The sequence below is a fragment of the Cupriavidus yeoncheonensis genome, assembly GCF_905397275.1.
GTDB lineage: Bacteria > Pseudomonadota > Gammaproteobacteria > Burkholderiales > Burkholderiaceae > Cupriavidus > Cupriavidus yeoncheonensis.
The window spans coordinates 1-47,135 of the sequence record NZ_CAJPUY010000034.1 but is presented as its reverse complement, the minus strand read 5'-3'; the positions used below and the strand labels follow the sequence as shown (position 1 = coordinate 47,135).

The window sequence follows — 47,135 nt, the reverse complement described above, 5'->3', positions numbered from 1 at the left end:
AGGTGCGCTCGTTCAGGCCTAGTTCCTCGCAAGCACTGGCTTGGCGCGCACCGCTCTTCACCGCTTCATCGATCAACGCAATGGCATCGCGGCGATCCGAGACGTTGATCAGTCCTCCTCGTCCCTTCCCCAGATCGCCTCGGCTTTTTTTCTCAGCACCAGCAGCGCCGCTGTCTCCGCCAGCGCCGCATTCTTGCGCTTGAGTTCGCGCTCCAGGTCGCGGATCCGCTTCTGGGCAGTCTCTTCCTCGCGGCGCTGCGCCAGGCCGGGCTTGGCCGGCGTCTTCGCGTTGGCCTGCTCACAGGCGGCGCGCCACTGCCGGATCTGTTCCGGCTGAATGCCCTTCCTGCGGCAATATTCGGACAGCTCAGCTTCACTCAGCGGCGCCGTCTCCAGCACCACCCGGAACTTGTCCGCGCTGGACCACTTGTCACTCTGTTTGCCGTTGCCAGGCACAACCCTTCCTTGCTCTCGAGCTTCGTTGCGCCAGGTACGCAGGCTCACTGTTGTGACACCCGTTTCCTTGGCCAGCTCCACAACCGATCGATTCAAGGGCGGCATCATCTGCTCAACCACCCACTCCTTATACTCCGCCGGATAGCCTTTCATCCTCCAACCGCTTCCGCCCTCCATTGTCCTTCATCGAAAGGCGGCGAGGCGACAACTATCCTGACATGGAGGGGAGCGACAGAAAGTAACCAAAGAACGCGTCGCCTGAGCGGCTGGCTATCAACGATGCGCTCCTTGTGTTCGAAGGGCGTTGGTCTCGCGAGATGTGGTTGCCCGTTCGACTCTGCTACGCCTAGTGAGTCAGAACCAGTGCCTGCGATAACCTGCTTTTGAACGATCCCCAAGTTGGACTCGGGTACAGCGTTCCAACAGCGCCAGCGGTGAGACGCCTACGGCTGCGCTGCGCGCGCGTCCTAGTCGCAATGCAAGGGGCGTCAATGTCGCTGGCGCGGTGCTTCCCGTCTCTTCTCGCCGCTCCCCCTATTACCCTGATTGTTTTCCACCGAGCCGCGCGCAGCGCAGCCGTAGGCGTCCCACCGATGGCGCGGTTAGCAGGGGCCACCAAGTAATCCGGGTTCGTTCATCCGACGTCTCTATCCTGATCATCTACGCGGCAGGCAGTCTGGCTATGCCCTGTACCGTCTTCACCCCATCGAGCCGTTCGTCGACCACGAAGACGCGTTTTTGCCTCCTTTTGCCGCTCGGGCAAAAGGAGGTCGCCGGCTACGCCGGCGAAACGGCAGCGCATGTCAAGAACAACGACCGGTCAAATCAAGACGCACCAGCCGGTCAAGAGCGCCAACTCCCGCTCAAATCAAAACCCTGCCGGCTACGCCGGCGAAACAGCCACGCTCGCCAAGGGCGAAAACCCAATCGTCACCACGAGCAAAAAGCGTGAAAGACAGCCTACCCCATCCCCACGCCAATGCCCATCCCCATCAATACTCATGCAGATCCGGCCGGGGCATCTCCGCTAGCGGCACGACCTGCGCCACGCCTCGCCGAAACAGATGCCGCACGATATAGGCCGATACCAGCAGCCCGAGGCTGGCGACCCCCAGCGCCAGCGGCGTGCGCTGATCGGGAATGAAGGCCATGGCCACCACGATCGCCAGCATGCCGAAGATCGCAAACCAGGTCAGGTACGGGTAGCACCACATCCGCACCTTGAGCAGGTGGGGCGCTTCACGCTCGAGCCGCGCCCGCAGCCGCAGCTGCGACACCGCGATCAGGATGTAGACGAAGATGGCAACCGTGCCATATGAGTTGACCAGGAAGGCGAAGACCTTGTCCGGCGATACATAGGACATCACTACCGCGCCGTAGCCGAACAGCGTGGCGACCAGGATGGCACGCGTGGGCACGCCGTTGCGGCTCACGCGGGCAAGGGCGCGCGGCGCATCGCCGCGGCGCGTCAGCGCGAACAGCATGCGCGACGACGCGTACAGGCCCGAGTTGAGCGCCGACAGCACGGCGGTCAGCACGATCGCGTTCATGATCTGCGCGGCTGCCGGGATCCCCATGACGTTGAGCGCGCTGACGTACGGCGTGGCGATGCCGGTGGCATTCCACGGCACCAGGCACACCACCAGCAGCACGGAACCGACGTAGAACACCAGCACGCGCGTGATGACCGAGTTGGTCGCCCGTGCCACGGCCTTCTGCGGCTCGGCGGTCTCGGCCGCGGCGATGGTGACGATCTCCGCGCCGAAGTAGAAGCCGGTCGCCGCGACGGCGCCGGTCAGCACCGGCACGATGCCGTTCGGCATGAAGCCGCCGTTCGCGGTCAGGTTGGACACGTTCAGGCCGTGGGCGCCGGGCGCCAGGCCCAGCACGTACACGCCCGCCACGAACAGGAACACCATGATCGCGGCCACCTTGATCGACGCGAACCAGAACTCGAACTCGCCGAAGGACTTGACCGAGATGAGGTTGGTGAGCGTGAGCATGACCAGCAGCACCAGGCTGATGATCCAGTTGGGCACGTCGGGCAGCCAGTAGCGCACCAGGTCCGCGCCTGCCACGGCCTCGAGCGCCACGACGATGACCCAGAAGTACCAGTACATCCACCCGGTCAGGAAACTGGCCAGGTTGCCGACGGCGGGGCGGTCGCTCCAGGCCTCGCGGGCGTATTCATAGAACGAGCCGCCGCCGGGCATGGCGCAGGCGAGCTCGCCGAGCATGCGCATCACCAGCACCACGAGCAGGCCGGTGATCAGGAAGGAAAGGACCGCGGCGGGACCGGCGGACTTGATGACGACGCCACTGCCGACAAAGAGGCCGGCGCCGATGACGCCGCCCAGGGCGATCATGGTCATGTGCCGCTGCTTGAGGCCGTGCGATAGCCCTGTCGAGGGCTGCGGTGTATGGGTCATGTTGTGTCTCCTGTACTGCTGACTGCTGTCTGTCAGCCGCCACGGCGTCTTTCTGTCTGTAATAGTCGGTCTGCGGGTAAATGCAGGCCGGTTGCCGTGGTCGGTCACCCCGTTTGCTGCGCGAGGGCGGTGGAAATCATCTGTGCATGGATCTGCGTCTCCGGGTTTACTTGTAAAACGGAACAGATTGTTCCGATAAATGTTTTTGTACTCGGAATGTAGGTCCTCCGCCGTCGAAGGTCAACCGGAAATTTCAAGAATTGATATGATTTGTATCTGAAACTGAAACTTGACTATGATGGGAGCCAGGCATGAACGAATTGCGTCTTGCCAAGAGCGATGCCAAGCCTGACGGCGACACGCCGGCGCTGCGTCTCTTTGGCCTGCTGGAAGTCATTGCCACCAAGGATCACGCCTTCAACCTGCAGGCGCTGGTGGAGGAAACCGGCCTGCCCAAGCCCACGCTGCACCGCATGCTGCAGCAGCTCGAGGCGGCCGGCATGGTCCAGCGCAACGGCGACGGCCGCCACTACGGCACCGGCCTGCGCCTGCGGCGGCTGGCGGAAAACCTGTTGCTGAACAACACCTCGCACGGCGCGCGCCACATGGTGCTGCGCAAGCTGGTGGAAGAGGTCGGCGAAAGCTGCAACCTGACCGCGTTTTCGAGCGGCGAGGTGCTGTACCTGGACCGCGTGGAGACGGCGGCGCCTCTGCGGTTCTACCTGCACCCGGGCTCGCGCGTGCCGGCGCACTGCTCGGCCACGGGCAAGCTGTTCCTGGCGCAACTGGCGCCGGCGCAGCGGCAGCGCCTGCTGGCGCACGCGGAGCTGGAACGCTACACGGCCAATACGCTGACCGACCACGTGGCGCTGGAAGCGGAAATCGAACGCGTGAAGCGTGACGGCTACGCGATGGATGACGAGGAATTCCTGCCCGGCCTGCTGTGCATCGGCGTGCTGGTGCCGGCGGTGGATGGCGGGAAATCCAACCTGGGGCTGGCGCTGCAGGCCCCGGTGATGCGCGTGACGCACGAGAAGGCGCGGCAGATGCTGCCGGCACTTCAGCGGGCGGCGAAGGCGCTGGCGGCCATCGAGGCCGAGAGCGGCACGGCCTGGGGCGGCGGCGCGGACGAGGACGAGTAGGGCAGCGGGCGACGCCGGCTCCCGGCCTGTGCTGCTGTCCGCGCAAACAAGGACAAGCAAGCAAGAGAGGAGCACGACGTGACGCAGAAGGAATTTGGCAGGCCGGACCGCATGGTGCCGGTGCGCAGCCTGTTCGGCATCGATTCCGGCCTGATGGTGCCGGCGTTCAGTGAGCGCGATGACCATGTGCCGGAAATCGACCCGGCCTACCGCTTTCAGCCCGAGGTGACGCTGGCCATCCTGTCCGGTTTCATGCGCGAGCGGCGCGTGATGGTGCAGGGGCTGCACGGCACCGGCAAATCGACCCATATCGAACAGGTCGCCGCGCGCCTGAACTGGCCGTGCGTGCGCGTGAACCTCGACGGCCACATCAGCCGGCTCGACCTGGTCGGCAAGGATGCCATCGTCATACGCGACGGCCAGCAGGTCACCGAGTTCCAGGAAGGCATCGTGCCGTGGGCGCTGCAGCGGCCCGTGGCGCTGATCTTCGACGAATACGACGCGGGGCGGCCCGACGTGATGTTCGTGATCCAGCGCATCCTGGAGCGCGACGGCAAGTTCACGCTGCTGGACCAGAACCGCGTGATCCATCCGCATCCGTCGTTCCGCCTGTTCGCGACCTCGAACACGGTGGGCCTCGGCAACCTCAACGGCCTGTACCACGGCACGCAACTGCTCAACCATGCGCAGATCGACCGCTGGAACGTGGTGGCCACGCTCGACTACCTGCCGCATGAGGAAGAGGCCGGCATCGTGCTGGCGCGCGTGCCGGAACTGGACCATCCCGACGGCCACGCGCAGGTCGATGCCATGGTGGCGCTGGCCGCGCTCACCCGCCGCGGGTTTGCCGCGGGCGATGTCTCGGCGCTGATGTCGCCGCGCACGGTGATCAGCTGGGCGGAAAACTGCCAGATCTTCCGCGATCCGGCGCTGGCGTTCCGCCTGACCTTCCTGAACAAGTGCGACGAGGCCGAGCGTCCCGTGGTGGCGGAGTACTACCAGCGCTGCTTCGGCCACATGCCTGGCGAGGCGGCGGGACAGCCGGCCCAGTCGGAGCCGGCGCAATGAACGCGGCGGCGGCCGCGCAGCGGCTGCGCCGTCGCCAGCGCCAGGATGCGCTGTCCGGTGCCGCCGTGCGCGCGCTCACCGGCGACGCGGCGCTGCACTTCCGCGACGGCCGGCTCTGGCGAGCGATGCGGCCGGTGCCGCAGCATGCGCCGCACCTGCGCACCGATCCGGACACCGACAGCGCAGCCTGCCTGCGCGGCGCCGCGGATGGCGCCGCGCTGCGCCACGCGCATTCCGATCCCGCGCTGCACCGCAGCCTCTGTCCGGCCGACCCGGTGGAGCGGCTTTTATTCGAGCTGCTGGAGCAACTGCGCTGCGAGTCCCGCCTGCCGCGCGGCATGGCCGGGGTGGCGGCCAACCTGCGCCATCGCTTCCTGGCTTGGTCGCGCGCGTTTCATCGCTCGGGCCTGACCGAGGGCCAGCTCGGCATCCTGCTCTACACCGTGGCGCAAGTGGCATGGTCGCGCCTGAGCGGCGAGCCGGTGCTCGATGAGACCGAGGACCTGATCGAGGCCACGCGTGCGGCCATCGTGCCGGTGCTGGGCACGTCGCTGGCGGGATTGCGCGCGCATCGCCATGACCAGGCCGCGTTTGCCGTGCATGCGCTGGCACTGGCCCGCGTGGTCGCGGAGATGGTCCGCAGCGAAGCGCCGCATGCGGGCGAGGATGACGACAGTGCCGCGTCCGCCGCGCGCGCCGGGTTTGCACTGTGGCTCGATTTCGAAGAAGAGCGCGTGGAAGACTTCGCCCTCGCCGACAGCGGCCACAGCCGGGTGCTGGCCGAGGCCCGCGACGGCTACCGCGTCTTCACCACGCGCTACGACCGCGAGGTGCGTGCCGCGACGCTGGTGCGGCGCGCCTTGCTCGACGAGTACCGCGCGCAGCTCGACGCCCGCATCGCGCGGGCCGGCGTCAACGTGGCGCGCCTCGCGCGCCGGCTGCGTGCCGCGCTGGCGCAGCCGCGCGTGGACGGCTGGTCCTTTGGCGAGGAGAGCGGCCGCATCGACGGCCGCCGGCTGGCGCAGCTGGTCACCTCGCCCGCCGAGCGCCGCCTGTTCCGCCAGGAAGCGTACCGGGCCCATGCCGATTGCGTGGTCGGCTTCCTGGTGGACTGCTCCGGGTCGATGAAGGCGCGGTCCGAGCCGCTGGCACTGCTGCTCGACCTGCTGACCCGGGCGCTCGACCAGGCCGGTGTCGCCACCGAGGTGCTGGGCTTCACGACCGGTGCCTGGAACGGCGGGCGCGCCCGCGCCGAATGGCTCGCGCGCGGCCGGCCCGCGCATCCGGGCCGCCTCAACGAAACCTGCCACATGGTGTTCAAGGACGCTGCGCGAAGCTGGCGCCGAGCCCGCACCGACATCACGGCCTTGCTCAAGGCCGACCTGTTCCGCGAAGGCGTAGACGGCGAGGCCGTGGAGTGGGGCTGCGCCCGCCTGCATGCGACCGGCAAGGCGCGCCGCATCCTGCTGGTGGTGTCGGACGGCAGCCCGATGGATACGGCCACCGGCCAGGCCAACGACGCCTGCTACCTCGACAACCACCTGAAGGCGGTGGTCGCGCGGCACGCGGCGCTGCGCGACGTCGAGGTGCTGGGGCTTGGCGTCGGGCTGGATCTCAGCCCCTACTACCGCCATGCATTGGCACTGGACCTGTCGCAGCCGGTGGATACGGCCATGCTGGACGAGGTGGCGGATTTGCTGGCGGCGCGGCGGCGGTAGGCCGGGCCGCCTGCTTTCGCCTGCTTTCGCCTGCTTTCGCCTTTTCTTCGCCTGCGCTCAGAGGCTCGGCGAGCACTCGCTCGGCGCGGCGGCGGTGTTCGCCGTCCCGCGCGCCGCTTCGCGCGGCTGCCACGACACGGCGATATCGCCGCGGATAAAGGTCTGGCAGGCCAGCCGGAAGCCGCCCGCGAGTTCGTCTTCGGTCAGCAGCTTCTTTTCCTTCGGCTTGACCGTGTCCGTATGCTCGCGGCCCGCTTCGATGCGGCACTTGCAGGTACCGCACAGCCCGCCGCCGCACTTGAAGGGAATGCCCCCCTGTTCGCGCAGGGACACGCGCAGCAGGTTGCTGTCGGCCGGCGCGCTGACCGTCTTGCCTTGGTTGGTGAGAAAGGTGATCTGGATCATGGCGATAAATGGTTGCGCGGCAAATGACGGGGCGATCAGGACAGTCCGCTCACGGCGACGGGCGCGGGCACGAGCGTGATGTCCATGGTGCCGAAGCGGGCCAGCTCGCGCAGCGCGGCGCGGGCGGCCTCCAGCGTGGCGTACTTGTCGAGGAATTTGGTCGACACCAGGTTGACGCTGCCGGACGGCGTTTCCTCCAGCACGCGCACCTTGGTGTCGGCGGCGAGTTCGGCAATGACGAAGCGCGCCGTGCGCTTGCCGTAGAAGACGTAGTCGTACGCCTCCACTGCGGTCATGCCATCGGTGGGCTCGGTGCGGAACTGGCCGGGGCGGCTCGTGAGCAGGACGAACATGTCAGGCGTCCACGCCTTCGGTGGTCACGGCGGCCACCGTGGTCACGGCCACGGTGCCGGCGGCAACCGGTGCCGGCGCGGGCAGATCGTCCTGGGCCAGTTCGATGTCGTGCTCGATCCAGAGCTGGCAGGCAAGCCGGTAGCCCTGTTCGAGCCGCTCGCCGAGCTGCTTCTTCTCTTTCCAGTTGGGCGGCGGCAGGTGCTCGGCACCGGCGATCACGCGGCAGGCGCACTTGGAGCACTTGCCCATGCCGCACTCGTAGCGCAGGTTGGGGTAGGGAAACTGGCGTATGCCCGCGCGGACGACCAGGTTGGTCTGCGGCTTGACCTCGTCGGTGAAGGTCTGGCCCTGCTTGTGGAAGGTGATGGTCGGCATGGTTCGGATCGTGCTGGCCGGATGCCGCCGCGAGAGCGGCTTCCGGCCGGATTCAGAAATGTTGGGGAGTTCTCCTGCGCGGTGCTGCCTCGGCCATCTACGACCACAGCAGCATCGCGGCCACCGTCGAGCACGCCAGTCCGATCAGGACCGGCATCAGCAGCGCGCGCACCGCTTCGAGCACCGGCACCCGGGCAAAGCCCGCCACCGCGATCAGCGACGACCAGGCCACCAGCGTGCCGCCGCCGGTCCACACGGCGCCCATCTGGCCGACCGCCGCCAGCGTGGCGGGGTCGAAGCCGACCACCGGGCCGAGCGCGCCGGCCAGCGTGCCGGTCAGCGGCAGGCCCGCGAAGCCGGAGCCGTCGATGCCGGTGATCATGCCGACCAGCAGCACGCCGAAGGCGACCAGCACATGGTTGTCCGGGATGGTGTGCTGGTAGGCCTGGATCAGCTCGAACAGCAGGCTCGGCGCCTGGCCCGGCGGCAGGCCGAGGATGTGCGCAGCGGTCTCGCCGGCACCGACGAAGAAGAAGCCCGCGATTGGCAGCACCGAGCCCATCGCCTTGAAGGCAAAGACAAAGCCGTCGGTGATGTGCTCCGGGCACACGTCGAGCATGCGGCGCGGGCCTTCCGCGGCCAGCGTCGCCAGCATCATCAGCACGGCCGCCACGCCGCCGACCAGCGCGGCCGCGTCGCCGCCCTTGAGGTCCTGCACGCCGGTACCGAACTTCGGCATCACCATGATGGCGACCACCGCGAGGAAGGCGAGGGGCGTCACGATGGCGAAGCACTTCGACCACTTCACGCGGCGCCGGGCCACCATCGACAGGCTGGCCTCGATGTTGCTGTCGGTGGCCAGCGGCTCGGCATGGGCCGTGCCGCGCGCAATCTCGGCCTTGTCAAAGGTGCCGCCGCCCTCGGCCGCCACCGCGGTACCGCCGGCGCGCGCCTGCCAGCGGTCGAGCAGGGCGCCACTGGCCGGCACGATGTGCTTGCGCATCGACAGATAGCCCAGGCCCAGCGCGATGCAGCCGGTGATGATCGACAGCGCCAGCGCGCGGTCGGCCACCACGGCGGCGCTTACCGCCGCGCCGGCGGCCTTGGCGCTGATGCCGGGCGCCACCCCGATCACATAGTCCGACGACAGGGCCATGCCCTGGCCCGCGATGGCGATGGCCATCGCCCCCGCCAGCGGTGGCAGCCCCGCCGCGATGGCCGCCGGCAGCAGGATGGCCGACACCAGCGGCACGGCCGGCGTCGGCCAGAAGAACAGCGAGATGACGTAGGTGATGCCCGCCAGGATGAAGAAGGCCGAATGCCCGTTCTTCATCACCATGCGGAAGGGCTCCACCATGCGGATGTCCGAGCGCAGCGTCTTGAGCGCATTCAGCAGCGCCGTCATGAACGCGATCACCAGGAAGATATTGAACAGTTCCCTGGCGGCAACCAGGCTGGCGGAGAACACTCCCCCCAAGGCCGAGACCGGGCTTCCGGTCAGGGCAAAGACGACGAGGGCGGTGCCGACGATGGACGGCACCACGACATTGGCGCGCAGGATCATCGTCAGCACGATGACTGCTACCCCTGCCAGATAAATCCAGTGCGCTGCACCGATCACGACATGTTGCGACATGAAAACTCCCTGGGGGCGGAAGGGGTTGTGGGGGCGGTTCCCGTCGGAACAGGAAGCACGTTGGTATACTATATTCCGACGTGTCACTGCGCCAAGCAGATTTTCATCAGGATTTACGCGAACTCCGGTGTGGTGCATGTTGCCCAGGTGCCGCACAGATGTTGGGATTGTGGCTTCCCAGGCGCTCTCGCGATGGTGCATCGATCGTTAGTGTGAATTGCGGGCGGTCGGTCTGCTATGTAGACTGTATACCGTTAATCAGCGAGGTCACCTCGGATACCAGCATGAGACATGCCTGGAACCACGAACCGGCCTACCGCTTCTCCTGAAGATTTCTCCAACCCACCAGCGGAGTACCCATGCAGCACATCACAGACGCGATGATCGACGCCCACGTCAGCCCCGAAGATGCCCGGCAGGTCATGGAAGCGGCCTTCGCCAGCTTCGGCCGGGGCGACGCGGCGATGCAGGAGCGCATCCGCACCGAGGCGGGCGGCGTCAAGCTGTCCACGCTGGGCGCCGTGATCCCGCAGCAGGGCGTGGCGGGGGCCAAGGTCTATACGACGATCAACGGCCAGTTCTCGTTTGTCATCCTGATCTTCTCGACGGAGGACGGCAGGCCGCTCGCCTCGTTCGACGCAGGCGCCATCACGCGCCTGCGCACGGCCGCGTGCACCACGCTCGCGGCGCAGCGGCTCGCGCGGCCGGGCGCGCGCACGCTGGCGCTGTTCGGCGCCGGCACGCAGGGCGTGCAGCACGCGTGCCAGCTTAGCGCGACGCTGGGGCTGGAGCGCATCCTCGTGTCGGACCCGCATGCCGATGCCGGCATGCCCGCGCGGCTGGCCGGGCAATGCGGCATCCCGGTCGAACTGGCCGAGCCCGATGCCGCCGTGGCGCAGGCCGACATCGTCGTCACCGCCTCGCGCGCCACCACGCCGCTGTTCGCCGGCGCTTCGCTGCGGCCGGGAGCGTTCGTGGCCGCCATCGGCTCCAGCCTGCCGCATACGCGCGAGCTGGACGACACCGCGCTGCGCCGCGCCGCCGCCGTGGTGGTCGAGTGGCGCCCGCAATCCACGCGCGAGGCCGGCGACATCGTGCTGGCCGATCCCCAGGCGCTGCCGGCGGAAAAGATCGTCGAGCTAGGCGACGTCGTGCTCGGCAAGGTGTCGCCGCGCCAGCGGGACGACGACATCGTCATCTACAAGTCGGTCGGTGTCGGTCTGGAAGACGTGGCGCTGGCGGGCTTCGCGTGGTCGCGGATGGCCGGCGCGGCCGGGCTTCGCGCCGCCTGAGCGCCACCTGAGCGCCACCTGAGCGCCACCTGAGCGCCACCTGAGCGCCACCTGAGCGCCACCTGAGCGCCACCTGAGCGCCACCTGAGCGCCACCTGAGCACCATCGCCAAGCCCTGCGCCGGGTAAACCCCGGCGTGATGAGTCAACAAAGCGCTTGCCGTCGGTGATGATATGTATATAGTATACAATCATGCCGAAGCGATCGATAACCTAGCGATCCAGGCATGCCGACCCACTCCGAATCGCCCCACATCCGCCAACAGGAGCCCCCGTCATGGCCGAACTGATGAACCGCGAAGTATTCCGAGCCGCCCTTGAAGAAGCCATCAAGGGCAAGAGCGCCAATAAGGCGCCGTTCAGCGTAGCCTGGGCCAGCGGCAAGCTGACCCGCGCCCACCTCGCACGCTGGGCCGAGAACCACTACCACTACGTCGGCCCGTTCGCGGATTACCTGGGCTACATCTATGCCCGTACGCCGGACCGGTATACCGAAGCCAAGGACTTCCTGCTCGCCAACATGTACGAGGAGGAGATCGGCGGCGACCGCCACACCGACCTGCTGATCCGCTTCGCCGAAGCCTGCGGCACCACCCGCGAGCGCGTGATCGATCCGGACAATATGTCGCCGACCACCCGCGGCCTGCAGGCCTGGTGCTACGCGGTGGCCATGCGCGAGGACCCGATCGTGGCGGTGGCCGGGCTGGTGGTCGGGCTGGAATCGCAGGTGCCTTCGATCTACCGCAAGCAGACCCCGACGCTGCGCGACAAGTACCAGTTCACCGACGAGGAGGTCGAGTTCTTCGACCTGCATATCGTCTCGGACGAGATCCACGGCGAGCGTGGCTACCAGATCGTGCTCGAGCACGCCAACACGCCCGAGCTGCAGCAGCGCTGCCTGAAGATCTGCGAGATCGGCGCGCAGATGCGGCTGCTGTACACGACGGCGCTCTATCACGACTACGTCGAGAAAGAGCTGCCGCTGCCCGAACTCGAGATGGCTGCCTGAGCCGCGCCGCGCAAACCGGACCGACGATGAACGTATTCCTCAACCATATCGACGGAGAATGGACGGCCTGCCAGTCGGGCCGGACCTTCGACAACGTCAACCCGGCCGACGCCGGCGACCTCGTGGGCCGCTTCCAGTCGTCGTCGGCGGTGGACGCGCAGGCGGCCGTTGCCGCGGCGGCGGCCGCTTTCGCCGGCTGGAAGAAGACCCCGGTCGGCAAGCGTGCCGCGGTCCTCAACCGCGCTGCCGACCACCTCGAAGCCAATGCCGACAGCATCGCGGCCGAGCTGACCCGCGAAGAGGGCAAGGCCCTGGCGCTGGCCCGCGACGAAGTCCTGCGCTCGGCCCAGACGCTGCGCTTCTACGCCGTGGAAGGGCAGACCTTCACCGGCGAAGTGTTCCCCAACGACGACCCGGACCAGCTCGTCTACAGCCAGCGCGAGCCGCTGGGCGTGGTGACGGTGATCGCGCCGTGGAACTTCCCGGTGTCGATCCCGGCCCGCAAGATCGCCCCGGCACTGGTGACCGGCAATACGGTGGTGTTCAAGCCATCGTCCGAGGCGCCGCTGTCGGGCTACCGGCTAGCCGAGGCGCTGATCAAGGCGGGGCTGCCCAAGGGCGTGCTGAACTTCATCACGGGCAGCGCGGCCGAGATCGGCGCGGCAATCACCGAGGCGCCGCCCGTGCGGGCGATCTCGTTCACCGGCTCGTCGCGTGCCGGCGAGCAGATCCACCGCGCGGTGCCGATGACCACCCGCACCCAGATGGAACTGGGCGGCAAGAACCCGCTGATCGTGATGGAGGATGCAGACCTCGACCGCGCGGTCGACCTGACCATCAAGGGCGGCTTCTCGCTGTCCGGGCAGGCTTGCACCGGCACCAGCCGCGTGCTGGTGGCGGAGTCCGTCAAGGCCGCGTACACCGAGCGGCTGCTGGCGAAGGTGGCTACCCTCAAGGTCGGCAGCGGCATGACGGCCGGGATGGACCTGGGGCCGCTGGCCTCGCACAAGCAGCTCGAAACCGTGCTGCGCTACATCGAGATCGGCAAGTCCGAGGCAACGTTGCTGTGCGGCGGCGAGCGGCTGACGGGCGGCGACTTCGACAAGGGCTTCTACGTGGCGCCGACCGTGTTCACGGACGTGACGCAACCGATGCGGATCGCGCGCGAGGAGATCTTCGGGCCGGTGATCGCCATCCTCGGCTTCACCGACTACGCCGATGCCATCGCCAAAGCGAACGACACCGAGTATGGGCTGGCCGCGGCCATCGTCACCAGCAACCCGCGCTACATCCACCACTTCGCTACGGACATCGAGGCCGGCACGGTCAAGGTCAACCGCACCACCACCGGCAATCTCGTCAACGCGCCGTTCGGCGGCCTGAAGCGGTCGAGCACGTCGACGTTCCGCGAGTCGGGCCGCACCGGGCTGGAGTTCTATACGCAGATCAAGACGGTCTACCGGGGCGCCTGAGTCCCACCGTCGCAAGGAGTCACAGACATGAAGAAAGCCATCAAGCTGGAACTGCGCGAGGCGCGCCACATGGTCGCCGCGGCCATCCGCCGCTCCGAGGAAATCGGCGTGCTGGAGTCGATCTGCGTGGTCGACGAGGGCGGCTATCCGCTCGCGCTGGAGCGCATGGACGGCGCCCGCATCACCGGGCCGCAGATCGCCTGGAACAAGGCGTTCACGGCCGCCGGCCACAAGCGTTCCACCCACCTGTTCACCACACCGCCCAACGGGCCGGCGCTGCCGGGCAACGAGGCGTTCGGCATCCAGTGGAGCTTCGAGGGCAAGTTCGCCGCGTTCGTGGGCGGCTTCCCGATCGTGGTCAATGACGAGGTGATCGGCGGTATCGGGCTGTCGGGCGGCAACGGCGAGCAGGACACGCAGGCCGGCGTGGCCGCGCTGCAGGCGCTGGCGGAACTGCTGGCGCCCCAGGACCTGAAGGTGCTGGTACAGGCCGACATCAAGAAGTAACGAATAACGGCAGGCGCAACGCCATCCATCACCCTTGCGCGGAGGTTCCATGTCGTACCGCATCCAGATCGCCGAGACCCAGCAGGTCTTTTTTGTCGAACGCGGCGAGACGCTGCTGCAGGCCGCGGGGCGCGCCAGCGTCGCTTTGCCGCACGACTGCCAGCTCGGCGGCTGCGGCACCTGCCGCATCCGCCTGCTCGACGGGCAGGTGCGGTATGACGAGGAACCGTTTGGCCTGGCGCCGGACGAGGCCGCCGCCGGCTACGCGCTGGCCTGCCAGGCGCAGCCGCTGGGCGACCTGGTCATCAGCACCGCGCGCGAGGACGAGGCGTGCGCCGAGCCGGCGCGGCACCGCGCGGTGGTGCGCGGCGTGCGGCCGTTGTCGGCGGACGTGCTGCATGTCGAGCTCGAATTGCCGGATGCCGGCGCACTCGACTATCGCCCGGGCCAGTACCTGAAGCTGGTGGCCGGCGACGGGCCGGCGCGCAGCTTCTCGATGGCTTCGGTGCCGAGCGCGGGGCGGGTCGATCTGCACGTGCGCCGCATCCCGGGCGGCGCCTTCACGGATGGCGTCCTGCCGCGGCTGAAGGCGGGGGATGGCATCGATGTGGAACTGCCGCTCGGCAACTTCTTCTACCGGGCCAGGGATTACCGGCCCTTGCTGATGGTGGCCACCGGCACCGGGCTCGCGCCGATCAAGGCGATCCTCGAATCGCTGATGGACGATCCCGACTGCCCGCCTGTGTCGCTGTACTGGGGCATGCGGCAGCCCGATGACTTGTACCTGCACGCCGACATCCCGGCCTGGGGAGAGCGGCTTTATGACTTCCAGTACGTGCCGGTACTGTCCCGCGCGGGCGAAAGCTGGCAGGGGCGGCGCGGCTACGTGCACGACGCGGTGCTGGCCGACCTGGGCGATCTCAGTGAACACGCCATCTACCTGTGCGGGTCGCCGAACATGATCCATGACGCCCGCGCCGCATTCATCGCGCGCGGCGCCAGTCCGGACTACCTCTACGCGGACAGTTTCACCTTCCAGCACTATTGATAAGACATTGCGGTATACAGCAGAAGGCGTGGTATACAATGGCGGCCAGACCGTCCGCCTTCGCTTCCGCCGACCCATGGCCCTTACCTCGCCCACTGCCTCGACTGCTCCGACTGCCGGGCCGCTCAGCCTCGGCGCCAGCCATTCGCCGCTGTTCGCCCTTGTCACCGACAAGCTGCGCGAAGGCATCCTGAACGGCCAATACGCACCGGGCGAACGGCTGGTGGAAAACAAGCTGTCGGCCGAACTGGGCGTGTCGCGCATTCCGGTGCGCGAGGCGCTGCGCGCACTGGCCAGCGAAGGCCTGGTGCTGATCGAGCCGCGCCGCGGCGCGTCGGTGGCCAGCCTGTCGCCGGTGATTGCGCGCGAGATGGTGGAGGTGCGCGCCACGCTGGAAGGCCTCAACGCCAAGCTGGCCGCGCAGCGCCGCGACCCGGCGCTGATCGCCGAGCTGGAGGCGGTACTGCGCCAGGGCATGGACGCGGCCGCACAGGGCCGCGCGGATGAGTTGCTCGCGCTCAACAGCCGGTTCCACGAAGTGCTCGGCACCATTGCCGCCAACAGCGTGTTGCAGGAAATGATGCGGTCGCTGCGCGAGCGCACCGCCGTCCTGTTCGGACCCGCGAACGTGGTACGCGCGCGCCAGAACTGGGACGAGCACGCCCAGATCCTGCAGGCCGTGATCGCCGGCGACGCCGATCTCGCCGCCTTGCTGGCGGCGCGCCATGTCTACAGTGCCGCCAAGGCGGCCGATCTGCCGGTCGAAGGGCCGGGCGGCGCGCAAGTCCAGGCCGCCTGAAGCCGGCTTCCCCAGGCCATCGCGGCCATCCTGGCGCCTCATGCAGCGCTTCAGCGGCGCTTCAGCGGCGCTTCCCGGGGCGCGGAACACATGGCCCCTGAAGCGGGCAATTCGCCTGTTCTGCCGATCCATTCAGGATCCGGCGATCCGACGACTATAGTGGAATCAGCATCCGCGCCCTGACGGCGCAATCCCCATTGTCCAGGTCTGCCATTGCATGCCCGGCAACAGTGCATTGCGCCCCGCTTTATGGCGCACTGCACCAACGCTGTGTATACTGTAGCCAATCTTATTCAATTGGGATTTACCATGAAGTCGCCCGAGCAACGTTATCTCTCGCAACCCGTCGGCCAGCAGCTGCTGCGCTACTACGCGGCGCGCGACGCGGTACGGCATGCGACGCCGCTGCTGCCCTTGCGCCTGCGGGATATCGGCCGGTTCTTCCGCGCGCTGACTGGCCACGCGCCCCGCCGCCATCACTGCTGATCCGGTCTCGTCCTAGCCGGATCGACCGGCCGCCACGGTCCTGCGTGGCGGCTAACGCCTTCCTGGCAGGTGTTCTGCCTGCCACTTTCCTCCCCCGAAAGCCTCTGTTCTTCCTGACGCCATCGCGCGCCAGCGTCATGTCTCGCCCAGAATCGTCTTGCCGTTCGTGAAAGACTGAATATAGTATACCGAAACACATCGCAGTCCTCCCGTAGTCTCTCCCAACGCCCCCACCGTGCACTGCCAGCACGGATGACAACAAAGGAGTCGACGTGAACCTGCCCGACCGGAGCACAGCCGGCCTTGCGCCGTTGTGGAAGATGGCGCAATGGCTGGCCGCCGGGGAAGTATCGGCGGTGGAACTGGTGGAGTCTTGCGAGACTGCCTGGCACGCGTGGCATGGCGTGATCAACGCGCTCGTGCTGTCGGACTTCGGCGCCGCCCGCGCCGCCGCGCAGGAAAGCGACAGGCGCCGTCGCGCGGGACAGGCGCGCGGGGTCCTGGACGGCGTGCCGTTCTCGATCAAGGAATCGTTCGACGTGGCCGGCTGGCCGACCACCTGCGGCAACCCGGCCCTGCGCGGCCACGTGGCCCGGCGCGATGCCGTGGTGGTGCAGCGCCTGCGCGAGGCCGGGGCCATCCTGCTCGGCAAGACCAACGTCCCGCTCGGCCTGCGCGACTGGCAGAGCTACAACGACATCTACGGCACCACCCGCAATCCGCACGACCCGTCGCGTACCCCGGGCGGCTCGTCCGGCGGGAGCGCGGCGGCCGTATGCGCCGGCTTGTCGGCGTTCGACGTGGGCTCGGATATCGGCTCCTCGCTGCGCAACCCGGCCCACTACTGCGGGATCTTTTCCCTCAAGCCGAGCCATGGGCTGGTGCCGCTGGCCGGCCACGGGACCGGCCCGGCCAGCTTCGGCGAGCAGGACATCAACGTGGCCGGCCCGCTGGCCCGCAGCGCACTCGACCTCGAACCCGTGTTGCGCGCCATCGCCGGCCCGCACGGCGACCCCGCGCGGGCATACCGGCTCGAACTGCCCGCCTGTCCGCACCGCCGGCTGGCCGATTTCCGCATCGCCGTGCTGCCGACCCATCCGCAGGCCGAGGCCGACGGCGAGGTCGCCGCGCAGATCGAGCAGCTTGGCCACTGGCTGGCGCGGCAGGGCGCGCGCGTGGACTGGCACGCCCGGCCGGACTTCGACGCCGCCGAACTGTGGCACGCCTACGTGACGCTGCTGCGTGCGACCACCGCGGTCCACATGGACGACGCGGCCTATGCCGATGCGCTTCACCGTGCCGCCCATACGGCCGCGGGCGATGCTTCCTACGCGGCGCTGCAGTACACGGGGGCGACGCTGAACCATCGCGACTGGCTGCGCCTGCAGGCTTCGCGCGAACGTTTCGCGGCCGCGTGGCGCCGTTTCTTCACCGACCATGACGTGCTGCTGTGCCCGGCCGCGGCCACGACCGCTTTCGCGCTGGACGAAGCGGGCGAGCCATGGACCCGCATGCTCACCGTCAACGGCCATGCACGGCCCATGACTACGCAGCTGTTCTGGGCCGGCCATTCCGGTTTGTGCGGGCTGCCTTCCGCGGTCGCCCCGATCGGACCGGGGAAGGGCGGCTTGCCAGTCGGCGTGCAGATCGTCGCTGGCCGCTACCAGGATCTCACCGCCTTGCGTTTCGCGTCCCTGCTCGAAGAGGCTGGGCACGCTTTCCGGCCACCGCCGCGGCCGTCCATGCCGCCGGCGGACCACCACCACTAAGCCACACACACCATCACACACCACAGGGAGGGATCATGTTTGACTGGTTCCGTGATTTGTCGCGCATGGAGCGCAAGGGCTTCTATGGCGCTTTCCTCGGGCATGCGGTCGACGTGTTCGACTTCATGATCTATTCCTTCCTCATCTCCACGCTGCTGGGGCAGTGGGGCATGAGCAAGTCGACCGCCGGCGCCATCGTCACGTGGACGCTAGTGTCGTCGCTGGTGGGCGCCATCGGGGCCGGCATCCTGGCCGACCGCTACGGCCGCGTGCGGGTGCTGCGCTGGACCATCATCGTGTTCGCCTTCGCCTGTTTCCTGTGCGGGCTGGCGCAGTCGCCGGAGCAGCTGATGCTGTTCCGCATGATCCAGGGCCTGGGCTTCGGCGGCGAGTCGTCGCTGTGCATGGTGCTGGTGACGGAGATGATCCGCAACCCGGCGCACCGCGGCAAATACTCGGGCTTCACCGCCAGTAGCTATTCCTTCGGCTGGGGCGCGGCCGCCATCGTCTACGCGCTCGCCTTCAGCCTGCTGCCGGCGGAGACGGCCTGGCGCGTCTGCTTCTTCCTCGGCATCCTGCCGGCACTGGTGGTGATCTACCTGCGCCGCAACCTGGAGGAGCCCGAGATTTTCCTGAAGAGCCGCGCGGCCGGCGGGCAGGGGACGGCGCTGTCGGGGCTGGGCCGGCTGTTCCGCGGCCCGCTGCTGTCCAGGACCCTGCTGTGCAGCCTGCTCTCCGGCGGGATGCTGGGCGCGTACTATGCCATCGCCACCTGGCTGCCGACCTTCCTCAAGACCGAGCGCGGCCTGTCGGTGTTCGGCACCAGCTCCTATCTGGCGGTGACGATCATCGGGTCGCTGATCGGCTATGTGGCGGGCGCCTACGCCACCGACCGCTGGGGCCGCCGTCTGACCTACATCGTGTTCGCGGCGGGGGCCTTCGTGGCCGCGCTGGTCTACATGGTGATCCCGGTGTCGAATACCTCGATGCTGTTCCTCGGCTTCCCGCTGGGGATCCTGATGCAGGGCGTGTTCGCGGGCATCGGCGCGACGATCTCGGAGTCCTTTCCCAACGATATCCGCGCGACGGGATACGGGGTGTCCTACAACGCCGGCCGGGTGATCGGCTCGCTGTTCCCGCTGTCGGTGGGATGGCTGAGCTCGGGACGCACCTCGCTGCCGATCGCGATCGCCATTGTCGCCGGGGTTGGCTACGCGATGGTCGTGATGGCGGCGATGCTGCTGCCCGAAACCACCGGGATGGATCTCGGGCAGGCCGGCGGCGGCGAGGAGCAGGACGTGGCGCCGCTGGCGCAACCTGCGGGGACGGTGGCCTGAAGGTTCGCGAGTTGGTAGCGGAAGGGTCGCGGCAGGCGCGAGGCGGGCGCCCTGCCGCGGCCATATGGTGCGCGGCGGGGCTCAGCCTATCTGGCTAATGAGTGCCGGCACCATCAGGCTCGCGCCGATGCCCATCAGCACGCCGAACGCGATGCGCCGCGTGGTGGTCGCGGAGAACGGCGGCGGAAAGCGCCGCCCCAGCAGCGTGGCGAGCACCACCACCGGCACGCCGATGGCGGCCTGGAGCCAGATCTGCCCGTCAAGCTGGCCCTGCCAGGCCGAGAAGAGGGTGCGCACGCTGGAGGTCACGGTAAAGACCAGGATCAGCGCGCAGCGGATCTCCACCGGCTTCATGGGCTGGCGGTAGAACTGGAAAATCAGCGGCGGGCCGGACACGCCGAACATGCCGCTCAGCAGGCCGCCGAAGATGCCGCTGACGAGAAAGCTGCCGTCGCCGGAGCGGCGCGGCAGCGGCTCCGGCCGCAGCGCCGCGCTCAGGCCGCCATACAAGATCACCGCGCCCAGCAGGATCTGGAGCAGCGTGGCCGCGGTGCTGCTGAGATAGTCGAGCAGCATCACGCCGGCGACCACCGAGGGAAGAATGCCGATGGCCGCGGCAAGCACCGCCCGCCAGTCGATATGCTGCATCTTGCCGGGCAGCGCGCAGGCACTGTTGGCCAGCGTCACCAGGCTCACCACGGCCGCGACCGTGGCGACCGGGGCCAGGCCCAGTCCGCTCGTGGCGCCCATCACGATCATGCCCAGGCCAAAGCCTGTCACCGTCTGAAAATACGTTCCCGCGCCAAGCAGGGCCTGCAGGCCCAGCACGGGTATCAACAATTCCAGCTTCATGCTGCCGCCTGTTCTCCGGAGGGTGTCTGCTGCGCCGAAGCGGCTTGCGCCTGCACCACGGTGACAGCGATGACATGGAACACGTCTTCCGCGCTGCATCCGCGCGACAAATCATTGGCGGGCTTCCTGAGCCCCTGCAGCATCGGGCCGATGGCCTTGGCGCCGCCGAGCCGCTCGGCGAGCTTGTAGCCGATGTTGCCGGCTTCGAGGTTGGGAAAGACCAGCACATTGGCGTGGCCGCCGACCTGCGAGTGCGGGATCTTGCGTTCGGCAATTTCCGCGACGATGGCGGCGTCGAGCTGTACGTCGCCATCGATGGCCAGGCCGGGGCGCTGCGCACGCACACGCTCCGTGGCCGCGACCACCTTGTCGACCGCGGCGTGCCTGGCGCTGCCGCAGGTCGAGAACGACAGCATGGCCACGCGCGGATCCTCATGCAGCAGCGAGCGCGCGCTATCGGCCGCGGCCATGGCGATTTCCGACAGTTCCTCGGCATCGGGATTCACGACCAGCCCGCAGTCGGAGAAGATCAGTCCGCCCTTGAGCGCGTGGAAGGGCTCGCACAGCATCATCAGGAAGAAGCTTGACACCAGCCGGAAGCCGGGCGCCAGCCCGATCAGCTGGATGGCCTGGCGTACCACGTCCGCAGTGGTGTGGACCGCGCCCGCCACCGAACCATCGGCATGGCCCTGCCGCACCATCAGGTTGGCGAAGCACAGCGGGTCGAGCACGGCCTGCCGGGCCTGGTCCAGGGTCATGCCCTTCTTCTGGCGCATGGCGTAGAGCGCCTGCGCGAACGAGGGCGCCAGTGCCGAAGCGGCCGGGTCGACGATGCCCATCCCATCCAGCGCGATGCCTTGCGCTTGCGCGGCGGCGGCGATCCGCCCGGGGTTGCCCACCAGGATGACCTGCGCGATGCCCTCGCGCGTCGCCCGCCCGGCGGCCTGCAGGATGCGCGGGTCTTCGGCCTCGCACAGGACGATGCGACGGGGCGCGGCGCGCGCGCGGTCGATGATGCGGAGGATGGGTTTCATGGTGGCGTGGCTCGGCAGGACTGAAAAAAGGGCCAGCGACTTGCGCTGTGCCCTTGGTGTTCTTCCCACTCCCGCAAGCGGGAGTGGGGTACCCAATCGCTAACGAAAGGGCGCAGCTTCGATCAGACGTAGTCCTTGTACTTGTCCAGGTAGCGCACCGGCTTGGACAGCGCGTCGCGGCGGAACGGATCGCCGAGTTCACGCGTGCACAGGACCTCGATGATCGTGGTCTTGCCGTGGTTCATCTGCAGGTCGATGGCGCGCTTGAGTGCCGGGCCCACGTCCTCGAGGCGATCCACGACGATGCCTTCCGCGCCCATCGCCTTGGCGATTTCGGCAAAGCTCTGGTTGTCGAGCTCGCCCGCGACGAAGCGGCGGTTGTAGAAGTCCACCTGGTTCTTCTTCTCCGCGCCCCACTGGCGGTTGTGGAAGACCACGGCCGTCACCGGGATGTTGTGGCGCACGCAGGTCATGGTTTCCATCAGGCTCATGCCCCAGGCGCCGTCACCGGCGTACGAGACGGCCGGGCGGTGCGGCGCGGCGACCTTGGCGCCGATGATGGTCGGGAACGCGTAGCCGCAGTTGCCCCAGCTCATCGCCGCGAAGAAGCTGCGCGGCTTCTCGAAGCGCAGGTAGCTGTTGGCAACCGAGTTGATGTTGCCGATGTCGGTGGAGACCATCACGTCGGCCGGCATGGCTTTCTCAAGCTCGCGCAGGACCTGGCGCGGGTGCAGGTAGGTGCCGCCGTTGAAGGTGCGCTCGTTCTTCTGCTCCTCGATCATGTCCAGGCTGTATGGGTCGCGCTCGTGCGTCCAGTCGTCCAGTTCCTTTTCCCACGCGGCCTTCTCGCTGGCGATTTCCGTGGCGCGGGCGTCGCGGCTGCTGTCGCAGGCGAGCGTGCGGCCGGCCAGGCGCTGCGTGAGGGCGATGGCGGCGGCCCTGGCGTCGCCGCAGATGCCGACCGAGATCTTCTTCACCAGGCCCAGCATCTTGTGGTCGGCGTCGATCTGGATGATCTTCGCGTTCTTCGGCCAATAGTCCATGCCGTGCTGCGGCAGCGTGCCGAACGGCCCCAGGCGCGAGCCCAGCGCGATCACCACGTCGGCGCGCGAGATCAGCTTCATCGCCGCCTTCGAGCCCTGGTAGCCCAGCGGGCCGCACCACAGCGGGTGGCTGGCGGGGAACGAGTCGTTGTGCAGGTAGCTGTTGACCACCGGCGCGCCCAGGCGCTCGGCCAGTGCCTTGCATTCCTCGATCGCATCGGCCATCACCACGCCGCCGCCCGAGATGATCACCGGGAACCTGGCCTGGGCCAGCAGCTCGGCGGCCTCGTTCAGGCTCTGCTCGCCGCCGGGGCCGCGGTCCAGGCGCTGCGGCTTCGGAATCTCGGCGGTGATCTTGCCGTAGAAGTAGTCACGCGGGATGTTGAGCTGGGTCGGGCCCATCTCGGCCAGGGCGCGGTCGAAGCAGCGGCCGGTGAACTCGGCCATGCGCTGCGGGTGGGTCACGTGGCCCTGGTACTTGGTGAACTCCTGGAACATCGGCAACTGCTTGGCTTCCTGGAAACCGCCCAGGCCGATGCCGGTGGTGCCGGCCTCGGGGGTGACGATCACGACCGGGCTGTGGGCCCAGTACGCGGCAGCGATGGAGGTCACGCAGTTGGAGATGCCCGGCCCGTTCTGGCCGATCACCACGCCATGCCGGCCCGACACACGGGCGTAGCCGTCGGCCATGTGGCCCGCGCCCTGCTCATGCACCACCGGGATCAGGCGGATGCCGGCCGGCGCGAAGATGTCCATGGCATCCATGAAGGCGGAGCCCATGATGCCGAACATGTCGGTGACGCCGTTGGCCACCATGGTTTCCACGAACGCTTCGGACGGCGTCATGGTCTGGGGGCCGGCCGGCACCTGGGTCTCGGTGGCCGAGCCACCAGAAACGGCGGGGTGCGAAGTCGTGTCGAGGTCGCGCATGGGTGTCTCCTGTGTGACGTAATAAAGTGGAACTATTCGTTCCGGAAAATTGTTGTTGGAGGAAATGTAGGCGGAAGACGGCGCTTGGTCAATAGAAAGTTTTATTTTTTGGAATGTATGAAGCGAAAAAACGAGACAAATCCAATTAAAAGTGCTGATTAAGTATCAAATGGGGCGCTTGTGTGGGAGTCCCGGCACTGCGAAAGCCGGTCCGGCCGCGCGCTGCTTCCCTGGACGAGCCGGGCCGAACCGGAAGATGTCTGGACAAAGCCCGTTCCCATCCGCCCTTCCTATATACTTTCAGTGTGCTAACAAACTGGTGAGTGATATGCCTCCAAGAGCAAGGCGCGGTGCAGCCGTGGATGACAGCGCGGCAGTGCCGGCGCTAGGGGCGGAGAGTGACCCGGCCAAGGACCTGCTGTGGGCGCGACCGGGCTTCCTGGTGCGGCGTCTGCACCAGATCCATGTCGCGATGTTCTTCGAGGAGTGCAAGTCGCCCAACATCACGCCGGTGCAGTACGCGATCCTGACGGTGTTGTCGGTGCTGCCCGGACTGGACCAGACCTCGCTGGGCCAGGAGGTGGGACTGGACCGCACCACCACGGCGGATGTGGTGCGGCGGCTGGAGGAGCGCGGCCTGGTGGAGCGCCGGGACAATCCGGCGGACCGCCGCACGCGGCATGTCTACCTGACCAAGGAGGGCAAGAGCGTGGTGACGGCCTTGCGCGCCGACATGGCGCGGGCGCAGGAGCGCATGCTGGCACCGCTGAAGCCGGCGCAGCGTGAAGTGTTCATGGAACTTCTGGCCACGCTGGTGGAGGCGAACAACCAGTACAGCCGTACGGTATTGCGCAGCATGTAGGGCGGCGGCGACGGCGGCGGTAAAACGACAAGGACGACAAGGCGGGCGCAAGGCCCGCCTTGTGTTTCCGGTCTGGCTCAGACTGGATAGACCAGATCGTTCGCGATGATCGTCGTGTCGTAGATCACCTGGCGTTCACGCAGCAGCAGCCCGCTTGCCGAGCGCTGGAAGCGGTCGTGGTAGGTGCCGGCCATATGCATGGTGGTCGGGCCTTCCACCAGCGTCTGCAGCAGCAGGAAATTGGCCTGCGCGAGGATGCCGCCGTCCGCGGCCTCGTCGATCACGCGCGTATTGGTCACCAGGTGCAGGTTATAGCGCGGCGCGAACATCTGCGTGTTGGCAATGGCCGCGGCGCGGTCGCGCATCATGCCGATGCCCTCGGCATACACGAGCCCCACCGGCAGGTTCAGTTCGGCGTTCTCGCGCGCGGTGATGCGGTAGAGCGCATCGTCGGTGAAGAACCGCGGCCACTGCTCGACCAGCCCGGCGTCGAGCACCGCGCAGTATTCCGCATGGAAGTTCTCGATCTCCAGGCGCAGTTCGATGGCGCGCGCGGTGCCCAGCGTGCTTTCGCGATAGACGGCGTAGTGCATCGGTTTCATCGTTCAGAACCCCATCACGCTGCGGTAGTACTGGTACATGGCGCGGATCGCCGATTCCGAGATCAGCGAGTTCGACGTGCCCACATGGTTGGCATCGAGCTTGAGCACATTGACGTCGGTGGTCGAGCGGCGCAGGCCTTCCTGCACGAACTTCATGGCTTCGTTGTCCTCCAGGCCCAGGAAGCCGGCCGGCCCCATCAGGTTGCCCTGGCGCAGGCGGTGCTGGGTCATTTCCTCGGTGTCGTCCTCGTAGCCGAACATGGTCCACAGCATCAGCATGCTGTCCGGGCCGTTGGGGACGATATGGCGCACGCCCAGCGTATTCATCTCGCGCTGCACGATCAGGTTCGGCCAGATGGTCTGCATGGTGACCGACCACGGCGAGTCGAACTCCTTCACGTACTCCAGGAAGCGCTCATCCTCCAGGCGCATGCCTTCGTGGTAGGAGCGCATTTCCTTCTTGTTTTCGTCGCTGACGGCCGCATACTTGTCTTCCTTCTTGGCCGATGCCATGGTGCCGTGGCGGCCATGCACGGGGTCGGCGATCATGGCCGAATCGTTGCCCGCCACCAGCAGGCCGAACACCACCAGGAACGAGTGCAGCAGCGTGGCGTGGTACGGGTCCTTCAGGTTCTCGTGGTACATCTTCCAGTTGCACGGCAGCTCGTTCTTGTAATACCCGAGCACCTTGAGCGGCTTGCCGTTGAACACCACGTCGAAGTCCTTGAGGATCTCCGGCGTCATGTATTCCTCGAGGCTTTCCATGTCGTTCGCGTACGAGGCGAAGATCACGCCGTTGCGCGTGGCCACGTTCAGCTTCACCAGTCCGTGGTCTTCGTTGCGGAAGTCCTTCGGCATGCCGCCCGCGCGGTTCACGCCGCGCTTGAACGGCACGCCCTGCAGGTTACCCTTCAGGTCATAGGACCACTGGTGATAGGGGCAGACGAATTCCTTGGTATTGCCCTGGCTGTGGCGGCAGAACTCGGCGCCGCGGTGCGCGCAGCGATTCTCGAAGACGTTGATCGAACCGTCCTGCGCGCGCGAAACCACTACGGGCGTGGCGCCGACATAGGAGCGCTTGAAGTCGCCCGTGTTCGGGATCTCCGCTTCCAGCGCCACATAGTTCCACGAGCGGCCGCGGAAGATCTTGTCGAGTTCCAGGTCGTAGACGGACTGGCTCGTGTACACCCAGTCCGGAATGTAGTGCAGGCCGTCTTCGGGCCAGCGGCAGTCGGCCAGGCCGGTGTCCTTGCGTCCCAGCTTGTGCTGGATCACCGCTTGTGTCTGGTACATGGGGTGTTCCTTTCAGAGTGTGGTGAGGCTGGCGGTGCGGCCGGTTGCGTCCGCCTGCACTTCGCGCACGAGCTGGCGCAGGGGCAGGGCGGCGTCGCACAGGCGGGCCAGGTGTTCTTCGACGGGCAGGCCGAACAGCGCGCGCAACTGGCGCAGGTCGCCGCCTGCATTGACGGCGATCGCGTGGCGCAGGCGGCCGTCCAGCGTGCCGAGCAGCATGAATTTCGGGCTTGCCGCGTCGCCGGGCGGGCGCTCCCGCCACGCATAGCGGATGCCGGCATGGGCGGCGCCAAGCATCTGCACGTTGCAGCCGAACTGGTCGGTCCAGAACCACGGCGTGGCTGCGGGCGCGGCCTCCAGGCCGAGCATGGACGTCGCGGCGATGCGGGCCTGCTCATTGGCCGATTGCCACGATTCCAGGCGCATCTCGGTGCCGAACAGCGGATGGAACTGGCTTGCGCAATCGCCGGCGGCGTAGATGTTCGGTGCGCTGGTGCGACCCCGTTCGTCGATCCGGATGCCGCCGTTTCCCGGGTGCAGTGCAAGCCCGGCGCCGGCGGCAAGGCCGGAGTTCGGGGTCAGGCCAATCGCTACCACGAGCACCGGCACCTGCCAGGCGGTGCCATCGGCCAGCTGCACCCGCACACCTTGCGACTGCGGTTCGATTGCCGCGATCTGGCAGCCAAGCCTCAGGTCCACGCCGCGTGCGCGGATGCGCTGCGCCAGCCAGTCCCCAAGCTCTGCAGGGGCGGCGCGGCCGAGCAGCGTGTCGGCGCTTTCCAGCACGGTGACCTTGAGGCCAAGGTCCACCGCCGTGGACGCGGTCTCCAGTCCGAGGAAGCCGCCACCGATCACCAGGATCTCGTCGGCGCGCTGCATGGCCTCGCGCAGGGCATCCGCGTCGTCCAGCGTGCGCAGGTAGTGCACATCGGGCGTGCCGGGCGGCAGCGCCTTCAGCGCGCGTGCGCTGCCACCGGTGGCGAGCAGGCAGGCGCCGAAGTGGATTTCGCTGCCGTCCGTGCAGGCGGCGACGCTGCGCGCGGGGTCGATCGCGGTCACGGTGGTGCCGAGGCGCAGGTCGATCTCGCGCTCCGCGTAGAAGCTGGCGGGATGCACGCCGATCTGGCCCCGCTGGCCGGCATCGGCCAGCACCGCCTTGGAAAGCGGCGGACGCTCGTACGGCGCGTGCCGTTCGCCGCCAACCATGACGATGCGATCAGCGTGCCCCAGCTTGCGCAGCTCGGCGGCGGCCATGGCACCGGCCTGGCCGGCACCGACGATCAGGATGGGCGCTTGCTGTGCCATGCGCGGCTCCGTCACAGCTCGACCCAGACCCGGCTGTCTTCGAACTTGACCGGGTAGGTGCGGATGTCGGTGGCGGCCGGCGCGCACATGGCCTTGCCGGTACGGATGTCGAAGCGGGCCTGGTGCAGCGGGCATTCGATGCAGCCGTCTTCCAGGTAGCCATCGGACAGCAGGGCGTACTGGTGCGTGCAGACGTTGTCCGTGACGAAGTATTCGTCGTCGCTGCGGAAGACCGCCAGCTGGCGCTCGCCCAGCGTGAGCGGCATCACTTCATCGTTCTGCAGCGTGCCGGCGTCGTTGATTTCAATCCATGCCATGAAGCTCTCCGTTGCTGATCTGTCAGTACACTGACTATAACGATCAGTGTACTGATGTATTTTGCACGAACTATCCTCGTTAACCCTGTCCGGAACCGGCGGCACCCGGCCGGGCCGCGCCAGTGGCCGTGGCGACGGGCCGCGACACGGGGCGAACCCGCCAGCGCGCCTCGATCTCGCCCATGATGCCGCGCCGGAACGCGAGAACGCAGACCACGAAGATCAGTCCGGTGACCATGCTGACGGACTCGCCGAGCGAGTCGAACCACGACACCCCGGTCAGCGCCGCCAGGGCCGTGCCGGCATCGCCGAGCTTGTTCTCGAGCGCGACGATGACGACGGCGCCCAGGATCGGCCCGGACAGCGTGCCCATGCCGCCCACCAGCGTCATCAGGATCACCGAGCCCGACATCATCCAGTGCACATCGGTCAGCGTGGCGAAGCCGAGCACCAGCGTCTTGAGCGCGCCGGCCAGTCCCGCGAGCGCGGAGGAGAGCACGAAGGCCAGCAGCTTGAAGCGGTCGGCGTCATAGCCGAGCGAGATCGCGCGCGGTTCGTTCTCCTTGATGGCACGCAGAATCTGCCCGAACGGCGAGTTGACGATGCGCATGATGCCCAGGAAGGCCGCCGCCGTGATGGCCAGCACCAGGTAGTACATGGTCATGTCGGGTTCCAGCGAGACCACGCCGAACAGGTGGCCGCGCGGCACCGCCTGCAAGCCGTCCTCGCCGCCGGTGAGCGGCGCCTGCAGGCAGAAGAAATAGAACATCTGCGCCAGTGCCAGCGTGATCATGGCGAAATAGATGCCTTGCCTGCGAATCGCCAGCGCACCGAACGCCAGGCCCAGCAGCGCGCCGAACGCAGTGCCGAACAGCAGGCCGATCTCCGGCGTGACTTGCAGTGACTTCATCGCGTAGCCGCACGCATAGGCCGCGCCGCCGAAAAACGCGGCGTGGCCGAACGACAGCAGGCCGGTGAAGCCGAGCAGCAGGTTGAAGGCGCAGGCGAACAGCGCGAAGCACAGCAGCTTCATCACCAGCACCGGATAGGCGCCCAGGAACGGGGCGGCCGCCAGGACCGCCAGCAGCAGGCCGTAAGCGAACGTGGCGCGGTTGTCGCGTGCCGTCATCATGCTTCCTTTCCAAAGAGACCGGCCGGGCGTACCAGCAGCACGCAGACCATGGCCACGAACACGACCGTGGCCGAGGCCTCGGGGTAGAACACCTTGGTCATGCCCTCGAACACGCCCAGGCCAAGGCCGGTGAAGATCGATCCGAGGATGGAACCCATGCCGCCGATCACCACCACCGCGAACACCGTGATGATCAGGTTCTGGCCCATCAGCGGCGACACCTGCATCACCGGTGCCGCGAGCACGCCCGCCAGCGCCGCCAGGCCCACGCCGAAGGCGTAGGTCAGCGTCACCAGCAGCGGCACGTTGATGCCGAACGCCTCGACCATGCGCGGGTTTTCGGTGCCGGCCCTAAGGTAGGCGCCAAGCCGGGTCTTCTCGATCACGTACCAGGTGGCAAAGCAGACGCCCAGCGACGCCACCACCACCCAGGCGCGGTAGTTGGGCAGCACCATGAAGCCAAGGCCGGTCACGCCGGTGAGCGCTTCCGGCGTCGGATAGGGCAGGCCGGAGACCCCATAGGCCGATCGCAGCAGGCCTTCCAGCAACAGGCAGATGCCCAGCGTCAGCAGCAGCCCGTAGAGGTGGTCGAAGCGGTACAGGTGGCGCAGCATGGTGCGTTCCAGCACCACGCCGATTGCGCCTGTCACCAGCGGCGCCAGCAGCAGCATCAGCCAGTAGCTGATGCCCAGGTAGTTCAGGCCCATCCAGGCCAGCACCGCGCCAAGCATGAACAGCGCACCGTGGGCAAAGTTGATCACGTTGAGCAGGCCGAAGATCACGGCCAGCCCCAGACTCAGGATCGCGTAGAACGATCCGTTCACCAACCCCAGCAGCAGCTGGCTGAGCAGCGCCGGCAGGGGTACTCCGAACAATTCCATTGGAAACTCTCCTTACACGCCGAGCAGTGCGTTAAGCGTCGGCATCTTGCGTTCCAGTTCCGAAGACTCGAATGCCTCCACGATGGCGCCGTGTTCCATCACATAGAAGCGGTCGGCCAGCGGCGCGGCGAAGCGGAAGTTCTGCTCCACCATGACAACGGTGTAGCCGCGCTGGCGCAGCATGGTGATCATCTTCGCGAGCTTCTGCACGATCACCGGCGCCAGCCCTTCCGAGATCTCGTCGAGCAGCAGCACGCTGGCGCCGGTGCGCAGGATGCGCGCGACCGCCAGCATCTGCTGCTCCCCGCCCGACATGCGCGTGCCCGGGCTCTTGCGGCGTTCGAGCAGGTTGGGGAACATCTCGTAGAGCTCGGCGACCGTCATCGGCTCGCGCAGGCCCGCCGCGCCGGGCGCGCGCGCGAACTCGGGCGGCAGCAGCAGGTTCTCTTCGCACGACAGGCTCGAAAAGATCGCGCGCTCTTCCGGGCAATAGCCAAGGCCGAGCGGCGCGATGCGGTGCGTCTTCATGGCGATGGTTTCCTGGCCATGCACGCGCACCGAGCCCTTGCGCTGGCCGACCAGGCCCATGATGGCGCGCAGCGTGGTGGTGCGTCCGGCGCCGTTGCGGCCGAGCAGCGTGACCACCTCGCCGGGGTTCACCGTCAGGTTCACGCCATGCAGGATGTGCGATTCGCCATACCATGCGTGCAGGTCGCGGATCTCCAGTGCGGGGGGAGTGGTGGCGGTAGTGGTGGCGGTAGTGGCCCGGGTCATGCGGCCTCCGCGCGGGCGTGGAGGTCCGCGGCCTCGTCTGTGGTTCCCATATAGGCTTCCTTCACTTGCGGATCGTTCGAGACTTCGTCATAGCTGCCTTCGGCCAGGATCGCGCCGCGCTGGAGCACCGTGATGCGGTCGACGATCGACGACACCACGCTCATGTTGTGCTCGACCATCAGCACGGTGCGCCCGGCCGAGACACGCTTGATCAGCGCAGTGACGGTCTCCACGTCCTCATGGCCCATGCCCTGGGTGGGCTCGTCCAGCAGCATCAGCTCCGGGTCCATTGCCAGCGTGGTGGCGATCTCCAGCGCGCGCTTGCGACCGTAGGCCAGCTCGGCGGTCGGCAGGTGCGAAAAGCCCGCAAGGCCGACCGCATCGAGCAGTTCCATGGCGCGCCCATCCAGCTTCGACAGGGACTGCCTGCCCCGCCAGAAGTGGTAGGCGGTGCCAAGCTTGCGCTGCAGCGCCACGCGCACGTTTTCCAGCACACTCAGCTGCGGAAACACCGCCGAGATCTGGAACGACCGGATCACGCCCATGCGGGCGATGTGCGCGGGCCGCAGGGCGGTGATGTCGGCGCCGTTGAAGTGGATGGAGCCGGACGACGGCGCGTGGAACTTGGTCAGCAGGTTGAAGCAGGTGGTCTTGCCCGCGCCGTTCGGGCCGATCAGCGCATGGATCGACCCGCGGCGCACGCGCAGGCTGACATCGTTCACGGCCGTGAAGCCCTTGAAGCTCTTGGTCAGGCCGTGGGTCTGCAGGATGATGCCGGCATCGGACATTGGCATGCTCACTTCTTCACCAGCGGGCATTCGCTGGCCGACAGCGGACGGAACGCCTCCTCGCCGGGGATGGTGCCGAGATACTTGACCAGGTCCCACGCCCCTTTGGATTCCGCCGGCGTCTTCGCCTGGGCCAGGTACATGTCGTGCACCATGCGGCCATCGGCACGCACCTTGCCGTTGTGCACGAAGGCGTCGTTGACGGGCAGGGCGCGCATCTTGTCCGCCACGGCGAGGCCGTCGACGGTCCTGGCGGCTTCGACGGCCTTCAGGTAGTGCAGCACGCCGGAGTAGACGCCGATCTGCCCGTGCGTCGGGTAGGCCTTGTGGCGCTTGTAGTAGCGCTCGACGAAGTCCTTCGACTTGTCGTCCAGGTCCAGGCGGAACGGGTCCACATAGGTCAGGCCCTGCGCGGTGCTCAGGCCCAGGCTCTTGATGTCGGTGATGAAGGTGGACGGCGTGATCACGGTCTGCCCGGCCCTGACCAGCCCGAATTCGCCGGCGGCCTTCACGCCGTTGATCATGTCGTTGCCCGCATTGGCCAGCACCACGACCTTGGCCTTGGAGGCCGATGCGGCAACCACCGGGCTGCTGAAGTCGCTGGCGTTGAGCGGATGCCTGGTGCTGCCCACGTTCTTGCCGCCGCTGACGTCCACCGCCTTGCGGAAATCCGCTTCCAGCGACTGGCCGAAGGCATAGTCCACGGTGATGTAGTACCAGCTGTTGCGGCCCTGGTCGATCATGCGCCTGACCAGCGGATACGACACGGAGTACGTATCCCACGCCCAGTGGAAGCCCGTGGGCGAGCAGTTCTGGTTGGTCAGCGCCATCGCGCCGCCGGTCGAGACGATATCGATCTTCTGCTTCTGCCTGGCGACTTCCTGCACGGCCAGTGCCGTCGAAGAGTTGGGGAAATCAATCACCATGTCCACGCCATCCGTGTCGAACCAGCGGCGCGCCAGCGATGAGGCGATATCCGCCTTGTTCTGGTGGTCGGCCGACAGCACCGTGACCGGCTTGCCGAGCGCCTTGCCGCCGAACTCTTCCACGGCCATCTGCGCGGCAAGCACCGAGCCCTTGCCGGAGAGGTCGGCATACGAGCCGGACATATCGGTGATGACGCCGATCTTCACGCCATTGGCATCCGCCCAGGCGGGCGCGGTGGCAGCAAGGCCCAGCAGGGCCGACAGGGCCGACAGGGCTGATGATTGGGCGAGGGTGCGGAGGGTACGAGGTTTGGACATGGGGGCTCCCGGTTGTCTTCGCGGATAGTGGGTTGGGTTGCGATGGTTGTCGCTTGCGGTGCCCCGGCCTCATCGCCGTACCGGGGCACTTGGTCATGAATTCAGTATGCTGAAGATAGGGCGGTAAAGAGGGCGGATCACTCCGCCCCACTCGGCCCTTCACTGTGCTGGTGCGGCTCAGGCCGACAGGTCGCGTCCGCGCGTCTCCGGCACGAACAGCATGCCGATGACGAATGCCGCGCCGGCAATGATCACCGGGTACCAGAGCCCGTAGTAGACGTCACCGCTCGAAACGTTCATCGCGGTGACGACGAAGGACAGCATGCCGCCGACCCAGCCGGCGCCCAGGTGGAAGGGCAGCGACAGCGAGGTGTAGCGCACACGGGCCGGGAACAGTTCCACCATGAACGCCGCCATCGGCCCGTACACCATCGCCAGGAACAGGATAGGCACGAGCAGCAGCAGGAACAGCATGGGCAGGTTGATCCGCGCGGGATCGGCACGCTCCGGCCAGCCCGCGGCGACCAGCGCGCGCTTGATGGCGTCGCGGTCGAAGCCCTGCAGCGTCTGGGAGCCGATGCGCACTGCGGCTTGCGCCGTATCAGCGGCCGGCACGAAGGTGTAGCCCACGCCAAGGTCGGTCAGGTAGCCGCGGATCTTGTCGCAGTCGGACACCGGGTCACCGAACAGGCGGGCCTTGCAGTTGCCCGCCGTCACTTCGACGGTTCCCTGCTGCTGGAAGTGCTCGAGTGCCGGGTTGGCGTAGTGCGTCAGGCCCTTGAAGATGGGCTGGATGGTCAGCGCGGCCAGCAGGCAGGCCGCCATCATGATGTACTTGCGGCCGATGCGGTCCGACAGCCAGCCAAAGAACAGGTAGCACGGCGTGGCGACGACAAGCGCGATGGCGATCAGCATGTGCACGGTTTCGATCGGCACGTGCAGCGTCTTGTTGACGAAGAACATGGTGTAGAAATGGCCCGTGCCGAAGATCGCGCCAAGACCCGCCGCCACCACGAACAGCAGCAGCACGGACCTGAGGTTGTGCCATTGCGTGAAGCTCTCGCGGATCGGCGCCTTCGAGGTCGCGTTGCTGGCCTTCATGCGCGCGAACACCGGCGACTCGTGCAGCTTGCCGCGGATGTACACCGAGATCACCAGCATCACGAACGACACGATGAACGGAATGCGCCAGCCCCACGCGCGGAACTCCGCCTCGGTCAGGAACGTCTTGAGCAGGTACACGACCAGCAGCGACGACAGCAGCCCGAGGGTCGCCGTGGTCTGCAGCGAGCTGGTGTACAGGCCGCGCTTGTGTACTGGCGAATGCTCCGCCACATACGTCACCGCGCCACCGACTTCGCCGCCGAGCGCCAGGCCTTGCAGCAGCCGCAGCAGCACCAGCAGCAAGGTGGCGGCAATGCCGATCTGCTCGTACGTGGGCAGCACGCCAACGCCGACGGTGGCAATCCCCATCAGCAGGATGGTGATCAGGAAGGTGTACTTGCGGCCGATGATGTCGCCGAGCCGGCCGAACAGCAGCGCGCCCACGGGCCGGATCAGAAAGCCCGCGCCGAACGTCGCCAGGCTGGCCAGGAAGGCGGCGGTTTCATTGCCCTTGGGAAAGAACAGTGCGCCGAAGTAGACCGCCAGGGCGGCGTAGATATAAAAGTCGTACCACTCCATCAGCGCGCCGAAGGAGGAGGCAAGGATGACCTTGCGCTCCTCCGCAGTCATGCCGGAAGCGGAGGCGCGCGCTTCATCGCGGGTCAGGCTCATAGTCATGGCGGGGGTCCTATGGTGAAGCCGGTTGTCTCATTTGTCTTTTGTCTTCCCGGGTGCGACTGGCGCGCTTTCGGGGCCTCCAATGGCCCCTTGTCATGCCGCCATGCCTGCTACCGGTGCATCAGTCAGTATGCTGATGAGAAGCGCAGTATGCTGAGCAAAATGCGGGCCAGACCACGGAAGCCGGAATGCCTGCAATGCCTGCTTTTAAGCGGCTGGCTAATATCGTCAGCATACTGAGCATGTGGGGCAGTGTACTGAGCGTGTCGGGCCATCGTTATAGGTGTTAACCCTCCGGAAGTCGTCTGGACTTTTGGAATTTCGCTGACTAGAATCCGCAATTAGTCAGTGTACTGAGTAAATCGCGCAACGCCTCCGCTTGCAAGCATTGCTGGTGCACCGCAACCCGTCATCAGGAGCCCCCACAGCATGACAAGAGTGAAGAAGATCGCCCTGGAAGAGCATTTCATGACGCCAGGGTTCCAGGCCTATTCCAAGGGATTCACGCAATATATCGACCCCGCGGTGTTCGCCGACCTGGGTCGCCGCCTGGCCGATTTCGACGAGCTCCGTCTCGCGGAGATGGACCGCGCGGGCATCGATATCACGGTGCTGTCGCAGACCGGTCCCGGTGTTCAGGGCGAAGCCGATCCCGGACTTGCCATCACGCGTGCAAAGCAGAGCAACGACTTCCTGGCCGGACAGATCGCGCGCCATCCGACGCGCTTTGCCGGTTTTGCATCACTGCCCATGCACGATCCCGAACAGGCGGGCAGGGAACTGGAGCGCGCCGTGCGCGAACTCGGCTTCAAGGGGTCGCTCGTGAACGGCCACACGCACGGCCGCTATTACGACGATCCCGCGTATGACGCGTTCTGGGAACGGATGCAAGCGCTCGACGTGCCGCTGTACCTGCACCCGACCGACGCCTATGTGAAGCCACAGGTGCTGGCTGGCCATCCGGAACTGGACGGCGCCGCGTGGGGCTGGGGCGTGGAAACGGCATCGCACGCGCTGCGTCTGCTGTTCGGCGGGGTGTTCGATCGATTTCCGCGGCTGAAGATCATCCTTGGCCATATGGGCGAAGGCCTGCCGTTCCAGCGCTGGCGCTTCGACAGCCGCTTCGCGGTGTACTCGCACGGGGTACGTCTCGCGCGCGCGCCGTCGGAGTACATCGGCACCAATATCGTGATCACCACGTCGGGCGTGTGCTCGCACGGCGCCCTGTCGGGGGCCATTGCCGAGATGGGGCCGCAGGCCGTGATGTTCTCCGTCGACTATCCGTATGAATCGACCGAGGTCGCGGCGCAGTTCATCGAGGAAGCGCCGCTCGACGAAGCGACGCGCGCGCAGGTCTGCCACGGCAACGCCCAACGCCTTCTCAAGCTGTAAACGCTGCAACCGCTGCAACCGCACTACGCAAGGACACCCATGCAAAAAGTCTTTCGCATCGGCCAGATCGTGCCGAGCTCCAACACCACGATGGAAACCGAGATCCCGGCCATGCTGAGCGCGCGCCAGCAGATCCGTCCCGAACGGTTCACTTTCCATTCGAGCCGCATGCGCATGAAGAAGGTGGTCAAGGAAGAACTGGCCGCCATGGACGCCGAGTCCGACCGCTGCGCCGTCGAGCTTTCCGACGCACGCGTGGATGTGCTCGGCTACGCCTGCCTGGTCGCGATCATGGCGATGGGCCATGGCTACCACCGCAAGTCGGAACAGCGCCTGAAGGCCCACACCGTCGAGAACGGCGGCGACGCGCCGGTCATCACGAGTGCCGGTGCGCTGGTTGATGCCCTCAAGGTGATCGGCGCGAAGCGCATCGCCGTGGTCGCTCCGTACATGAAGCCGCTGACCGAACTGGTGGTGGACTACATCCGCAACGAAGGCTACGAAGTCGTCGACTACCGCGCGCTGGAGATTCCGGACAACCTCGAAGTCGGTCGCCACGATCCGGCCAGGCTGCCGGCCATCGTCGCGCAGATGAATATCGCCGACGTCGATGCCATCGTGCTGTCGGCCTGCGTGCAGATGCCGTCGCTGCCGGCCGTGGCCAGGGTCGAGGCGATGACCGGCAAGCCGGTGATCACGGCGGCCATCGCCACCACCTACGCCATGCTGCGCGCACTGGACCTGGAGCCGGTCGTGCCGGGCGCGGGCGCGCTGCTGTCCGGCGCCTACTGAGGGCCGCGGCATGAGCACCTTCCTCTATGGCGGCAACGTCCACGCCAACAACATCCGCCAGCACTACCTGCGCTATGGCGGCAACGATGGCGAACGCGCGTCGCGCGATACGGTGATCATCGTGCCGGGCATCACGAGCCCGGCCATCACGTGGGGCTTCGTCGGCGAGCAGTTCGGCCAGCGCTTCGATACCTATGTGCTGGACGTGCGCGGCCGCGGCCTGTCCGAAGCCAGCGACGCGCTGGACTACAGCCTGGATGCGCAGGCCGCCGACGTGATCGCCTTCGCGCAGGCGCTGGGCCTGCGGCGCTATGCCATCGTCGGCCACTCGATGGGCGGGCGCATCGGCGTTCGCGTCGCGCGGCAACGCCCGGCGGCCCTGACGCGCCTGGTGATGGTCGATCCGCCGGTCTCCGGTCCGGGGCGCCGCGCCTATCCCGCGCAGTTGCCGTGGTACATCGATTCCATCCGCCTCGCGCGGGCCGGCATCGACGCCGAGGGCATGCGCCGCTTCTGCCCGACCTGGACGGACGAGCAACTGCGCCTGCGCGCCGAATGGCTGCACACCTGCGACGAGCGCGCGATCCTGGCGAGCTTCAGCGGCTTTCATGAAGACGACATCCACGCCGACCTGCCGCACGTGTCGGTGCCCACGCTGCTGATGCGCGCCGGCCGCGGCGACGTGGTGCGCGACGAGGACGAGCAGGAGATCCGCACGCTGCTGCCGGGCGTGCTGGTGAGCCACGTGGCCGATGCCGGCCACATGATCCCGTGGGACGACGAGGGCGGCTTCTATCGTGCCTTTGACGATTTCCTTGGTGCCGCGCTGCTGTGATGAACGCCACTCACCAACCCCGTCACGCAAGGAGCCGACATGCCCGTCAGTGACCACCAGATGATCGAAGCCTGGAGCCGGGTGCTCAAGCTGTCAAAGCTCGAACGAGGGCAGACGGTGACCATCCTCACCAGTGCCGCCACGCATCCGCAGACCCTGTCGACCGCGCTGATCGCCACGCAGGCGATGGGCGCGATCGTGAACCGGCTGGACCTGCCGCCCGTCAATGGCGAAAAGGCGCTGAGCCGCGATGCGCTGGCCTATCTCGGCACCACGCCGCTGACCGGCAATCCGGCCGCCATCGCTGCGCTCAAGGCGAGCGACCTCGTGCTCGACCTGATGACGCTGCTGTTCTCGCCCGAGCAGCACGACATCCTGAGCGGCGGCACGAAGATCCTGCTCGCGGTGGAGCCGCCCGAGGTGCTGGCGCGCATGGTCCCGACCGAGGCCGACTGCGAACGCGTCAAGGCGGCCGCCGGGCGGCTGGGCCGCGCAAAGGAAATGCACGTGGTTTCGGCCGCCGGCACGGACTTGCGCTGCCCGCTGGGAGAGTTTCCGGCCATCAGCGAATATGGCTTCGTCGACGAGCCCGGGCGCTGGGACCACTGGCCCAGCGGCTTCGTGCTGACCTGGCCGAACGAGGGCGGGGCGAGCGGCACCATCGTGCTCGATCGCGGCGATATCCTGCTGCCGCAGAAGACCTACGTCACGGAGCCGGTCAGGCTGACCGTGGAGAACGGCTTCGCCACGCGCATCGAAGGCGGGCTGCATGCCGAGCTGCTGAGCGAATACATGGCCTCGTTCAAAGACCCGGAGGCCTATGCGATCTCGCACATCGGCTGGGGCCTGCAGCCGCGCGCGCACTGGGCGACGCTCGGCCTGTACGACCGCGAAGCCACCATCGGCATGGATGCGCGCGCGTTCGAGGGCAACTTCCTGTTCTCGCTCGGCCCCAACAACGAGGCCGGCGGGCAGCGCACGACCACCTGCCATATCGACATCCCGCTGCGCCGCTGCACCGTGCGGCTGGACGGCGTGGATGTGGTGACCGAGGGCAAGGTCATGGATGGCTTCCAGTACCCCAAGGAGTAAGGGCCCATGCACAAGGAAATCGGCGCCTACCAGCGCCAGGGTTTCGGCAACCAGCTTGAACTGGCGCCGCCGTTCGGCCTGCTGATCGTCGACTTCGTCAACGGCTTTGCCGATCCGGCGGTGTTCGGCGGCGGCAATATCCGCGAGGCGATCACCGCCACGGTGCCGCTGCTCGCGGTGGCGCGCCGCGAAGGCTGGGCCGTTGCGCACAGCCGCATCGTCTATGCCGACGATGGCGCGGACCACAACGTCTTCTCGATGAAGGTGCCGAACATGCTGACGCTGAAGGAGCATGAGCGGAACAGCGCCATCGTGGAGGACCTGGCGCCCGCACCGGGCGAACTGGTGGTGCGCAAGACCGTGCCGTCGGCCTTCTTCGGCACCTCGCTGGGCGCGTGGCTGACGCAGCGCGCGGTGAAGACGCTGCTGGTGGCGGGCGCCGTGACCAGCGGTTGCGTGCGCGCCAGCGTCGTGGATGCCATGCAGTATGGCTTCCGCCCGCTGGTGCTGTCGGATTGCGTGGGAGATCGCGCCCTTGGTCCGCACGAGGCCAACCTGTTCGACATGGAGCAGAAGTACGCCACCGTCATGCCGCGGTCGGCCGCCCTGGCGGCGATCGGCGTGCAGGAATGAGCGCAGGCATCGGCGCAGGCATGGGCGCAGGAATGGCGTTTGCGCCGCCTGCCATGCGGTGAAGCCGCAATTGACAGGCCGGGGCGGGGTTCTTTAGCATTTTTGCTCAGCATGCTGAGCAAGTCGAAACCCACGGCGGGCGCATGGTCCGCCGCGGCCGCCGGCCAGAAGACAGGATATCGATGGAACCGAATCATTCGTTGGAAGGGCGGGGCCAGGGGGTCGGCGCCCGCGTGGCGCGCAAGGAAGACGCCAGGCACCTGCACGGCAAGGGCCGGTTCGTGGCGGACATCGCCATGCCGGACCTGCAGGAGGTGGCATTCCTGCGCAGCCCCGTCGCGCACGCCAGGCTGCTCTCGGTCACCAAGCCGCAGGCGTTGGCCGCATCGGTGATCGTGCGCGAGGACATGCAGGGCGCGAAGGACATCGTTGCCGACTCGGCCTTTCCCTCCTACAAGCCTTCCGCGCAGCCGCCACTGGCCAGCGGCAAGGTGCGCTTCGTCGGCGAGCCGGTGGCCATGGCCTTCGCCCCGACCCGTGCCGAGGCCGAGGACATCGCCGAGCAGGTCTCGCTGGAACTTGACGAGCTGACCGCGCTGACCGAAGTCGCGCAGGCGCGCCAGCTCGCGGAAGACGTCCGCGTGCATGAGCACTGGAGCGACAACACCTTCCTGACGCTGACCGCCGACAAGAATTTCGAGGCGCGGCAGCGCGAGGCCACTGTCGTGGTCCAGCGCAAGATCGATCTGGCACGCCAGTGCATGGTGCCGATGGAAGGCAAGGCGGTGCTGGCCTACTGGGACCACCAGTTCGACCAGCTTGTCGTGTACAGCGCCACGCAGGTTCCGCACATGATCCGCACCATCCTGAGCCACTGCCTAGGGCTGGACCAGGAACGCGTGCGCGTGATCTCGCCCGATGTGGGCGGCGCATTCGGCTACAAGTGCGTGCTGCAGCAGGAGGAGTTGTGCATCGCGTGGCTGGCCATGATGCACAAGCGGCCGTTCCGCTTCATCGAGGACCGGCGCGAGCACCTGACCGCCGGCGCCAACTCGCGCGAACACCACTACGAGCTGACTGCGTATGCCGACGCGCGTGGCAGGCTGCTGGCGCTGGACGCAAAGATCGCCATCGACGGCGGTGCCTATTCGGTGTGGCCGTTCACCATCGGCCTCGAGCCGGGCCAGGCCATCGGCAACCTGCCGGGGCCGTATGCGTTCGACGGCTATCGCTGCGAGACCGTCTGCGTCGCCACCAACAAGCCCGGCTTCGTGCCGTATCGCGGCGTGGCCCGCACGGGCGTGTGCTTCGCGATGGAACTGCTCATGGATGCGATCGCGCGCGAGGTTGGCCGCGAGCCGTGGGAAGTCCGCAGCGAGAACCTCGTGCCGCCGCAGGCCATGCCTTACGTCAACGTGACCAACAAGCACTTCGACGGCGGCGACTACCCGGCCAGCGTGCGCAAGGCGATGGAGATGATCGACCTGCCCGCGATCCGCGCGCGCCAGCAGGCGGGCCCGGAGGGCAGCCGTTATGTGGGGGTTGGCTTCGGCACGTACACCGAGCAATCGGCGCACGGCACGTCGGTGTTCGCGGCGTGGGGCACGCCGGTGATTCCGGGCTTCGACTCCGCCACCGTGCGCATCACGCCGGACGGGGGGCTGGAGGTGCGCGTCGGCGTGCATTCGCACGGGCAGGGCATGGAAACCACGTTCGCGCAGATCGCGAACGAGATCCTCGGCATCGATGTCGCGCGGATCAAGGTCGTCCATGGCGACACGGGCCTTACGCCATTTTCGACGGGCACGTACGCGTCGCGTTCGCTGGTGATGTCGGGCGGCGCGGTGTCGCGCGCATGCAAGGCGCTGCTGCCGCGGCTGCTGAAGATCGGCGCGCACATGCTCGGGCAGCCGGCGCAAGCCGCGCGCTTCGAGGCCGGATTCGTGCGCGCAGGCGAAGGCAGCATTGCCCTCGACCGCATTGCCGACGCCTGGTACATCAACCCGCACCTGTTGCCGGCCGATGTCGACGCACAGGGCCTGGAAACCACCATGGGCTTCAAGCCGGCGGTCGATACCGGCAGCTTCACCTACGCCACGCATGCGGTCGCCGTGGAAGTCGATATCGATTCGGGGCACGTCGAGATCCTCGACTATGTCGTGGTCGAGGACTGCGGCACCATGATCAACCCGATGGTGGTGGAAGGGCAGACTTACGGCGGCGTGGCGCAGGGCATCGGCACAGCCATGTTCGAGGAGATGCGCTATGACGGCAACGGCCAGCCGCTCGCTTCGACGCTGGCGGACTACATGCTGCCGGGGCCGACCGAGATCCCGTCGATCCGCATTCATCATTTCGAGACGCCGTCGCCGCACACGGAATTCGGCGCGAAGGGCATGGGCGAAGGCGGCGCGATCGCGCCGCCCGCCGCGATCTTCAACGCGGTGAACGATGCGCTGCGCGACTTCGGCGTCGAACTCAAGGAAACCCCGCTGACCCCACGGAAGGTCCTGGAAGCGCTGGACGCCGCCGCGACCCGGTCCGAAAGCAGGAAGGCTGCCTGAACCATGAAAGCCGTTGCCTTTACCTATCAAGCGCCCGGCTCGCTGGCCGATGCGCTCGCCCGCCTCGGCGCGGGCACCGAGGTTGCCAAGACCATGGGCGGGGGCCAGTCGCTCGGCCCGATGCTGAACCTGCGCCTGACGCGCCCGGATGCCGTTGTCGATGTATCGCGGCTGCCGGAACTGCGCGAGGTTACGGTCACCCCCGACTACGTTCGCCTGGGCGCCTGCGTGACCCATGCGCAGATCGAGGACGGCGTGTTCGGGCCGCTGCGCGCAACCATGCTGCAGGCCGTGGCCGGCGGCATCGCCTACCGCGCCATCCGCAATCGCGGCACCGTGGGCGGCAGCCTTGCCCATGCCGACCCGGCGGCGGACTGGGTGGTGACCATGACGGCATTGGGCGCGCGGATCGAGATCGTCTCGGCCGCGGCGACCCGCGTGGTGCCGATGGATGCCTTCATGATCGGCGCCTACACCACGGTGCTGGAGGAAGGCGAACTGATCGCCGCGGTGCGCGTGCCGCCGGCAAGCGCGGAGACCCGCTGGGGTTACCAGAAGCTGTGCCGCAAGACCGGCGAGTTCGCCGAGGCGAGCTGCGCGGCTTACTTCGACGCGAGCCGCCGCTTCGCGCGCATCGTGCTGGGCGCGCTCGACGGGCCGCCGGTGGTGCTGCGCGAGCTGACCCGAGCGGTCGCGGCGCAGGGCGCCGATGCACTGACCACGCAGGCCGTGGACGAGGCCATCGCGCGCGCCGCGCCGGACAAGGACGCGATCGACCGCAAGCTGTGCCGTACCGTCGTGACGCGCTGCGTCATGCAAATGCTGAACTGAGGAGCCCCGTGCAAACCATCGCATTCACCGTCAATGGCCGGCAGGTGTCCGGCGCGTGCACGGACCGTACGCACCTGGGCGACTTCCTGCGCGATACCCACCGGCTCACCGGCACCCACCTTGGCTGCGAGCACGGCGTCTGCGGCGCCTGCACGGTGCTGGTCGACGACAAGCCGGTGCGCTCGTGCATCACCTTCGCCGCCGGTTGCCAGGGCGCGGACATCGTCACCGTGGAGGGCTATGAGGATGACGCGGTGATGGCCGACCTGCGTGTCGCCTTCAACCGCCATCATGCGCTGCAGTGCGGCTTCTGCACGCCGGGCATGCTTGCCACCGCGCGCGACATCGTGCTGCGCCTGCCGGACGCCGACGAGGCCACCATCCGGCATGAGCTGTCGGGCAACCTGTGCCGCTGTACCGGCTATATGGGCATCGTCGCCGCCATCCGCTCGGTGCTGGACGCGCGCCGGCCGGCGCAGGGAGCGTCTTCGTCACCCACGCCTGCCCCGGCCAGTGCAAAGGCGTTCACCGGTTTCGCCGTGTCGGACGAGGCGCTCGGCGCCGCGCCGAGGCAGGCCGCCACGGCGGCAACGGCGGCAACGGCGGCAAACGAGGCGGGGCGCGCGGCCGACCGCAAGGGCTGGTCGCGCATCGAAGGCGGCTTTACCGTGCCCTACGCGGCCGACGCGGTCTGGGCGTTCATGGCGGACCTGCCCGCGGTGGCGGGCTGCCTGCCGGGCGCCGTGCTGACCGAAGTCGAGGGCGAGAAGGTCAAGGGCCACATCGCCATCAAGTTCGGCCCGATGTCCGCGCGCTTCGAGGGTGCGGCACGCCTGCAGCGCGACGACGCCCGGAAGCGCGGCGTGCTCAGGGGGGCGGGGCAGGATTCGCTGAGCAACTCCAAGGCCGCCGGCGATATCGCGTACCAGCTCACCGCGCGATCGGCCAGCGAGACGGAAGTCGCGGTGGACTTGCAATACTCGTTGCAAGGGCCGCTGGCCCAGTTCTCGCGCTCGGGGCTGGTGCGCGATTTCGTGCGGCGCATGATCGCCGACTTCGGCAAGTCGGTGGCGCGCAGGATGGACCCCACGCTGAGCGAGTCGGAGCGCATGAAGACCGTGCGGCTCAACCCGGTGGCGCTGTTCTTCGGCGTGCTCTGGGAACGCGTGAAGGGGCTGTTCGGCAAGGGCGAGCGCTGAACCCGCCAGCCCGCCCGGCGCTATGCCGGTGCGGGCCGGCGTGCGCGCTGGTCGATCTGCCGCCGCATCTCGTCGGCCAGCGGATGCAGGCCATCGGTCGAATCGGCGGCGACGAGGCTGTAGCCGAGTCCCTGGTCCGCCCATGAATATCCCGCCACGCCGGCCTGGCGATGGGCTTTCATCGGCGTGTCCTGTTCCACCTTCATCGGCCGCACCAGCATGGCGACACGCGTGCCGTGCCCATCGTCATACATGAAGAGCCCGGCCGGCCCGTGCTCGGTTGCCACGAGGCGCCCGCCCATGTAGCGGTAGCCCGAACGGGTAAGGTCCGGCACGGCGACGGGGCGCTGCAGCCGTGCCGATACCCATCTGACGAGATCGGCGCTGTCGTGCGCGCTGATTTCCACGGGGCGGTTCGGGTCGGATGCGAAGACCTGGTAGCTGGCCGTGGCCTCGCGCGCCAGCGCGGCAATGCCGCCAGTCGCAGGTTCGGTGGCGCCGTGTCCCATCCAGCCTGCCAGGCCGCCTACGCACAGCGCCACGAACACCGAAGCCGCGAGGCGCCAGGGAGCGGCCGTGCGCGTGCGGCGCGCGGCGAGCATGTGGCGCAGGTTGAGTTCCGGCGGGATCGGCTCGCTCGCGACCGGGGCGAATGCGGCGCGCAACTGCGCGCGCTGCGCGGCATAGCCCTCGACGCGGCGCGCGACTTCCGGGTGATCGCGCAGGTAGGCATCGATCTCGTGCCGGCGCGCCTCGTCCAGCGTGTGGTCCACATAGGCCTGCAGGTCTTCTTCCTGCACGGGCCGGTTCTCCTTCATTTGACCCTCCGCAATGCCGCCTTCTGTGCGGGTCCCGCCGCTGCCGCGGCGCCGCCTTCCATGATCTTCAACAACCGGTCCCGCGCGCGCGACAGGCGCGACATCACGGTACCGATGGGAATGTCGAGGACGCGGGCGGCGTCCGCGTATGACATGTCTTCGACCGACACCAGCAGCAGCACGCTGCGCTGCTCGGCCGGCAAGGTATCGAGCGCGCTCATCAGGTCGCGGTAGTGCAGGCCGTCTTCCTGCGTGGCGCGCGCGCTCAGCGCTTCGGCCACGTCTTCGATGGCGACATGCAGGCCGCGCGCGCCCGCCTGGCGGCGCAGCGCCGTCATCGCCAGGTTATGCAGGATGGCGAACACCCAACTGCGGGTGTCGCCATGGCCGCGGCGGCTGTCCCAGTACGTGATGACCTTCTCCAGGCAGTCCTGGACGAGGTCGTCGGCGCTGTCCTGTTCGCGCAGCAGCGCACGCGCATAGCGCCGCAACGCGGGGATCATCGGCTCGACGTGCTGCAGCAGGTCCTTCACAACCATTCCTCTCCGCTATGCATGGACAACCTGGCGTCTACATGGCCTGCACTTGCACAGGTGCCGCAGGCTTGCCATTGACGGCCGGCGCGATCACAAGATAGCGCCGCGCTTCCGCACCGGCAATGCCCTGCACAACCTGCCGGATCGGCCCGATCGCGTTGACGATGGCCCCGCCCGCGGGGTTCGCGGTGAAGTTCGCCAGCGGTTCCAGCGGCCCGGTGCCATCCGCCTGGCCAGCGAGTGCGAGTACATACGCCTGCTTGGGTTGCAGCCCCGTTGCGGAGGCTTGCAGCACTTGCAGCAGGCCCTGGTCGAACAGCGTCACGCTGGTCGGGGCATTGTCGCTCGCGACCGGCTTGCCATTGGCCAGGGCCACCAGCTTCAGTTGCGTGGTCTGGCCCGCGACGCCAAGCGGCTGCAGTCCTTGCGTGCCCGGTCCTTCGGGCACGGCGCCGGGCACGTAGACGATGGCCTGCGGGGCCTGGCCAACGGGCACGCTGGCCACGACCTGGTTGGTGGCGGTATCGATGGCCGCAAGGCTGTCCGCGTTCTCCAGGCCGACGTAGATGCGGGTGCCGTCGCCGGACGGCCAGAGGCCATGCGGCAGGGCGCCCACGGGAATCGTCGCGACCGGGGTGAAGTCGTCGGTGCGGAAGACCTTCACCTGGTTCAGCCCGCCGATGGTGATATAGGCGAAGGTGCCGGCCGCGGTGTGCGCGAAGTTCACGTGGTTGGTGATCGCGCCGGTCTCAAGGGTCTTGAGCGGGCGGAACGGCGGATGCGCTTCGAACACCTGGGTCTTGCCGATATCCTTGAGCGTGAACCAGACCTGCCTGCCATCCGGCGTGGCGGCGATGTTCGGGCAGAACGGGCTTTCCTGCTTCACGCGCGCGACGATCTTGTGATCGGCCACGGTGACGACCGCGACTTCCGGATTGAAGGACGAACAGATGTAGCCGTACTTGCCGTCCGGCGAGAAGATCTGCATGCCCGGGCCGGCCGCGACGGTGATGCGGGTCTTCTCCGCGAACGTCGCGGCGTCGATCACCGAAATGTAGTTCTCGCCGCGCACTGTCACCCACACTTCCTTGCCGTCGGGCGTGTAGAAGGCCTCATGCGGCGAACGTCCCACATAGGTCACGTGCTTGACGGCATTGGTCGCCGTGTCGATGAAAGACACTGAGTTGGAGCCGATCGACACCACCGCCAGCGTGCGCCTGTCGGGCGAGAAGCCGAGGCCATGCACGAGCAACTGGCCGCGGTAGAGCGGGCTGAGGTTGCCCGGTGTCGGATCGCCCAGGCGAATCACGCCCAGCAGCTTGTTGTCGGCCGGGTCGGTCACCGACACCGTGTTGGAGAACTGCTCGGCCGCGTAGATGCGGTCGCGGTGGCTGACGGGCACATCGGGCGCGCCCAGCGGGCCGGGGGCCTGGCCGGCCAGTGTGATGCCTGACAGGCCGAGCAGCAGCGCAAGGCTCAGGGCGGGCTTCACGATCTTGACGTTCTTGGCGGGGTTCCGTTTCATGGCTTGGTCTTGTTGTCAGTGGGCGTGCTTGGCGTGGCTGTGCCCGTCCGCCTGCGGCGGGGGCTGGTCGGTGCTGGCAGGCTGGCTGGGCTGGGTGGGCGCCGGGGCGGAGGGCGGCAGCGGCTGGCCGAGCGCGAGCCGCATCGCGGCGATCTCCTGCAACTGCTCGACGACGATTTCCTGAGCAATGCGTCGCAGCTGTTCATTGCGCCCGTAGCGCAGCTCGGCCATGGCCATGTCGATGGCGCCCTGGTGATGCGGGATCATCATGGCGGCAAAGTCCTGATCAATATTGCCGCTGGGCGGAACGGCCATGCCATCCATCATCCGCGTCATGGCGGCCTCGTTCTCGGCCGCGAACTTCTGCTGGTCGGTGCTGCCCTGGGCCCTGGCGGCGGCCGGGAGCAGGAAGGCCGCCGTCAAGGCCAGGGCGATCCAGGCAGAGGCGGTGGGGCGAAGCTGGCGGGGCGGGAGTGCCATGGTTCCTCGTCGTTCATGTGGTCCGGGAAGTGGACCAATGTGTGGTAGACGCAGGAAGGAGTACGTTTATTCCACCGGGGATTGGGTTTTTTTGAGGTTGTCGTTCTTGACATGCGCTGCTGTTTCGCCGGCGTAGCCGGCGACCTCCTTTTGCCCGAGCGGCAAAAGGAGGCAAAAACGCGTCTTCGGTACGGTTCACCCACATAGGTAACAGAACAGTTCAAGCACATAGGTAACAGTTTTCTACGCTGCATGGGCGACTGCCACCGGGAGATGCCCATGCCCTGGAGTGAGCTCA

The 47,135-nt window shown here is 67.3% G+C and carries 44 protein-coding genes; 21 read left to right on the top strand and 23 right to left on the bottom strand.

What is annotated here, in order from left to right; all coding sequences use genetic code 11:
* Window positions 1-108 precede the first annotated feature (108 nt).
* Window positions 109-609: a transposase gene (locus KHO22_RS30000; RefSeq protein WP_211950816.1), complete on the bottom strand. Its 501-nt coding sequence runs from the start codon at window positions 607-609 to the stop codon at window positions 109-111.
* Window positions 610-1,448: 839 nt separating this feature from the next.
* The gene (locus tag KHO22_RS29995; protein WP_211950815.1) at window positions 1,449-2,885 is read right to left on the bottom strand and encodes an amino acid permease; all 1,437 of its coding nucleotides are present in this window, start codon (window positions 2,883-2,885) and stop codon (window positions 1,449-1,451) included.
* A gap of 311 nt (window positions 2,886-3,196) precedes the next feature.
* Between KHO22_RS29995 and KHO22_RS29990 the strand changes: the two genes are divergently transcribed.
* The 3 genes from KHO22_RS29990 (at window position 3,197) to KHO22_RS29980 (ending at window position 6,813) form a co-directional block, all read left to right on the top strand.
* Complete coding sequence (locus KHO22_RS29990; protein WP_211950814.1) at window positions 3,197-4,027, top strand: IclR family transcriptional regulator; 831 nt, start codon at window positions 3,197-3,199, stop codon at window positions 4,025-4,027.
* A 111-nt stretch (window positions 4,028-4,138) separates the two neighbouring features.
* Entirely contained in the window at window positions 4,139-5,095 is a 957-nt protein-coding gene (locus KHO22_RS29985; protein ID WP_211950820.1) for an AAA family ATPase, read from the top strand.
* Window positions 5,092-6,813 carry a cobaltochelatase CobT-related protein gene (locus tag KHO22_RS29980; RefSeq protein ID WP_211950813.1) on the top strand — a complete coding sequence of 574 codons (1,722 nt, stop codon included), beginning with the start codon at window positions 5,092-5,094 and terminating at the stop codon, window positions 6,811-6,813. Before KHO22_RS29985 ends, KHO22_RS29980 begins: the two co-directional genes overlap by 4 nt.
* Before the next feature lie 57 nt (window positions 6,814-6,870).
* On the opposite strand, the gene KHO22_RS29975 is transcribed toward KHO22_RS29980, so the two are convergent.
* From KHO22_RS29975 to KHO22_RS29960, 4 genes are all read right to left on the bottom strand, one after another.
* A complete protein-coding gene (locus tag KHO22_RS29975; RefSeq protein WP_211950812.1) occupies window positions 6,871-7,218 on the bottom strand; it encodes a 2Fe-2S iron-sulfur cluster-binding protein in 348 nt (115 codons plus the stop codon).
* 35 nt (window positions 7,219-7,253) lie between these two features.
* A complete protein-coding gene (locus tag KHO22_RS29970) occupies window positions 7,254-7,571 on the bottom strand; it encodes a ferredoxin (RefSeq protein ID WP_211950811.1) in 318 nt (105 codons plus the stop codon).
* Window position 7,572: 1 nt separating this feature from the next.
* Window positions 7,573-7,947: a 2Fe-2S iron-sulfur cluster-binding protein gene (locus KHO22_RS29965; protein WP_211950810.1), complete on the bottom strand. Its 375-nt coding sequence runs from the start codon at window positions 7,945-7,947 to the stop codon at window positions 7,573-7,575.
* 97 nt (window positions 7,948-8,044) lie between these two features.
* A complete protein-coding gene (locus KHO22_RS29960) occupies window positions 8,045-9,583 on the bottom strand; it encodes a hypothetical protein (protein WP_211950809.1) in 1,539 nt (512 codons plus the stop codon).
* Between the two features lie 359 nt (window positions 9,584-9,942).
* Here KHO22_RS29960 and KHO22_RS29955 point away from each other — a divergent pair, with 359 nt between their 5' ends.
* The 9 genes from KHO22_RS29955 to KHO22_RS29915 all read left to right on the top strand — a co-directional run bounded on the left by KHO22_RS29955 (window position 9,943) and on the right by KHO22_RS29915 (window position 19,301).
* Window positions 9,943-10,875 (top strand): ornithine cyclodeaminase family protein, encoded by a 933-nt coding sequence (locus KHO22_RS29955; RefSeq protein WP_211950808.1) that lies wholly within the window; start codon window positions 9,943-9,945, stop codon window positions 10,873-10,875.
* A gap of 276 nt (window positions 10,876-11,151) precedes the next feature.
* The gene (locus KHO22_RS29950; RefSeq protein ID WP_211950807.1) at window positions 11,152-11,883 is read left to right on the top strand and encodes an iron-containing redox enzyme family protein; all 732 of its coding nucleotides are present in this window, start codon (window positions 11,152-11,154) and stop codon (window positions 11,881-11,883) included.
* Between the two features lie 26 nt (window positions 11,884-11,909).
* The gene (locus KHO22_RS29945) at window positions 11,910-13,355 is read left to right on the top strand and encodes an aldehyde dehydrogenase family protein (protein ID WP_211950806.1); all 1,446 of its coding nucleotides are present in this window, start codon (window positions 11,910-11,912) and stop codon (window positions 13,353-13,355) included.
* Window positions 13,356-13,382: 27 nt separating this feature from the next.
* Complete coding sequence (locus KHO22_RS29940; RefSeq protein WP_211950805.1) at window positions 13,383-13,862, top strand: GlcG/HbpS family heme-binding protein; 480 nt, start codon at window positions 13,383-13,385, stop codon at window positions 13,860-13,862.
* Window positions 13,863-13,911: 49 nt separating this feature from the next.
* On the top strand, window positions 13,912-14,910 hold the full coding sequence (locus KHO22_RS29935) for a 2Fe-2S iron-sulfur cluster-binding protein (RefSeq protein WP_211950804.1): 999 nt from the start codon (window positions 13,912-13,914) through the stop codon (window positions 14,908-14,910).
* A 76-nt stretch (window positions 14,911-14,986) separates the two neighbouring features.
* Window positions 14,987-15,709 carry a GntR family transcriptional regulator gene (locus KHO22_RS29930; RefSeq protein WP_211950803.1) on the top strand — a complete coding sequence of 241 codons (723 nt, stop codon included), beginning with the start codon at window positions 14,987-14,989 and terminating at the stop codon, window positions 15,707-15,709.
* Between the two features lie 309 nt (window positions 15,710-16,018).
* Window positions 16,019-16,195 carry a hypothetical protein gene (locus KHO22_RS29925; protein WP_211950802.1) on the top strand — a complete coding sequence of 59 codons (177 nt, stop codon included), beginning with the start codon at window positions 16,019-16,021 and terminating at the stop codon, window positions 16,193-16,195.
* Window positions 16,196-16,467: 272 nt separating this feature from the next.
* The gene (locus KHO22_RS29920; protein ID WP_211950801.1) at window positions 16,468-17,964 is read left to right on the top strand and encodes an amidase; all 1,497 of its coding nucleotides are present in this window, start codon (window positions 16,468-16,470) and stop codon (window positions 17,962-17,964) included.
* A gap of 35 nt (window positions 17,965-17,999) precedes the next feature.
* Window positions 18,000-19,301, top strand: a complete 1,302-nt coding sequence (locus KHO22_RS29915) for an MFS transporter (protein WP_211950800.1) — start codon at window positions 18,000-18,002, stop codon at window positions 19,299-19,301.
* 81 nt (window positions 19,302-19,382) lie between these two features.
* Here KHO22_RS29915 and KHO22_RS29910 read toward each other — a convergent pair whose 3' ends face one another.
* The 3 genes from KHO22_RS29910 to xsc form a co-directional block, all read right to left on the bottom strand.
* Complete coding sequence (locus KHO22_RS29910; protein WP_211950799.1) at window positions 19,383-20,153, bottom strand: sulfite exporter TauE/SafE family protein; 771 nt, start codon at window positions 20,151-20,153, stop codon at window positions 19,383-19,385.
* Window positions 20,150-21,187, bottom strand: a complete 1,038-nt coding sequence (gene pta / locus KHO22_RS29905) for a phosphate acetyltransferase (RefSeq protein WP_211950798.1) — start codon at window positions 21,185-21,187, stop codon at window positions 20,150-20,152. The genes KHO22_RS29910 and pta overlap by 4 nt, the downstream gene beginning before the upstream one ends.
* A 122-nt stretch (window positions 21,188-21,309) precedes the next feature.
* Window positions 21,310-23,076: a sulfoacetaldehyde acetyltransferase gene (xsc, locus tag KHO22_RS29900; protein WP_420839666.1), complete on the bottom strand. Its 1,767-nt coding sequence runs from the start codon at window positions 23,074-23,076 to the stop codon at window positions 21,310-21,312.
* A gap of 412 nt (window positions 23,077-23,488) precedes the next feature.
* On the opposite strand from xsc, the gene KHO22_RS29895 reads away from it, so the two are divergent.
* Window positions 23,489-24,022, top strand: coding sequence for a MarR family winged helix-turn-helix transcriptional regulator (locus tag KHO22_RS29895; protein ID WP_211950796.1), 534 nt, complete (start codon window positions 23,489-23,491; stop codon window positions 24,020-24,022).
* A gap of 77 nt (window positions 24,023-24,099) precedes the next feature.
* Here KHO22_RS29895 and KHO22_RS29890 read toward each other — a convergent pair whose 3' ends face one another.
* From KHO22_RS29890 to KHO22_RS29845, 10 genes are all read right to left on the bottom strand, one after another.
* The gene (locus KHO22_RS29890) at window positions 24,100-24,624 is read right to left on the bottom strand and encodes an aromatic-ring-hydroxylating dioxygenase subunit beta (RefSeq protein ID WP_211950795.1); all 525 of its coding nucleotides are present in this window, start codon (window positions 24,622-24,624) and stop codon (window positions 24,100-24,102) included.
* A 3-nt stretch (window positions 24,625-24,627) separates the two neighbouring features.
* Entirely contained in the window at window positions 24,628-25,917 is a 1,290-nt protein-coding gene (locus KHO22_RS29885) for an aromatic ring-hydroxylating dioxygenase subunit alpha (RefSeq protein ID WP_211950794.1), read from the bottom strand.
* A 12-nt stretch (window positions 25,918-25,929) separates the two neighbouring features.
* A complete protein-coding gene (locus KHO22_RS29880; protein WP_211950793.1) occupies window positions 25,930-27,222 on the bottom strand; it encodes an NAD(P)/FAD-dependent oxidoreductase in 1,293 nt (430 codons plus the stop codon).
* An 11-nt stretch (window positions 27,223-27,233) separates the two neighbouring features.
* Window positions 27,234-27,539 (bottom strand): non-heme iron oxygenase ferredoxin subunit, encoded by a 306-nt coding sequence (locus KHO22_RS29875; RefSeq protein WP_211950792.1) that lies wholly within the window; start codon window positions 27,537-27,539, stop codon window positions 27,234-27,236.
* 79 nt (window positions 27,540-27,618) lie between these two features.
* Window positions 27,619-28,668 (bottom strand): branched-chain amino acid ABC transporter permease, encoded by a 1,050-nt coding sequence (locus KHO22_RS29870; RefSeq protein ID WP_211950819.1) that lies wholly within the window; start codon window positions 28,666-28,668, stop codon window positions 27,619-27,621.
* A complete protein-coding gene (locus tag KHO22_RS29865; RefSeq protein WP_211950791.1) occupies window positions 28,668-29,552 on the bottom strand; it encodes a branched-chain amino acid ABC transporter permease in 885 nt (294 codons plus the stop codon). The genes KHO22_RS29870 and KHO22_RS29865 overlap by 1 nt, the downstream gene beginning before the upstream one ends.
* A gap of 12 nt (window positions 29,553-29,564) precedes the next feature.
* A complete protein-coding gene (locus KHO22_RS29860) occupies window positions 29,565-30,326 on the bottom strand; it encodes an ABC transporter ATP-binding protein (protein ID WP_211950790.1) in 762 nt (253 codons plus the stop codon).
* The gene (locus KHO22_RS29855; protein WP_211950818.1) at window positions 30,323-31,114 is read right to left on the bottom strand and encodes an ABC transporter ATP-binding protein; all 792 of its coding nucleotides are present in this window, start codon (window positions 31,112-31,114) and stop codon (window positions 30,323-30,325) included. The genes KHO22_RS29860 and KHO22_RS29855 overlap by 4 nt, the downstream gene beginning before the upstream one ends.
* Window positions 31,115-31,122: 8 nt before the next feature.
* Window positions 31,123-32,358, bottom strand: a complete 1,236-nt coding sequence (locus KHO22_RS29850) for an ABC transporter substrate-binding protein (RefSeq protein ID WP_211950789.1) — start codon at window positions 32,356-32,358, stop codon at window positions 31,123-31,125.
* Between the two features lie 177 nt (window positions 32,359-32,535).
* Window positions 32,536-34,140: an MFS transporter gene (locus KHO22_RS29845; protein ID WP_211950788.1), complete on the bottom strand. Its 1,605-nt coding sequence runs from the start codon at window positions 34,138-34,140 to the stop codon at window positions 32,536-32,538.
* A gap of 429 nt (window positions 34,141-34,569) precedes the next feature.
* Between KHO22_RS29845 and KHO22_RS29840 the strand changes: the two genes are divergently transcribed.
* From KHO22_RS29840 to KHO22_RS29805, 8 genes are all read left to right on the top strand, one after another.
* A complete protein-coding gene (locus KHO22_RS29840; RefSeq protein ID WP_211950787.1) occupies window positions 34,570-35,532 on the top strand; it encodes an amidohydrolase family protein in 963 nt (320 codons plus the stop codon).
* A 39-nt stretch (window positions 35,533-35,571) separates the two neighbouring features.
* Window positions 35,572-36,324 carry a maleate cis-trans isomerase family protein gene (locus KHO22_RS29835; protein WP_211950786.1) on the top strand — a complete coding sequence of 251 codons (753 nt, stop codon included), beginning with the start codon at window positions 35,572-35,574 and terminating at the stop codon, window positions 36,322-36,324.
* A 10-nt stretch (window positions 36,325-36,334) separates the two neighbouring features.
* Window positions 36,335-37,159 carry an alpha/beta fold hydrolase gene (locus KHO22_RS29830; RefSeq protein WP_211950785.1) on the top strand — a complete coding sequence of 275 codons (825 nt, stop codon included), beginning with the start codon at window positions 36,335-36,337 and terminating at the stop codon, window positions 37,157-37,159.
* Window positions 37,160-37,198: 39 nt separating this feature from the next.
* Complete coding sequence (locus tag KHO22_RS29825; protein ID WP_211950784.1) at window positions 37,199-38,251, top strand: 2,5-dihydroxypyridine 5,6-dioxygenase NicX family protein; 1,053 nt, start codon at window positions 37,199-37,201, stop codon at window positions 38,249-38,251.
* Between the two features lie 6 nt (window positions 38,252-38,257).
* Window positions 38,258-38,884 carry an isochorismatase family protein gene (locus KHO22_RS29820; RefSeq protein ID WP_211950783.1) on the top strand — a complete coding sequence of 209 codons (627 nt, stop codon included), beginning with the start codon at window positions 38,258-38,260 and terminating at the stop codon, window positions 38,882-38,884.
* Window positions 38,885-39,066: 182 nt separating this feature from the next.
* Window positions 39,067-41,448, top strand: a complete 2,382-nt coding sequence (locus KHO22_RS29815) for a xanthine dehydrogenase family protein molybdopterin-binding subunit (RefSeq protein ID WP_211950782.1) — start codon at window positions 39,067-39,069, stop codon at window positions 41,446-41,448.
* 3 nt (window positions 41,449-41,451) lie between these two features.
* Window positions 41,452-42,279, top strand: a complete 828-nt coding sequence (locus KHO22_RS29810) for an FAD binding domain-containing protein (RefSeq protein ID WP_211950781.1) — start codon at window positions 41,452-41,454, stop codon at window positions 42,277-42,279.
* A gap of 8 nt (window positions 42,280-42,287) precedes the next feature.
* Window positions 42,288-43,478: a xanthine dehydrogenase family Fe-S subunit gene (locus KHO22_RS29805; RefSeq protein ID WP_211950780.1), complete on the top strand. Its 1,191-nt coding sequence runs from the start codon at window positions 42,288-42,290 to the stop codon at window positions 43,476-43,478.
* Window positions 43,479-43,498: 20 nt separating this feature from the next.
* On the opposite strand, the gene KHO22_RS29800 is transcribed toward KHO22_RS29805, so the two are convergent.
* From KHO22_RS29800 to KHO22_RS29785, 4 genes are read right to left on the bottom strand one after another with little or no spacing between them, the layout of a single operon-like run.
* Window positions 43,499-44,296 carry an anti-sigma factor family protein gene (locus KHO22_RS29800; RefSeq protein WP_211950779.1) on the bottom strand — a complete coding sequence of 266 codons (798 nt, stop codon included), beginning with the start codon at window positions 44,294-44,296 and terminating at the stop codon, window positions 43,499-43,501.
* The gene (locus KHO22_RS29795) at window positions 44,293-44,835 is read right to left on the bottom strand and encodes an RNA polymerase sigma factor (RefSeq protein ID WP_230427086.1); all 543 of its coding nucleotides are present in this window, start codon (window positions 44,833-44,835) and stop codon (window positions 44,293-44,295) included. The genes KHO22_RS29800 and KHO22_RS29795 overlap by 4 nt, the downstream gene beginning before the upstream one ends.
* Window positions 44,836-44,866: 31 nt before the next feature.
* The gene (locus KHO22_RS29790; protein WP_211950778.1) at window positions 44,867-46,357 is read right to left on the bottom strand and encodes a YncE family protein; all 1,491 of its coding nucleotides are present in this window, start codon (window positions 46,355-46,357) and stop codon (window positions 44,867-44,869) included.
* A 15-nt stretch (window positions 46,358-46,372) separates the two neighbouring features.
* Complete coding sequence (locus tag KHO22_RS29785) at window positions 46,373-46,837, bottom strand: DUF305 domain-containing protein (protein ID WP_211950777.1); 465 nt, start codon at window positions 46,835-46,837, stop codon at window positions 46,373-46,375.
* Between the last annotated feature and the right edge of the window lie 298 nt (window positions 46,838-47,135).

Coding starts and splice junctions, on each gene's coding strand:
- KHO22_RS29870 (WP_211950819.1), bottom strand. CDS start 28,668: ATGACGGCACGCGACAACCGCGCCACGTTCGCTTACGGCCTGCTGCTG.
- KHO22_RS29940 (WP_211950805.1), top strand. CDS start 13,383: ATGAAGAAAGCCATCAAGCTGGAACTGCGCGAGGCGCGCCACATGGTC.
- KHO22_RS29930 (WP_211950803.1), top strand. CDS start 14,987: ATGGCCCTTACCTCGCCCACTGCCTCGACTGCTCCGACTGCCGGGCCG.
- KHO22_RS29850 (WP_211950789.1), bottom strand. CDS start 32,358: ATGTCCAAACCTCGTACCCTCCGCACCCTCGCCCAATCATCAGCCCTG.
- KHO22_RS29845 (WP_211950788.1), bottom strand. CDS start 34,140: ATGACTATGAGCCTGACCCGCGATGAAGCGCGCGCCTCCGCTTCCGGC.
- KHO22_RS29860 (WP_211950790.1), bottom strand. CDS start 30,326: ATGACCCGGGCCACTACCGCCACCACTACCGCCACCACTCCCCCCGCA.
- KHO22_RS29880 (WP_211950793.1), bottom strand. CDS start 27,222: ATGGCACAGCAAGCGCCCATCCTGATCGTCGGTGCCGGCCAGGCCGGT.
- xsc (WP_420839666.1), bottom strand. CDS start 23,076: ATGACGCCGTCCGAAGCGTTCGTGGAAACCATGGTGGCCAACGGCGTC.
- KHO22_RS29875 (WP_211950792.1), bottom strand. CDS start 27,539: ATGGCATGGATTGAAATCAACGACGCCGGCACGCTGCAGAACGATGAA.
- KHO22_RS29965 (WP_211950810.1), bottom strand. CDS start 7,947: ATGCCGACCATCACCTTCCACAAGCAGGGCCAGACCTTCACCGACGAG.
- KHO22_RS29985 (WP_211950820.1), top strand. CDS start 4,139: ATGGTGCCGGTGCGCAGCCTGTTCGGCATCGATTCCGGCCTGATGGTG.
- KHO22_RS29795 (WP_230427086.1), bottom strand. CDS start 44,835: ATGGTTGTGAAGGACCTGCTGCAGCACGTCGAGCCGATGATCCCCGCG.
- KHO22_RS30000 (WP_211950816.1), bottom strand. CDS start 609: ATGAAAGGCTATCCGGCGGAGTATAAGGAGTGGGTGGTTGAGCAGATG.
- KHO22_RS29840 (WP_211950787.1), top strand. CDS start 34,570: ATGACAAGAGTGAAGAAGATCGCCCTGGAAGAGCATTTCATGACGCCA.
- KHO22_RS29975 (WP_211950812.1), bottom strand. CDS start 7,218: ATGATCCAGATCACCTTTCTCACCAACCAAGGCAAGACGGTCAGCGCG.
- KHO22_RS29810 (WP_211950781.1), top strand. CDS start 41,452: ATGAAAGCCGTTGCCTTTACCTATCAAGCGCCCGGCTCGCTGGCCGAT.
- KHO22_RS29945 (WP_211950806.1), top strand. CDS start 11,910: ATGAACGTATTCCTCAACCATATCGACGGAGAATGGACGGCCTGCCAG.
- KHO22_RS29950 (WP_211950807.1), top strand. CDS start 11,152: ATGGCCGAACTGATGAACCGCGAAGTATTCCGAGCCGCCCTTGAAGAA.
- KHO22_RS29785 (WP_211950777.1), bottom strand. CDS start 46,837: ATGGCACTCCCGCCCCGCCAGCTTCGCCCCACCGCCTCTGCCTGGATC.
- KHO22_RS29980 (WP_211950813.1), top strand. CDS start 5,092: ATGAACGCGGCGGCGGCCGCGCAGCGGCTGCGCCGTCGCCAGCGCCAG.
- KHO22_RS29790 (WP_211950778.1), bottom strand. CDS start 46,357: ATGAAACGGAACCCCGCCAAGAACGTCAAGATCGTGAAGCCCGCCCTG.
- KHO22_RS29835 (WP_211950786.1), top strand. CDS start 35,572: ATGCAAAAAGTCTTTCGCATCGGCCAGATCGTGCCGAGCTCCAACACC.
- KHO22_RS29915 (WP_211950800.1), top strand. CDS start 18,000: ATGTTTGACTGGTTCCGTGATTTGTCGCGCATGGAGCGCAAGGGCTTC.
- KHO22_RS29865 (WP_211950791.1), bottom strand. CDS start 29,552: ATGGAATTGTTCGGAGTACCCCTGCCGGCGCTGCTCAGCCAGCTGCTG.
- KHO22_RS29990 (WP_211950814.1), top strand. CDS start 3,197: ATGAACGAATTGCGTCTTGCCAAGAGCGATGCCAAGCCTGACGGCGAC.
- KHO22_RS29825 (WP_211950784.1), top strand. CDS start 37,199: ATGCCCGTCAGTGACCACCAGATGATCGAAGCCTGGAGCCGGGTGCTC.
- KHO22_RS29855 (WP_211950818.1), bottom strand. CDS start 31,114: ATGTCCGATGCCGGCATCATCCTGCAGACCCACGGCCTGACCAAGAGC.
- KHO22_RS29925 (WP_211950802.1), top strand. CDS start 16,019: ATGAAGTCGCCCGAGCAACGTTATCTCTCGCAACCCGTCGGCCAGCAG.
- KHO22_RS29830 (WP_211950785.1), top strand. CDS start 36,335: ATGAGCACCTTCCTCTATGGCGGCAACGTCCACGCCAACAACATCCGC.
- KHO22_RS29955 (WP_211950808.1), top strand. CDS start 9,943: ATGCAGCACATCACAGACGCGATGATCGACGCCCACGTCAGCCCCGAA.
- KHO22_RS29910 (WP_211950799.1), bottom strand. CDS start 20,153: ATGAAGCTGGAATTGTTGATACCCGTGCTGGGCCTGCAGGCCCTGCTT.
- KHO22_RS29995 (WP_211950815.1), bottom strand. CDS start 2,885: ATGACCCATACACCGCAGCCCTCGACAGGGCTATCGCACGGCCTCAAG.
- KHO22_RS29895 (WP_211950796.1), top strand. CDS start 23,489: ATGCCTCCAAGAGCAAGGCGCGGTGCAGCCGTGGATGACAGCGCGGCA.
- KHO22_RS29935 (WP_211950804.1), top strand. CDS start 13,912: ATGTCGTACCGCATCCAGATCGCCGAGACCCAGCAGGTCTTTTTTGTC.
- pta (WP_211950798.1), bottom strand. CDS start 21,187: ATGAAACCCATCCTCCGCATCATCGACCGCGCGCGCGCCGCGCCCCGT.
- KHO22_RS29800 (WP_211950779.1), bottom strand. CDS start 44,296: ATGAAGGAGAACCGGCCCGTGCAGGAAGAAGACCTGCAGGCCTATGTG.
- KHO22_RS29960 (WP_211950809.1), bottom strand. CDS start 9,583: ATGTCGCAACATGTCGTGATCGGTGCAGCGCACTGGATTTATCTGGCA.
- KHO22_RS29970 (WP_211950811.1), bottom strand. CDS start 7,571: ATGTTCGTCCTGCTCACGAGCCGCCCCGGCCAGTTCCGCACCGAGCCC.
- KHO22_RS29820 (WP_211950783.1), top strand. CDS start 38,258: ATGCACAAGGAAATCGGCGCCTACCAGCGCCAGGGTTTCGGCAACCAG.
- KHO22_RS29815 (WP_211950782.1), top strand. CDS start 39,067: ATGGAACCGAATCATTCGTTGGAAGGGCGGGGCCAGGGGGTCGGCGCC.
- KHO22_RS29885 (WP_211950794.1), bottom strand. CDS start 25,917: ATGTACCAGACACAAGCGGTGATCCAGCACAAGCTGGGACGCAAGGAC.
- KHO22_RS29890 (WP_211950795.1), bottom strand. CDS start 24,624: ATGAAACCGATGCACTACGCCGTCTATCGCGAAAGCACGCTGGGCACC.